This window comes from Acinetobacter gandensis (assembly GCF_001678755.1).
Lineage (GTDB): Bacteria > Pseudomonadota > Gammaproteobacteria > Pseudomonadales > Moraxellaceae > Acinetobacter > Acinetobacter gandensis.
The window spans coordinates 1-57,671 of the sequence record NZ_LZDS01000005.1 but is presented as its reverse complement, the minus strand read 5'-3'; the positions used below and the strand labels follow the sequence as shown (position 1 = coordinate 57,671).

Below are 57,671 nucleotides of genomic sequence, written 5' to 3'. Positions count from 1 at the left end.
ACATTTGTCACCTGAACACCCTCGACTCGTTCGGGGGTTTTTAGCTTTGTTAGATCAATACAAAAATCAAAATACCCAGCTTTATATTTTAGGCGACTGGTTTAATGCATGGATTGGTGATGACTTCACTGCCCCGTGGTTAGACGAAATCATTCATGCCTTAAAAGTTTTTACCGAAGCTAACAATCAAATTTACTTTCAAGTCGGCAATCGTGATTTTGCACTGGGTCAAAAATTCTTAGATAAATTTAACGGCCATTTACTTCAAGACATTGATCATCTAAGCATTGGGACAATCAAAATCCGTTTAGAACATGGTGACTTACTCTGTACCGATGATGTGTCTTACCAGAAATTTCGAAAGATTATTCGCAATCCACTTTTACTCGGCTTTTTAAAAAGTCTGCCGCTGAGCTTCAGGCAAAAAATTGCCAATGGCTTCCGTAAAAAAAGTGCCGAAACCAAGCAAGTGAAGTCCTATGACATTATGGATGTAAATGCACAAGCTGTAAATTTGGCGCTAGAAAATGTCGATGTATTGATTCATGGACATACGCATCGCCCAAATATTCATCAGATACAAGATAAAAAACGAATCGTTCTAGGTGATTGGCGTGAACATGAAGCGCAGATTTTAGAAATTCAGCTTGAACAAACCATCCACTCCCTAGAATTAAAAAAGTGGTGTTATTAAACACCACTTTTTTATAGAACTAAGTTTAAACTTTTATTTCTATTACAAACGATACATTTGATTAATGCCTGTATAGAAACTTTTACCATCCATATTTAACGGTAAAATTTGTCCCGATTCAAGCTCAACCATTTGACCAACATCCACCATAATAAAACCATTCGGTGTACTTTGCTTACGTTGTAACGGAATTAATTTCACACTGATTTCGCCACCATTTACAGCGGTAGCGATATAACTTTCATTTAAATTTTTCAAAATATTCACTCATGATATGAGCTTTTGTGATTGAACGCGAAGAGATTAATAAAAACAAATTTAATAATATTTCTGTTGTTACAGTATGTGGGTACATCAATTATTTTCAGATTCAAATTAATTAAAACGACTGAAAAAATAAATCACAAAAAGCTAAAAAAAATAGTAAGAACAATACTTACTCTGAAGTGGCCGTTTTATACACCATTTCCAACAAAAAAGCAAATTTATATAACATGCATCTGCTAAAAATAGTCTTATCAATATAACTCACAACTTAAATTAGCTGTTAGCTTTTAAACACTACCAAAAATTATAGTATAGAAAAAGCGACTTCATCAGCCGCTTTTTCAGATATATATGTATTTAAATTTTAGAAATTTAATAACCACCTTCAGATTTTACAATAGGCGCATCTGCTTTGTATTTAGATAGCAATTCTTTTAGCGAGTTCATTAACACACTGGTATCAACGCCCACAGCTACAAATTCTGTTCCGAGCTCCAAGTACTTTTGAGTTGCTTCGTGCAAGGTTGATAATATCCCTGCTGCCTTCCCCGCGGCACGAATACGTTGAATTGCATTAATGACTGTTTTTTGTACTTCAGGATGATTTGGATTACCTTGATAACCCATCGTTGCAGACAAATCTACAGCACCAATAAATACACCATCAATGCCTTCAATTTTTAAAATTTCGTCTAGGTTTTTTATCCCTTCTACAGACTCAATTTGAATCAATAGGCAAATATTTTCATGTGCAGTCGCATAGTAGTCTGTGATGCTGTTCCAACGTGTCGCACGTGCAAGTGCCGCTCCTACACCACGTATACCCTCGGGTGGATAACGCACTGCTTTTACCATCAATTCAGCCTGTTCAACGGTCTCAATCATTGGTATTAACAGGGTCTGTGCACCAATATCTAATAATTGTTTAATCAGTTGCACGCTACCAATTGGTGGTCGTACGACTGCTTGTGAAGGATAAGCGGCAATACTTTGTAATTGTGACAATGTGGTACGCAAATCACTTGGCGCATGTTCTCCATCAATTAACAACCAGTCATAACCTGCATTGGCTGCAATCTCAGTTCCATAGGCATCCGCTAGGCCCACCCACAAACCAATCTGCTGTTCGGTTTTTAGCTTCTGTTTAAAATGATTGGTGTAATCCATCGCTGTTTACTCATGCTAAAACTATGATTCACTCATCTTGATTAAACGCCTTTTGGCAAAAAGTACCAATAGCATTTATCTATGTCATGATTTTATATAACTCTAATACAGTAATATTTCACTATAAATTGTTATATTTAGCTCTATTCCCCACAGCTTATACGACTAAGATCTATTGTTGGAAAATAAACTGCTTAGACCTCAAGTGCTTAAATCCGTTAAAATAACGCTATATCTAATTGGAGAATTACGATGGATTTGTTAAACGTATCAAAACAACGCTACACCACAAAAGCTTACGATCCTAAAAAAAAGATCCCACAAGAACAATTTGAGCGTTTATTACAAATACTACGTTTAGCACCATCATCAATTAACATTCAACCATGGCACTTTTTTATTGCAGATAATGATGCTGCTAAACAACGCATTGCCCAAGCTCTTGTTGGCAAATATGCCTATAACGCACCAAAAGTTTTGGACTCATCTCATACGATTTTATTTTGTACTAAGGCGGATATTACTTCTGAACATTTAGACAATCTTTTAAACCAAGATGACCTCAGTGGTCGTTTTAAAGATGACAAGGCCAAGCAAGGTCAAAAAGATAGTCGTACAGGGTATGTTGACTATTACCGCAATGAAAAAGGTGATATTCAACGTTGGGCTGAAAATCAAACCTTTATTGCACTTGGTCAAATGCTATTGGCTGCGGGTATTGAAGGCGTGGATGCAACCCCAATTGGTGGTTTTGATGAAGCAATTATTAGCGACGAGTTAGGCTTGACAGAAAACGGCTTAATTCCATCGGTGATTATGACTTTAGGTTATCGCAGCGAAAATGACTTCAATGCAAAATTACCAAAATCACGCCTGAAAGCAGAAGAAATTTTCACACATCTCTAATCTTTCTATAAAACCGACGAAAGGGGCTTTAAAGTCCCTTTTTTGTCATTTCGGGACTTATTAATTAAACATTTATCGCGTATATTTTGCACAAAATAAACTTAGGTCTCTCCCACATGCCGACTTCAATAAAATTACCGATGAAATTTAATTGCACCTCATGTAATACAGTTTATATACAGCGTTATTTTAGCGACATGCTACATAGCTATCCAAACTGCCCTACCTGTCAGAAACCAGGTCAATTGCAAGGGACAATTGAAAAACAAGACCTTTGGAAGCACCCTGTCGCAATTGGCAAATGCTATTTAGAAAATACCCTACAACGCTTTCAACAATTCAGTCGATAAAATAAGTCCAATAAAACAAAGCCCTCTAAACTGAGGGTTTTTTTTATTTTGCATATATTCTGAAACAATATCGCAACTCCATTTTGGCCATTTTTACAGCGACTTGGTCTATTTTTTGCTGAGTTCTATCTATCAAAACAACAATATCAGCGAGGTGAAGCATGTCCTATCTTCTTAAAATGCCCATGAAGTTTGAGTGCACGCACTGCAATCATTGCTATGTTCACCATTATCAATATGAAGATCACCATTACCCGACTTGCCCTGATTGTCAGAAAGCCGGCTTATTAATGGGTGTCGCAGAAATGGGAGATGTGTTCCATCATCCAATGATATTTGCGTCAAGCTATCTTAAAGAGACATGGCATATGCTAAGCAAACGACACTCATAATACCGGCAATCAAACCAAATACCGTTGCAGTTCTGAGGCGCTCTTTAAAGATGATCAGTCCTGCAACTACACCAAAAATCACCACCAAAATATTCATTCCTGCGAAAACAACTGCAGGTGTTTCTTTTAATAACATATGTGCTTTTACATAAAGTGCAATATTGGCAAAATTAAGTACCCCAAGTCCCAAACCTGCGATGATATTTTTAGTTTGACCTAAATTACTATATTGGACGAGGTTATAAATCGACGACAGGATAAATGCACAAATAAAGACCAAATTGAGTGTTACAGCAAACTGCATGCCCAAACCCGATGCGAATTTTAGCAATACATCAATCAATGCATAGCCTGCCCATACACTTAATAAAAAAATAATCCCCGAATTATCATTATTGGCATTGCCTTTTCGTTGTGAAAATAAGATCAGCAGTACTGCCAATACACCTAATGCGATGCCAACCAACTTGATCGCATTAAAATATTCGTTAAAAACAAAATAAGCAGCACAGAGCGATAAAACCACAGATAGTCGCTGTGCAAGTTCAGTCTTTAAAATACCAGCTGTTTGCAAAGAGCGTGCAAGACAGTAAAAAATTGCCGGTAATAGGACACCCAATGCGACAATTAAAATCCATGGCGTTTTATATATGGAGATGTGTGCTAAGTCTGGCTTAAACCATAAAAAGCACAGTAAACTTGCCGAAGCATAATTCCACGTAATCATTTGTACAGGGTTAAAACCTTTCGCTCGACATGCTTTCAGTACGATCGAAACAAGGACACTGCATATTGCCGCAGCAAAAATTAATTCCATTGCATGCTCTTGTTATTAAAGTGAAGTAAATAAACAGTTTTTTATTATGATAAAGAAAAGCCCACATGAAGTGGGCTTTTCTTACAAAATAATCGATCTATGAAAGATTATTTATAGTGACTCACCATTTTCTCTAAAGAAATTGGGCGAATCTTGTCAGCATTACCTGCTGTACCGAATGCTTCGTAACGGTCGATACAAATTTGTTTCATTGTATCTACAGTCGCAGCAAAGAATTTACGTGGATCGAATTCAGCTGGTTTTTCAGCCATCATACGACGCATTGCACCAGTAGAAGCAAGACGTAAATCAGTATCGATGTTAATTTTACGAACACCGTGTTTGATTGCATCTACAAGTTGCTCTACAGGAACACCGTAAGTTTCGCCGATGTTACCGCCATATTCATTGATTACAGCTAACCATTCTTGTGGCACTGAGCTTGAGCCATGCATAACAAGATGCGTATTTGGTAACGCAGCATGAATTTCTTTGATACGGTCAATTGCTAGAATGTCGCCTGTAGGTGGACGTGTAAATTTGTACGCACCGTGTGAAGTACCTACTGCAATAGCAAGCGCATCAACATTCGTATCTGATACGAATGAACGAGCTTCTTCAACAGATGTAAGTAATTGAGAATGGTCAAGAACGCCTTCAGCGCCTACGCCATCTTCTTCACCCGCCATACCTGTTTCAAGGCTACCTAAGCAACCAATTTCGCCTTCTACAGAAACGCCACATGCATGTGCCATTGCAACTGTACGACGAGTAACGTCTACGTTGTATTCGTATGAAGTTGGAGTTTTACCATCTTCACCAAGTGAACCATCCATCATTACTGATGAAAAGCCAAGTTGAATCGAACGTTGACATACGTCAGGGCTTGTACCATGGTCTTGGTGCATAACCACTGGAATGTGTGGCCATTCTTCGATCGCTGCCAAAATCAAATGACGTAAGAACGGAGCGCCTGCATATTTACGCGCACCCGCAGATGCTTGTACGATTACAGGTGAATTCGTTGCATCTGCTGCAAGCATAATTGCACGCATTTGTTCTAAGTTGTTTACGTTGAATGCTGGTACGCCGTAAGCATGTTCGCCGGCGTGATCCAAGAGCTGGCGCAATGAAATAAGAGCCATAATATCCTCCCAGGTAATGCCGCATATTCTACATGTTCAATCATTTCAATTCAGCAACAAATAACACTATTTAAAAAAAAACCCTGCATTTGCAGGGACTTTTTAAATAAACACTACATTCTTAATGCGCAGCAGCTTCAGAACCCGCTGTTTCAGCATCAGCAGTCGCTTCATCCGCGGGTGCATTCGCTACTTCTGCAGGAACATCTTGATTTTTCTCGTCTAATACAGGCTTATCAAGTGCATCAATGGCTTTTTGCTGCTCAGGTGTAGTTTGTACATCATCAGTTGCAACAGCAGAAGCTTCTGTGCCCGCTGCTGGTGCTTGTTCTTTTTTAGCACAAGCTGTAAGTGTTAATGGTGTAATCATAAGAACAGCTAAAGCTAATTTTAATTTCATTGGTGTTACCTACTGCAACGTCTTAAGTATTGTGAAGAATTTTATTGCAGAAATATTGCACTTTGATGACGCTCAAATGAATAGCCATAAAAAAAGGCTAACCGAAGTTAGCCTTTTCAATGAATACACTATCTTATTGAAAATTTTAAATTATGCGCGATCAAGCAATGCAGCAACTGCAGGAAGTGTTTTACCTTCAACAAATTCAAGGAATGCACCACCACCTGTAGAGATGTAACCAATTTTGTCTGCAACTTCATATTTATCGATTGCAGCTAAAGTATCACCGCCACCTGCAATAGAGAAACCAGCAGATTCAGCAATTGCTAAAGACAAAGTTTTTGTACCTTCACCAAATTGATCAACTTCAAACACACCTACTGGGCCATTCCAAAGAATAGTTTTAGACGTTTTTAAGATTTCAGCAAATGCTTTTGCAGTTTCTGGGCCGACATCTAAAATCATGTCGTTATCAGCAACGTCTTCAACTTTTTTCACAGTTGCTTTGGCTGCTGCTAATGAACCCAAGAAATCATCAAAGTTGATTTCTGAAGCATCTGCAACCACGACGTCAGTTGGAAGTGGCACTGAAACTTTTGCAGCAATTGCTTTTGCTGTATCGATTAAATCATTTTCACACAATGATTTACCTACGTTGAAGCCTGCAGCAGCTAAGAAGGTATTCGCAATACCACCACCAACAATCAATTGATCACAAATATCAGAAAGTGAAGTTAATACATCTAACTTAGTTGAAACTTTTGAACCAGCAACAATTGCAACCATTGGTGTTTCAGGTGTTTTAAGCGCACGACCTAAAGCATCTAATTCAGCAGCAAGTAACGGGCCAGCAGCCGCAACTTTTGCACAACGTGCTACACCTTCAGTAGATGCTTCTGCACGGTGTGCCGTACCAAATGCATCCATAACGTAAACGTCACAAAGTGCAGCATATTTAGCAGCCAATTCAGGGTTGTTTTTCTTTTCACCGACGTTGAAACGGCAGTTTTCAAGTAATACAACTTGACCAGCTGCGACTTCAACACCATCTAAATAATCAGTAATTAATTGAACTTCTTGACCCAAAGCTTCTGTTAGGTAAGCCGCAACAGGTGCTAGAGATTGTTCAGCTTTAGGTTCACCTTCAACAGGACGACCTAAGTGTGAATACACCATTACCGCAGCGCCTTTTTCTACCGCTGCTTTAATTGTTGGCAATGCTGCACGTAAACGCGCATCACTTGTAATCACGCCATTTTTAACCGGTACGTTTAGATCTTCGCGGATCAAAACACGCTTACCTGCCAAATCGAGGTCAGTCATACGCTGAAAGTTCATGTATTGCTCTCTTTATTTATGTCAAAACGCCACGATTTTAAATGATTATGCAAAAAAACGTTAGCTTCTTTTGCAGAAAAGCTATGCAGGCGAAAAGTTTTGTTATGATAGGCAAAAGCCTTATAAAGATTCAGCGTTTATGTCGATTCATCCAGACCCTAAAATAAATCGTTTAAATGTTTTGGGCGAGCCGCTCGCCAGTTGTTGTTTTGATCCAATCACGGGTTATTTTAGAAATGGTTTTTGCCATACAGCAACGACTGATTTAGGTCAGCACACCATGTGTGTACAGATGACATCTGAATTCTTAAACTTTTCTCAAAAAGTTGGTAACGATTTAATCACACCCTTACCCGAAGTCGGTTTTCCAGGCTTACAGCCTGGTGACTTTTGGTGTATCTGTGTGACCCGCTGGGTGGAAGCATACCAAGAGGGTTTTGCTCCACCTGTTAAATTACAAGCGTGTCACCAAGCGGCGCTTTCATATGTTCCGCTTGATGTACTTATGGAATATGCAGTGTAATGAGTACTCCCAAAATCATATTGGCTTCTAGCAGCCAAACCCGTAAAGACCTCATGGACCGTTTACGGATTGATTATCACTCAATCGTACCAGATATAGATGAAAGTCCCCGTGGTGAAAACCACGCAGACGAGTTAGCAAAGCGATTGGCTTTTGAAAAAGCACGTGCTATCGCCGCACAATATCCAGAAGCTATCGTGATTGGTTCAGACCAAGTCGCTTGGCGTGAAGGCGCACCAGATATTTTTATTGGTAAACCGCTATGCAATGAAAAAGCCATCAAACAGCTTCAAGCCAACTCAGATAAAATCGTTTATTTCAGTACTGCACTTAGCGTTCAGCAACAATCGACTGGGTTTGAACACACCTTGGTTGAACATTACAAAGTGAAATTTCGTAAGTTGGGCTTAGCGGAAATTGAACGCTATGTTGAAGTTGAACAGCCTTTACACTGTGCAGGTAGCTTCAAATGTGAAAGTTTAGGTATCAGTCTTTTTGAAGAAATGATCGGTCAAGACCAAACAACACTTATGGGCATGCCAATGATTAAGCTCTGTAGTATTTTACGCGACCTGAAAATACTAGTGCCTTAAGCAAAAAAAGCAGCCATTGGCTGCTTTTTTTATAATTTAAAAATATGGAGTTAAGCAATAATAATTTGATGCTGATCTAACAATTGCTGCAATGTTAGCCCCTGCTGATTTTCAAGTACTAACAAGGCGGTTGATGTGAACTTCTCACCGTCACCATCACGGTCAACTTTTAAAACCACATGATTATTTTCATCTGCTTCAATTTGTATAAATTTTTCAATATCAGTTTGATTTACATCAAATAAGCCATCGAAGAATTTTTCCCCAAACTTAATGACATCAAAATCTGCTAGAGAAGTACCTTCATTTTGATGACCTAAATTAAAGTCTATCCAAAGATCAGCATCATGACCTGCTGTCGCATCTGTATCATCCAATACCTCGTAAATGACAGTGTCGACACCTAATCCACTCGAAATTAAATCATTTCCTGCACCAGCATGAATTTGATCATTACCAGCACCCGCTGCTATTAAGTCATTACCACTTCCCGCAAAGATTGTGTCATTCGCACCATGGGTATCGTTATTATGAATAAATGACCTAAATTCAGTACTCAAATAATTATAAATAACATCATAGCTTAGAGAGTCACCCGCTTTCAGGGTACTTTTTAGATATTCCTCTAGTACTGCATAACCAGACCCTTGAGGTGCAACGCGTTCATCCCACTGTAAATGATCGGTATTAATCGTGTCTGCAAAAATAATGTCATGACCATCCCCTGCATAAATTACATCAGGACCAACATTATGCATTTCAGACTTTATTTGACCATTAATTAGATAAGACATTAGCTCATCAGGATTTTGTAAAACTTGAGCTTCTCCTTGACCCGCAGTCACTTTTGCACCATTAGCATCAGTATTATCATATTTGGTCAAAGTAGTGACTTTAGGGTTAAGAATCCCCGCAGCAAAAACTTTAGATAATTGATCTAGTTGCTTAAATAAACTATTGGTATCTCGACCATCATCGGTTTGTGGTTCGCCATCAGTAATAAAATACGTTTGGTTTTCATAAAAATTACCTTCAGCCGCAAGCGAGTTAAACCACGTTACTGCTTGATCAAATGCTTCACCATAATCAGTTCCACCCGAAGTTTGCTCAGGCCTTAAAAATGATGCAGCTTTATAAAAAGCGACGATATTTTTTTCAATCCATTGCTCTAATTCTGCCGTTTTTAATGAATTTTTTAAATCTGATGCCGAGATCTCAAACGATTTTCGATTCCCTTCATAACCTTTTGAACTAAAAGTCATTATTTTTAGATTTATATTTCCATCATGCTTAGATAAAACATTACTAAAATAATTCAGTACATCTTGAACCATCTCTGCATGAGAAACATCTTTACCATTATGTTTAATCAGATCCGCCATACTTCCAGATAAATCAATCAACATTGCGACATTATAGTTTTGGCCAGCTTCGGTAAATGTATGTAGACCACCAATATCCCCCACAATGACATCATTACCAGCCGTACCATTTAATACATTACTGTCATTCGTACCAACTGAAATAGATCCCTTTTCATCTTCAATTTCCCAGGTCGGCGGTTTTACAGGATCTACAGGATCTACAGGATCTACAGGATCTACAGGATCTACAGGATCTACAGGATCTACAGGATCTACAGGATCTACAGGATCTACAGGATCTACAGGATCTACAGGATCTACAGGATCTACAGGATCTACAGGATCTACAGGATCTACAGGATCTACAGGATCTACAGGATCTACAGGATCTACAGGATCTACAGGATCTACAGGATCTACAGGATCTACAGGATCTACAGGATCTACAGGATCTACAGGATCTACAGGATCTACAGGATCTACAGGATCTACAGGATCTACAGGATCTACAGGATCTACAGGATCTACAGGATTAGGATTCGATGGTGTCACTGGGTTGTCAATATCTACTTCTGGTAATTCTGGCGTTTTCTTATCATTATTAGAACTACCACTTGAACCACCACCAGCAGCCAAACCACCAATAACAGCCGCACCGCCAGCCAACCAAGGCCAAAGAATCATTTGATCAGAAGTTGCAGGAAGTAATACTTCAATATTAGGAATTTGTTTATATAAACTCGAAACTTGTTCAAACCAAAAGAGCTTACCGTCTTCATCTTCAAAAACAATATCTGAAGTTAAGCCGTCTTTATTTTTTACATAAAAATTTTCTACAACAAGTCTCTGGCCATTTTTTAATACCACAATAAGCGTATTGCCTTCTTGTAATAGCTCAGAGACATCAGACTTATCAATTTTAGCGTGAACGATTGAAATAGCATCTAAAACAACGTTTTCAGTTTCTAGATTAACTTTTACACGAGTAAGCTTATTTACGATTTGAATTGTTTGCATTTTCTTAACTAGCTATCTGTTTCCCCATGTTTCATTTTGTATTCTTTTTGTACTATATGTCAAAGTAATCGTATTTTTCACATATTTATTGACGCAAATCACAGTTTGCTTTTACATGAACTTTCAAACATTAAACTTATGTTTTATAATATTTTTTATTGATACATATATTACAAAATTATTTCCATACAACTAAAATGTAATTTTTTTATTACATCATTCACACTTTTTAAATATGTAACAAAACTTAACAAATGTGCTTTTAGCATCTTATGCGCTAGTTTTATTCACCTAAAAAGCCGCCTTGCACTTGTTAGGTTCTCAAGCGACAATATTAAAAATTTCGTTGGTTATTTTTCATGTCTCTACCTTTAGACGTCCTCGGCGGTATCACTGCTGAACAATTTCTTGCTGAATATTGGCAAAAGAAACCGCTTTTAGTACGCAATGCCCTTCCTGATATCGCAAATATTTTAGAACCCAAAGATGTTCTAGAATTGGCCTTAGATGAAAACGTCACAGCTCGCCTCATCAAGCAAAAAGACCGTGATCCAAATCAATGGTCAGTTAAGACTTCACCCTTACTCAAAGCTGATTTTCAAAAGATGCCTAAGCTATGGACTTTACTTGTTCAAGCTGTCGATCATTATTCTTTTGATCTTTCAGAGTTTTGGAAGCAATTTTCTTTTATCCCTCAGTGGCGTCGTGATGACATTATGGTGTCATATGCCGAAAAAGGCGGATCTGTCGGTAAACACTTCGATTTTTACGATGTGTTTTTAGTTCAAGGTCATGGACATCGTCGATGGCAGCTTGGCCAAATGTGCGATGCGGAAACTGAATTTGTTGCAGGCCAGCCACTACGTTTACTGCCTGAAATGGATATCAATTTTGATGAAGTTTTAGCGCCAGGCGATTTACTTTATGTTCCACCAGGCCTTTCACACTACGGCGTTGCTGAAGATGAATGCCTTACATATTCATTTGGTTTCCGTATGGCAAATGTCACAGAGATGATGGATCGTGTCGCTGATAAATTTACTGAAAATCCGCTTCTAAAAAACCCATTACTGGATATTATTCGCAAGCATGTTACCCCTGTTGGTCAAGTCACTGAAAGCGAAATCGAATATTTGAAAGAAAAGCTGTTCGAGCAATTGCAGAACTCAACGGTAATTGAAGATGCGATTATGAGTGTAATGTCAGAATCTAAATATCCTGACAATATTCCAGAAGCAGAAGAAATTGGTACAGGCGACTTAGAAGAGGCTCTTGATCAAGGCTATCAGCTCATGCTTGAGCCAGCTTCGCGTCTGCTTTATACCGAGCAAGATGGTGATATTCTGTTTTGGGCGAATGGTGAAGGCTTGTGTATTTCAGATGAGTTCGCAGTACATCTCAAAACATTAGCAGATGGCCAAAGTTTAATGCTTGATGAAACACTCTACGATGCAGATATTCTTGAGGATATTGCAATGTTACTGAACGAATCTATTCTGATGCTCGTGCCAACTGAATCAGAATAAATTTAATCAACTTAAAAAACTAAAAGGGGCTTAATGCCCCTTTTAGTTTATTTTCTTCCTGAGTGCTTATTCATTAAATTTTCAAATTTATCGGCATTACGCTGCACAATCACACGATAAATCCAAACTATCAAAAAAATGATCAGGGCAAACCAAACATAACGCATAAAGCTATATTTACTTCCTTTTCCCTGCCAAATTTGTAATTCGACATTTTGAAATTGCACATTGCTTGAATTCACTAAATCGAGCTGACTGGTCATATGACTTGGATCATTGGCGGCATTTAAGGAAAATGGATCACCGGCCATTACAAAAACAAAAGCTTCTCCTGCTTTCATTTTTTCTATACGTTCTAAATGATCTACACCAGCTTCCATGTCCATTAGACTTTGATTGCTTTGATTGGCATAAGCATTAAAAGTGTTCACATCAAATTTCACTTTAACATCACCCTCTACCATAGCAGTACCTCGTACAATAATCACAGCACGATAAGGGTTTTGTTCAGAGCGTGTGTATAGTGCAAGGCAAAACTTGGATTATTTGTGACTTGATCTGTTTGTATGGACTGACTTTTGGCCAGCATTTGTGTCAGTTCATCATTGCTTAGATTCGCTTGATGAAAAATAACTTCGCCATACTCGCCTGGTTTAGGCATTGAGTCTGTTGGACTACGACATCCAGACATAAATAAAATGGTCAATAAGACTATCAATACACTCGACATTCGTTGAGGGGTAACCAATATATGAAAATGCATTTTTATTCTTTATAAATTAATTATGCAGCTGATTTTATTTGAATTTCTGCCTGAATAATAGTTGATCCAGCTTGTGAAATAATATTTAATTTCCCACCTATCCGCTGTATACGCATTTTCATACTACGCATTCCTACACTCATCCCATGTGTAGAAACACTTTCAACATCAAAGCCTATACCATCATCCTCAATGATGAGGATTAGTGGCTCATTTTCTTTATGCGTCATTGTGACTTTTACTGTGGTTGCTTTACTGTGTTTAACGATATTGGTTAGGCTTTCCTCTACCACCCGAATAAGCGTAAGACATTGCAATGAAGAAGGACGCTCTTTCCACGCAGCCGGAAAATTCCACTTAGATATTATCTCCATTTCTTCCATCAGTTGGCTAAACCGATGACGAACAGGTGCAATCCACAATAACGGAGAGTCTGGCACTTTGCTGTCTAAGGAAGACCCACTATCAATAATTTGACGCAAATCATCACGTAATAGTTTCAGCATGGATAGAAACTGTGTATTGGGTATATCTTTTTCACACTGATCAACCAAAATCATTGAACGAACAATTGATGCCCCCAAACCATCATGTAAGTCATGAGACAGTTTGATTCGCTCTTGTAGGCGTACATTACTCAATTCAAGCTGATGTTTGTCACTTAAACTACTAAATAACTCATCACTGACTTTTTTCACCTCAAAGGCAAGCTCATCATTAAACTGCTCAATCTTTTGGATATTTCGATTCAGTCGTGCCCCCAAGATAACCACGATGAATAACGTAATAATTGGTGAGGTGTAAGGTGAAACTGGCATGATGCCTTCTTTTGGGAAATACATCAGGATAGCTAGGTCAATTACACCAAAGATCAGCATAGCTGTCAGGCATAAGCTTAAGAAAATAGAGTCTCTTCGTTTGGTTTTGAAGCTTCTATAGCATAAGTAAATATATGTAATGAAATAGAATAAACAATAAAGTAAAAAGATAACGGATGATATATCAGCATTTTTTTCAAAAGGCATCAGCATGACTACAGCAATGAGCACTGCCGTTAAGGTAGTAAACGCGAGCTCTAAGCGTGGAAATTTTTGCCGAATGAAACGCAGCATATAAATACAGAAGCATTGTAAAAACAGCATCCAAAAGATCAGGTTCGCTTTTGCTGAAAAAATTGAGTCTGGATAAGGAAATGTTTCAGTTGTTAAAGCATTAGAGATAAATAATATCCACAGAACAGAAGCCAATGCGAACCAACCAAAACTGGTATCGCTTCGACGCATAATCCAAATCACAAAACAAATAATGCCCAACGTACCAGAGAGAAATACATTGAGTTGCAGGATGGTTCTTCTATGCCATGTCAGTTCATCATGATGCTCCACATTCGACATAACATTATTAAAACCAATAGGGCCTACACCACCATTCATACTGGTATAACCGCTTACATAAATGAGCGTTTCATTATGTTGTTGCTTTATCCCACTGATTGGTAAAATCCAATATCTTGCGACATTCCAACTTTTAGATAATGGTTCTTGCAGATTTTTGTCTGTCCATAACAAATCACCGTTTAAATACACTGTTCCGGCATTAATTAAATATTCAATATTAAATGCGATTGGTTCTGCTAAACGAGCATTATTCTTACATTTCCATGACCAATCTAGCTTATACCAGGCCCCACCTTGGTAGCCTTGCCATGCAGGATCTTCTTTCCAACGATCAGGCAATTCAGCTTTCACCCAACCGTGCCGTGGCAATTCTTTATTTGATGGTGTTTTTGCTTTTAAAATTTCATGGACAGTGACCTGACATTGGTCATTTATTTCATAGACTTGAGCTGCATGAGTAATACAGCCCCACAACAAACCGAGGGCAAATAAAAATATATACCCTCCTTTGCGCATTAAAGAATTCCCATAGAACGCGCTGTACTAACTGCTTTGGTACGTTTAGTAACCGATAACTTACGGTATATGTGCTTTATATGACTCTCAACGGTATATCTAGAAACAAAAAGTTGTTCCGCAATTTCACGATTACTTAACCCTTGGGCAACTAAACACAAAATTTCTTTTTCGCGATTGGTCAATATAGATGACTCAGCGCCTTCAACAATCTCTTGTTCAGGTGCAGGCTCTTCCGTTTCAGAAATTTGTTTTAATATTTCTCTGGCAATAAAAGGATCAATTGGTGCACCACCACGTAAAATGCTGCGAATCGACAATAGAACTTCTGCATCATCTCGTTCTTTCAGCACATAACCCGTTGCACCAGCTTTAATCGCTGAGAATAGGCTCTCCTGCGTACTCCATGCAGAAATCACCAAAATCATGGTATTGCCTTCTAAGGAGCGGATTTTTTCAATAATTTCAACTCCATTTCCATCAGGTAACCCCAAGTCAACCAATGCGAGGGAAATAGGATGAGTATCAATAATTTCGATGGATTCTTTTACATTTTTAGCAAAGAGTAACTCGTCATGTTTATATCCCAGTTCAGTTAAAATTTGACGTAATCGCAACTGGATAATTTCTTCATCTTCAACAACAAGCACTGGGACGGGTAATATTACTTCTGGTGTCATGGCTTATTTCCCCTAAAAATGAAATGTCTTTTACATTATCTTGGTTTATCCCTACAGAATATCCCTATAATTAAGTAAATTTCTTATTTTTATAGATTTATTTTCACCTCTTTGGGATTTTAGCTTGTTTTATAGTTCTAATAGATACTAGTTAATGCTTATTTTTCAAACAATAGAGTACTGCCAAAGAATATGCAACAGTACTCAGGCGAATTCATCCAGTTAAACTTTAACTCGCATATTGTTTTTTAAGATATTGAACAATTTTTTCAGATTCGAATAGTTCGATACCTGTGTTTGGATCTTTCAAATATGGAACTTGAATATTATCCCCCATAATTTTAAGTACTTGCTCACGCTTACCGCCTTTTAAGGGGGTGTATTTACCAGGCTTTAGGCGCAGTGCCGCCAATCCTTGATCCTGCCAGCGTTCTTTAGCCACATTATGAAACTTATGTGCCAGTTCTAATTCCGCAAGCACACTACGGACAATTCGTGTATATGGGCTTGCTTCAAAGCCCCACAATTCAAGCAATTGTGCTGGTGCATCTCGATGAATTACTTTTCGGTTAATCCAAACACCTTGCGCACCATTAATTAACGTTCCTGCATAAGCCACATAAGGTATTTTTGGGTAATGTGCATATTTAGAAGGGGTTTTCCCTGTTTTACCGTAATGTTTAAACAGGTGATGTATGATTTGTTGAGATTCATACAGTTTCTCCCCTGTATTTTCATCAACCAAGAAAGGAAATTGCTGTTTACCACCTAATTTCTGTGTATCTAAGCGATATTTTTTTGCACCTTTAGGACATGGATATACTTCATAGTCCAAATTTAAGGTTGTCAATACTTCACGTACACGACGGCAATATGGTGAACCTTCAAATTCATAAAGTTTCAGTGCTTTTTCTGGCTGTTTTGGATATGGTGTACCTGATGTACCACGACCACCCTCTGCAACGCCTGAAAGGAGTGCTTGAGCCACTTTTATTTGGTGCATTAACATAATTATTCCTTTCTTATTTTACTTAATCTTTTATGGCATCAACCAAGTGAACTCAATTGATGCTGTGTGAAATTGTTTATATCAGCTTAATTTTATAAGTCCACCAATGATTCTTTGGCAATCACAATTCCGTTATTATCTGCATAGACATATTGACCCGATTGGATTGTCACGCCCCCAAAACTGAGTTCAATATTCGTTTCACCCACACCTTGACGGTTGCTCTTACGAGGTATTGCAGCTAGGGCCTGTACACCTAAATCAAGTTCAGCAATTGCATCAACGTCTCGTACGCAGCCGTATATAATCACACCATTCCAATGATTCTTCACTGCAGATTCAGCAATCATATCGCCCATTAAGGCACAGCGCATTGACGCACCGCCATCTACAACGAGGACCTTACCTGTGCCATCAGTCGCCAAAAGTTCTTTTACACGGGAGTTGTCTTCAAAACATTTAACCGTCACAACCTGACCGCCAAAACTTTTACGTGCACCATAACTTTGGAAAAATTTACCATCTAAAGATGGAGTCACCACTTGAATATCTTTTTCTGGATGATCATCAAGTAAATCACACGTTACAAATGGAGCTGTAGCCACGTTTTTCCCCTCATTTCATTTTTAGTATGCGTAAATTATCATAGATCTCAAATTTTTCGGTCTGAGTTTGTGCTGCCTCGACCATAGTATGAGCCACTTGCGCTGCTGTCACTGGCTTAAGTTTAAAAGTATCTGGTACCAAATGCGAAAAACGTGAATACAATTTCTGTATGGCTTGCTCTGCTGGTCGTGACTCATCTCTATCACCCAACAATAATGAGGGTCTTAATATGGCTAGTTGAGCTAATTTTAGACTTTTTAGATAATATTCTAGCTCACCTTTTACCCGATTATAAAAGAATAAAGAGTTAGGATTCGCTCCTGTTGCACTCACAATAATCAGCCCTGTTTCACTGTGTTCCAACAATTCAGCTAAATGTGCATTGATTTTAAAATCGATCGCATAAAAACAATCTTTAGAACCCGCTTTTTTTATGGTTGTACCTAGGCTACTAAAAGCATGTGTATAGTCCAGTACATCTTCTTTGGTTAATAATAAAAAATCTTCCAGTACCAATTGCTGTACTTTGGCGAGTCGTGTAAGTTCCTCATCTCGCCTACGAACGACTGCTGTTATATTCTTACAAGTATCATTTTGGCTTAACTGACGGATCAGTTCACGGCCAACCAATCCTGTTGCGCCGATCACGATCGCATTTTCAATACATTTAGTCATTTTTCATACAAACTCAATGGCTTTGGACTAATCTAACGTTTTCTTTGAAATTTTTCTGCATCAAAAATGTTGTCAAAGCATGTCAAGACTTGACTTAAGCGCTCACTTTAATCACAATATGGCACTTGTTTACGGGCTGGTGATAGTTCTTCTGGAGTTGGTTTTCAGTTGTAATTTCAGCCCGCCCAGACCATCAATTTCAAGGAGTGCACGAGTGGCAAACTCTGCTCAAGCAAAAAAACGTGCTCGTCAAAACGTTAAAGCACGTCAACACAACGCAAGCTTACGTTCTATGGTACGTACTTATCTTAAACGCACAGTAGCTGCTATTGCTGCTGGTGATTACGCTGTCGCTTCAGAAGCTTACAAAAAAGCTGTACCTGTAATCGACCGTATGGCTGATAAAGGCATCATCCATAAAAACAAAGCTGCTCGTCATAAGAGCCGTTTAAATGCACAAGTTAAAGCTTTAGCTAACTAATTTGTTGCGATGAAAAAAGCCCTTTTTAGGGCTTTTTTTGTTTTTGTGTTTTTCTATTTTCTAATTTTATTTCAGTTATAAAAAAAGCCCTCGTTTGAGGACTTTTTTAATTTTATTAACTAAAGGCTAAATGTTACTTATTCAGTAAAGTTAAATTTGTTGAATTTAAATAAGCCAATAATAGATTTTGATTTGCTGTTAAATTCGTCCAGCGTTGATTTGCACCACCGGTACAATTATAGCGAATTAAGTCTGCACGATTATTCTGCAATCGCCCTGTATTTAAGTCCATACATTGGCCACTTTGGCGAATGGTTGTAGTTTCAGGATTCATCGTCCAAATTTGATTATCTTGGTTTAAGCTGCAACGTTCCAATGTAATTTTTGCAGAACCCCCATTGCCAGTTAAACACTGCCCCAAATCAGATTTACTGTGGATTCGTCCCACCACATCATAAATCCATTGTTCTGAATCATCTGCCGTACAACCTGTTTGACCACTAATAAAAACATTTAATTTACCATCAGCTAAAGTCTCAGTTTTCAAACAATTCGTACCATTTTTTATCAATGTTGCTTGTTCAAAAACACCATCACGGTTTAATACCAACTTTTGCATAAAACTGGTTAATGCCGTTGATGCTTCAGGCACTTGATTAGATAGATCTTTATAATAAACATTCATCCAACGATTGATACGGTATGCCGTATTTTGCTGGGCTTCATAACGGTCAAATTGCTGACGCGCAACTGAACTTAACAGCGCCTTATCATTTTTATAGGTATCAAACAGCATCTTAGCCGTTGGATCTAAATTCACAACAGCATTGTTCACTTGAGCCACTAGTGCTTGTTCGAGCTGCGGTAATTCAATCGAACGTAAAGCACTATAACCTGCTTCACGGCCTATTTTTACAGCAGGCTTAATCATATCGCTGTAAACTGGAATCACGATATTCGAAAGCAATTTAGCTTCTGCTCCTGCTTTCTTACAATACAAATCTACTGATTTTGGCTGATCGCTAATCGCTAAATTGACATGTAGTTTATTTGCATTTGAACCCATACGGTTCGGCGATAATGCAATGATCTTATTCTGCGATGGATATTGTACATTAAGCCAGCACGATGAACTTACAGTCGCTGTATCAGCAGTCGGTAAATCAAAGACATTCCCCCAGTTACCTCGTGCCGCAGGATATAACAAACCTACTTGTTGTTCAGGGTCATATCCACCCAAAATGGTATACACAGGCACACCTATTTGTTTTGGTTTGAGATAATTACCATCTTGGCTGTTAAACCAAATATCAGAGGATTTCGGTACTTTAGGTTGAGTAACTTCCATGGTGCGGGTTTGTGTATTCCAAAGTTTATACCCAGTTGGAGAGCTTACATCCCATACTGCACGATTGAAATGTGGCTGAATTTTTAAGAATGTACTATAGCCAGTATAGTGGGTATAACGTGAGTAAGTGCTGTTAGGATAACCACCAGCCATAGAGTCACGGCCATAAGGGAATAAGTTTTTAAAATTTGGCGTACCTGTACTTGCATCCCATAATGAAGTCGACGTCCAACTTAAATTACCGCGCATTTTATTACGGTTAGCAATATAGCCCCAACCACTGTCGGCATGGTGAGACGCCCAAAAGTAATTCGTCACGCCATCCGTGGTTACAGCACCTGGATAATGACCAAGTCCATAATGATGTCCAATTTCATGACTAAATTCATTACCGACCGAATCAATTAAGGTCAACATACCGTTACCACCACTGAGACCATGGTTGTTATAACCATTGGCATAGCGACCACGTGAATGGTGTGTTATCACAGATTGAGTCAGTTGTGGTTGAGATTGACTTGACATTGAAGCGCTCGTCACCCCCCAGTTAGCAAGATTAATGCCTACACTAAACGTTGATTTCCCCACGTTTTCACGCATATCACCTGCATATACCCCTCCATCACCCGCACTGGCTTCGTTATAAATAACACCCGATGCTACGATCACTTTATCAAGTTGGATATCATCGTACTTGGCAACTGTCATTGCCGCCGCAGGAATAGTTTGGAAATAATCTGTACCCGCCTTCTCAGGCTCAAGTAACATATAATGTCCATTTGAAACTGGCGGCTCACTTAACATACCTATGCGTATATTATTCAGTACCAATTCACCAGGTGAGGCAAAATCAATTTTTTCTTCAACCAACTCACCACTTCGTTTCTGTGCATCAACAATTTTGAGTTTTAAACCTGGTTTAACTTCATCCCAATTCAGCTTTGTGGTCCACGCACGTTTGCTATAAACCACATCTGGACGACCTTTTTGACCACTTTGATCTGAAAGTGGCATTTGACTTGGGTCATCTAAATTTACTGTTCGAACTAAGCGATTATTTTGATAAATTTCGACTTTTAATTGTCCAATATCCTGCATATCAAGTGTTGGTGTCACAATCAATAACGCATCTTTCTCTGTCGTCAAGCGCGGCATTTTTTTAGCTTCATTACCATTTGGGTCGACAACATGACTTTGCCCAAATTGAACTTGGGCATTGAAACTTCCTTCTAAATCATTTCGTATAACTCGAATTTCGTCATTGGCATCATAATCATAAAAACCTATAGATGTTTCATCTGCCACATCTTGACTTGGTTCCGGATACTTTTGCTGTGTCTCACTCGGTAAAGACTCTCCAGAAGCGTTTTCTGAACCCCCACCTCCACCACAAGCTGTAAGTATGACTGACATAATACAAACACTTAAAGTGTTATATGAAAAACCTATCACAGTTTTCATGTTTAATTCCCCAATACATCGCATATTTGCTAAATTAAGTGATCTATATTTTTATATAAATCAATATTTTATGATTTATTTATGATATTTTTAAAAAGAAATTATTTCAATTGCCGTATTTTGTCAGAAACTGACAGACACTATTTTTCATTATAAAAACAATAACAAATTCAATCATTATGATGTGACTAATGTTTTACTTTTCAACTAAATCATGACACAACAGATGATGTTTAAGATTTTAACCCAGACAAATTTTGTCAACATTATTTTATATTTATAAAATCCATTAAGAAAAAACAAATCCCTTAAAAAAATTATGGTATTTTAAATTAAATGAATTCTTCCAAAATATTTTCCCAATAAGGAATTTTAGAATGATTAATCGCTTTTTACCTTCACTCGAAAAATTTGAAGAAACAAAAAAACAATATATCGAGTACTTCACCGCCAAAGGTGAAAAAGATGTCATTGGAAAAGTTATATCAAATATGAAATCTACTGCAGAAATTCAAGCATCTCAGGGTGTGGATGCATGGCTTGGCTATGGTGTTTATTTACCTGCAATCGAGCGGATTTTTGCTATGCATAAAGGTGAAAGTGAAGCTGATTTTTTTGCTCGCACCCAATATCCACATGATGTCGTTATGGAATACAGTCTAGATGGACATGATTTGGCTACACTCATTGCGGCAGACAAATATAGTCGTATGCACCAACAGCATGTTGCTGTGAATACCAGTCAGTGGCCGCTCAATGAAAATGGTCGAGTGCTGGAATTAAATGATTTTCCAGCACGTATTCGCGCTAAAATTTAGTATTTATTAAAGATAAATTTTACTTAAAGCATCTTAACAATCAGTGAGGTGCTTTTTATAGTTCTATTAAGATGAAATTACGGGTACGCTTGTTGAAATTCACGAATATTCAATTCGTTTAATTCACCACGCCAAATCCATTTCAGTTTTGAGTCTAAGAAAACATCCCCTTCAAACCAAACGAATAAACCTTCCATCATTTTTGGCCAATCTTCGCGTGTAACCATATTCTTTCCAGATATGATCGCTAAAATTGCCGCCAAAATTGTGTCGTGGCTCACTGCAAGACTTAAACCATAATCATTGGTCGGATGGGTGTTGTAAATTAGTTCGAGTACATCCACCACCCCATGAATGGGTTGTTTCATTCCTGGTAATGCATTATTTACAAAGCTATTGATAAAGCCTAAAGCACCTTGCTTTTGAAAAAATGGCCCAGCTTTTTTTATATCTAGTACGAAGCTTCCCGGTTCAACCAATAAACCTTGCTCAATAATTTCAATATGATGGGTATTTGGTTCAATAGTGACATTGTCTGCGCCTTGAATCATCAAAGCCGCCGTATCTACGCAGCGTTGAATCGGGCTCGAAATACAATGTTGGATGACACGATCAGTATTTTCAACTAAATAACTGCCCCATGCTTCAGCTAAATCACGCCCTTGATTGGTCAGTTGTAAATCATAACCAGCCAGTCCTTGTCCCTGTACCACCTCACGTATGGAATGACGGGTAAACAACGTCACCGGCGTCTTTTCATCAGGCAATAAATCAATTGCCTTCAGCATACTAGGTGGGAGCAAGTCTAAAGCCATAATCTAACAGTTCTTAAATAAGCGAGAATTAATCAGTTTGATCACACTATAGCATGATCAAACTTTTGCTCAAGGCTTGTCATCCATCTGCGCAAGCGCTTTTAAGGCCAAATCTTTGATTGCATCATTTTTGTAAGCAATAAAACCATTATTTAATAAACTATCTCGTTGGTTATAAATGAAAGCGCGCCCTTTAAAGTCCACTAAACCTCCACCAATTCGCTCTATTAGACACTGTCCTGCACTGGTATCCCACTCACAAGTGGGATGAAAACGCGGATATAGATCAACTTGATCTTCAAGCATCATACAAAATTTATATGCGCTACCTGCATAATAGTTTGTGTAAGGGCTAAGTCGAGATAATGCAGCAAGATAATCTGCATATTCTGGTTTCGTCCGTGCACTTTGACTCAAACCCACCTGAAGAGTAATACCCAGTTCCGTAGGCGCATATTCAAACCACAATTGCGTTTGCGTATTATATTTCAGTGGCATACCCTTAATAGGACAAATATAAATATTATGTTCACAAGGAATTGCAAGCATTGCAAATGTTGTCTTCTCACCTTCCACTAAACTCAGATTGATTGTGAATTCAGGCCTTTGATGTAAAAATTCTTTCGTACCATCTAAAGGATCGAGCAACCAAAACTTAGTCCATTCATCACGTTTTGATTTATCACCTTCTTCAGACAACAAAGGCAAAGTTGAAATCTGCGCCAATGCTTCGGTGATATAAGTATTTGCACGGTAATCTGCTTGTGTAACGGGTGAATTATCCTTTTTACGCTCTACATCAAATTCAGCACCTGAACAATAACGCTGATATTCTTCTCGCAAAATTTCACAGGCCTGTGTCACAATGGGTACGAGCTGCAAAATCATGGGGTCTTGCGGTGCTGTTGTTGTTATAAACATAGATTACCTATATATGCCAAATTTCTCAGAAAAGCCGACAATTATCTTCGACATGGACGGAACTTTACTCGACCTTGCTTACGATGATTTCATTTGGAATGAACTCTTACCCATTCGGTATGCCGAGCAGCATGGCTGCACCTTAGAGCAAAGCCAACAAACATTGTTCAGCTTTTACCAACAACATAATCATACCTTAAAATGGTATTCATCACGCTTTTGGACATCACAAGTAGGCGTTGATGTTTTGGCCATGCAAATTGAACAAAAAGCTAAAGTGGCTAAACGTGTTGGCTGCACTGAACTATTACAATATCTAAAAGAAAATGGATATCCAATTTGGTTAGCCACCAATGCCGATGCTGCTGGGCTACAATTTAAATTAGAAGAAACAGGTATCGCTCAATACTTTGATGTCATTGTGAGCTCTGAAACCATCGGTCATGCAAAAGAATTTATAGAATTTTGGCAAATCTTACAGCAAACACATACTTTTGATCCTGAAAATTGCTATTTCATTGATGACACTGAAAAAGTACTCAATGGTGCAGAGCAATTTGGCATTCAACAACTTTATTCTATTCTGCAACCATCTACAGGCAAAGCACCACGTGAGACTTGCAAATACCCAATGTTGTCCGCATTAACAGATTTAATCCCTATTTTAGAGGCGCAAGCTTCACAGCAAGACAAGGAACAAAAAAAATATGCGTAAATCAAATCTAGCCGAAGATGCGGTTGGAATGCGTATAGATAAGTGGCTTTGGGCGGCACGCTTTTTTAAAACCCGCTCTATTGCGAAAAACGCCATTGAAGGTGGTAAAGTTCATCAGAATGGTGAACGGGTCAAAGTATCACGTGAAATCCGTGTAGGCATGGAATTGACTATTGCTCAAGGTATTGAAAAAAAAACCGTGGTCGTAAAAGCACTTTCAGATGTGCGAGGTCCAGCTCCGGTCGCACAGTTACTCTATGATGAAACAGAAGTCAGTATTGCAAAACGTGAATTGCTTGCATCACAAAGAAAGTTGCATAATCTTGCGCGACCCGATCATCGGCCAAGTAAAAAAGATCGCCGAGATATTGGTAAATTTAAAAAAGAAAATGATCAACAGTTTGACCAGCAATGGTCTTATAATGATGATTAAGTTAAAGCGTCACAACATGTCGCACCGGTTGTGATTTTCATAGAACAGAAGGATGAATTCTGTCACTATACTCGGGTGGAACAGATTTAAACTGAATACATCCACTTGAGTATATTGTTTCGTGACATCGTATTGAGGTTGTAAGATGGATGATAATAAAAGCAAAGCGCTAAATGCAGCACTAGGTCAAATTGAAAAGCAATTTGGTAAAAACACTGTAATGCGTTTAGGTGATAATACCGTTTTGGCTGTAGAAGCTGTATCTACTGGATCACTTACCCTAGATATCGCACTTGGCATTGGCGGTTTACCAAAAGGTCGTGTAATTGAAATTTACGGCCCTGAATCTTCAGGTAAAACCACAATGACATTACAAGCAATTGCGCAATGTCAGAAAAATGGTGGTACTTGTGCTTTTATCGATGCAGAACATGCACTCGACCCTCAATACGCACGCAAACTTGGCGTAGATTTAGACAATCTATTGGTATCGCAACCCGATCATGGTGAACAAGCGCTCGAAATTGCGGACATGCTCGTTCGTTCTGGCGCAGTTGATATGATTGTTGTCGACTCAGTCGCTGCATTGACGCCTCGTGCAGAAATTGAAGGTGAAATGGGTGACTCACACATGGGCTTACAAGCACGTTTGATGAGCCAAGCACTGCGTAAAATGACAGGTAACGCTAAACGTTCAAACTGTATGGTTATCTTTATTAACCAGATTCGTATGAAAATTGGTGTTATGTTTGGTAGCCCTGAAACTACAACAGGCGGTAACGCACTTAAGTTCTATGCGTCTGTACGTTTAGACATCCGTCGTATCGGTCAAGTGAAAGAAGGCGATGAAATTGTCGGTTCAGAAACTCGCGTAAAAGTTGTGAAGAACAAAATGGCGCCTCCATTCAAAGAAGCGCTCTTTCAAATTCTTTACGGTAAAGGCGTGAACCAAATGGGCGAATTGGTTGATTTAGCAGTTGCTCAAGAATTGGTGCAAAAAGCTGGCGCATGGTATTCGTACCAAGGCAACAAAATTGGCCAAGGTAAAAACAACGTAATTCGCCATTTAGAAGAAAACCCTGAAATTGCGAAAGAACTTGATCGTTTAATCCGTGAAAAACTGTTAACACCTGTTGCTGTGCCTGCAGATGAAAAAGACGAAGCTGAACCTGATTTTTTAGATGCTTAAACTAAACTGATTTTTACATCATAGCAATCTGACTTATTCGTGTGCATGCAAACACCTTTCAGATTAAACTGTAAAACGCCCTTCGGGGCGTTTTTCCTTATGACGTTACTTAATAATGAATGATTCAAAATTTCCCAAACTTTTAGATTATCAAGCACTCAAAGCTCAATATGGTGAAGAGGATATCGCCCCACCTCACACAGAGCACCATAGTGAGCAATCTACTGATGATCGCGTTGACTTTAGTGAAGAAGTCACAGTGCCTGAACAAAAAAAGCCAGGACTCACAGGAACCCGTTTGCGTTCTTATGCTTTTGCTGTATTAACACGCAAAGAATACTCGAAAGCAGATTTGACAGAAAAATTAGCGCTATATGCAGAAGATAGAGATGAAGTCATTGCACTTGTAGATGAACTTGCGCGTGAAAATTATCAAAGTGATCAACGTGTCGCTGAGACCTTACTTTCTAGCCAAAAACGTAAAGGAAAAGGTCCGAACCGAATTAAACTAGCTTTAAAGAATAAGAAACTCAATACAGCGCTAATTCAAGAAGAATTGAAAGAAACAGATTGGAGCATTGAAGCCTATACGCTCAAAGTAAAAAAATTTGGTAAAGCCGTCGAAAAAGATCCAAAGCTCAAGGCAAAACAAATCCGTTTTTTACAATATCGTGGTTTTGACTTAGATACGATTTTTAAAGTCATTACGCGCACAGAGTTGGATGACGATTAAAAAATTAGGTTAATAAAAGCAAGAAAAATGAGGGATAAATGAAATAATGAATAAAATTATTGTTTTATAAAAATGGTGGCAACCCTACCAGCAAAGCTTCGGCACATCATAGTTCTACTACCGTTGCTACCTTCCGGTCCTGGCGGGGTTTGTAGAGTACAATTGCGAAGTAACCAGCAGGGCTACCATTGCAAGAACAGAGTATAGAGAATTTTCCTAAAGTTGCAAGACAAAACATTGCTTTTGTATGACTTCACTAACTGTTTGATTATTTATAAATCAATGTGCATTTAAATTATGTAGAAAGCGTGAAAATTACACCCATCTTATTTACTTTAAAACACAACAACCATGCAAAAGCTTATTGCAATTCATGTGTTTGGCGTTTTTAATGTGTTTATCGTTTTTCAACTCGCTGTCTGTAATAAAAATATTCAGTACAGTGCAACGAGTCACTACATGGAATTTTTATGATGCTTAAAAAGCAAATTCTTGGCGCCCTCACCCTTAGCTGTTCTGGCGTCCTCTTTGCAAACATCCCTATTGAATCGCGCGGTTTGAGCGGGGCAAATAACGGAACTGTTTACACGGCGAATAATACTGCGATCCAAACAGGTGCTGGTTCCACACCTACCCCAACGAATCTCAATTGGCAGCTAATGCAAAAAAACCAACAGCTGGAAAATGAACTACGTACGCTCCGTGGAAAAATGGAAGAACAAGATAACGAAATTGAGAAGTTAAAAAATGAACTGACTAATCGTTATGCTGATTTAGACCAGCGCTTAGAACTATTACAACAAAAAATTGAGCCAACTGAAGACACAGATACTACGGAGGATAATCAACAAGGTACTGCACCCAGCAACTCCTAAGCCACCTTTGACCAATACATCACAGTCCATACCACAAAAAAACCTAAGTTCTTCCGCAACGCAGCCAGTTAATGCTGGTGGAGATCCTCTTGAGCTAGAAAAAGCAGCCTATACAGTTGCTCTAGATGCCTACAAACAAGGTGGTGCAAAAAAAGCGATTGCACCAATGCAAAATTTTATAAAAAATAATCCAAACAGCGTTTATATTGGTAATGCATATTTTTGGTTAGCTGAATTTAATCTCGCAATTGAACCAACCAATTATATTGAAGCGAAAAAGAATTATGGCATTGTCGTAGATAAATATCCCGACTCAAGTCGCGCAGCTCGCGCACTGTATCAGCTCTATAGTATTGCTAAAGATGTCGACCGTAATACGGTACTAGCCACACAGCTAAAAAATAAACTTTTACAGAAATACCCTAAATCGGAAGAATCAGGCTTTGTTAAAAAGTAATTTTTTTAATAGTTTTATTTTAGCAATAAAAAGACACCGCACTTGGTGTCTTTTTTATTTCGCATCACTAATTAACGAACGATACCACGTTTAGATTGTTCTAAAGAATCAAGCAATAACTGTGCTTCCGCTACTTCTGGCAAGATCTCAGTACGAATACGCTCAATGGCCTCATTGGTCGTCAAACCTGCTTTATAGATCAATTTGAATGACTCACGTAGACCTTGAATGGTATTTTTAGACCATCCTTTACGACGCATACCTTCAACATTCATTGCAAAAGCATGTGCAGGGTTACCTGAAACCATCACATATGCAGGAACATCTTTAAGAATAAGCGATGCACCACCAATCATGCTATAAGAATCAATCTTACAGAACTGATGAATACCTGAGTTACCACCTACAATAACATAGTCACCAATATGAACGTGGCCTGCAACACCGACATTATTGGCAAAAATATTATGGTCACCTACCACACAATCATGTGCAATATGTGTATTCACCATCAATAAATTATGACTACCAATTTTCGTCAAACCATGGTCTTGTGTTGTACCGCGATGAAGGCTGCAATGCTCACGAATTGAATTGTGATCACCAATTTCTAACCAAGTTTCTTCACCTGCATATTTCAGGTCTTGGCACTCTTCACCCACACTGGCAAACTGAAAAATATCATTATGCTGACCAATACGGGTATATCCACCCACCACAACATGTGAACGTAACTTGGTTCCAGCACCAATCGTCACATTGGGTCCAATAATACAATATGGCCCAATTTGAACATCTGCAGCAATCACTGCAGATGAATCAATAATAGCGGTCGGATGTATTAATTCGTTATTGCTCATGCTTACTCTGTTTTTTGATGCGAAACCATAATTTCCGCAGTTGCTGCTACAATACCATCAACAGTGGCAATACAATTATATTTGTAAATGCCACGCTTTTGCATCACTAATTCTGATTTTAAAACAAGTTGATCACCTGCAACCACTTGTTTTTTAAATCTTACCTTTTCTGCACCAGCAAATAGGAACAAAGAACCTGATGAGGGCTTTTCATTATTCATAATGAAACCCAAAATACCAGAAACCTGCGCAAGTGCTTCAACAATTAACACACCTGGCATAATTGGATATTCTGGGAAATGGCCCTGCAAAAACTCTTCATTGATCGTTACGTTTTTGTAGCCAACAATCCCGTTGTCGGATACTTCAACAACACGATCAACCAATAAAAACGGATAACGATGTGGCAAATATTCACGAATAGTCTGAATAGTCATTGGTAATTCAGGTTTAGTGAACGCTGGGGTATTTGACTCTGTCATCATAATTATTTACGCAATTTAAAAGTTGATTCAAGGGACTCAATTTGAGATTGCATATGATCAAGTCGTTTGACCAACTGGGTCAATGGCACATCTGCTAATTGTTTGAAGCGAATCGCAGCCTTTTTCCAAGAACCACTTTCAAGCATTGGCGTCCCCGACGAATAACTACCAGCGACTGAAATACTTTTTGTGACCATTGACATTCCAGTGATTGTAACATTATCGGCAATATTAATGTGACCTACGATACCTACCGCACCAGCAAGTACACAATTTTTGCCAATCGTGGTACTGCCGGCAATACCGCATTTAGCAGCCATCGCAGTATTCGCACCCACTTTCACGTTATGTGCGATTTGCACAAGGTTATCAATAATGACTCCATCTTCTAAAATAGTGTCATCCAAAGCACCACGATCAATACTACAATTTGAGCCAATTCGTACATCATTACCAATGCGTACCGAGCCAAGTTGAGCAATACGATGCCATTTACCTTGATAAGGTGCAAAGCCAAAACCCTCACCACCAATCACAGTACTTGCATGAATACGTACACGGTCTGCAATTCTAGCTTCACCAGTTAAAGTCACATGTGAATCGATAAAGCAATCTTTGCCAATTTCAACATTATCATCGACTTTTACTTGTGATTCTATGCGTGTACCTTCACCAACGACACAGTGCGCACCAATAACGGTGTAGTGACCAATATATGCTGTATCTGCAATGATTGCTGAAGGATGAATTTGCGCAGTACTTTCAATACCCGTTTCAACATGTTTTTTTTCAAAAACATGCGTCAAAATAGCAAAAGCAAGATACGGATTAGCAACAACAATAAAATTTTGTTGTGTTGTGATTTGAGCTTGAAGTTCAGCAGTGACGATTAATGCACCTGCTTGAGATTGATTCGCTTCAGCTAAATACTTTTCAGCATTCACGAATGCAAGATGATGTGGTTTGGCCTGCTCTAAGCTCGCCATACCACTCAGTTGTAAATCAGCCTGACCTATACATTGACCTTGTACAAGCCCGGCTAGCTTTTCTAAACTGAATTTTTGAGAATTCATTGATTATTTAATTGCGTTAACCTTTTGAATCATTTTATCAGTTAAATCAAACTTAGGGTCATACGCCAATGCTGAATTTTTATTCAAAACAACATCTAAATTATTCTCTTTACGCAATTGTTCAGCAACTTGCTTAATTCTGGTATCCATCGAACGATTTAAATTTTGAATATTACCTTGTACCGAGGTTTGAACAGTCTGCTGCAAAGCATTTAATTCTTTCAATTTATTTTGATACTGCTGACCCATTTGCTGCTTTTGCGCATCAGTCAGCTTATCACCACTTTGCTGTGCTTTTTGCTGCAGTGATTCAAGCTCTTTCGCCAAGGCTTCAATCTTGGTTGTTTGTGGTTTTAATTGCTGCTGAATTTGTGCATTTTGCTGCTTAATATAAGTGCTTTGATCAACAACTTTTTCTAAGTCTACAACACCATAACCTGCCGCATGAAGCATTGAACTACACGATAAACCAACAACTAAACCAGCGAGAAGCTTTTTCATTTTATATCCTTTTAATTTTGATACCCAAAATGGGTCGTACTTAGAATGTACGACCGATTTCGAATTGAATCTCTTTTGTTTCATCACCAGCTTTATCATTCAATGGGAATGCATAGCTCAATGAAATTGGACCAATCATCGTAATCCAAGTGAAACCTGCGCCTACGCTGTAACGCATGTTATTCATATCAAAGCCGTAATTGTCTTTACAGTATTGACGTGCATTATAAGATTGACCATCTTTAATTAACACACTGTCTGCAGCTGGCACATCACACTGTGTATCAAATACTTGTGCACCCTCAGCAAACAATACTGGACGAACTTGACGAGCCCAATCCCCTTTAAATGGAACTGGAAGTGCTAGTTCTGCACCAAATTGTACAAGCGCGTTACCACCAACTTCCTCAAAATCTAAATCTTCTTTGCCAACACCTTGATAGTACACACCATCATATTTTGGACCTAATGTACTATTGTCATAACCACGTACCGAGCCAAAACCACCTGCATAGAAGTTTTTATAGAATGGCAAGTCATTACCATAGCCTAACTTACCGTAACCACGCACAACAAAGTCTTTACCTAGTGGGAAATAAGCTTGTGCATCGTATGTGACTTTTTGATATTCAACATCACTACCTGGTAAAGCAATTTCAGTATTTACGCGATGCGACATACCTGAAGTTGGGAACACAGGACGGTTTAGCGTGTTATATGACCAACCTAAATTTAAATTGTAGGTTAAAAATTTACCTTTAAATTCATCATTATAATCTACAAGATCAACAGCTTGATATTTATCGTCGACACAATGAATTGCATCCTCATAATCACTTGGAATAGGATTAGGAGTTGGAGTTTGATTATAAATATCTATTGCTTTTTGTGAGACATAACTACCAGTACAAACATCTTCCGCGCGATGAGTAGCCTTACCACCATTAGCAAGCAAGTAATCACGTACATAAGTTGAAACGTATGGACCCGTAGTAACCTCAGTTTGGTCTACGTTTAAACCCATACTGATACTTTGGTTTTCATCGATCGGATAACCGAAGTTAATACCACCACCAAAACTGTCAGTGACGTAGTTGTTAACGTTATAGTCATCATCTAACTTGGTTTTACGGTAGTACATGTTATAACCACGACGTACACCATCAATAGTGAAGTACGGGTCGGTAACACTTAGGTTGTAGTAATCTTGAGTCTCTGAACGTGACAAATCGATAGAAACCGCATTACCTGTACCTAAGAAGTTGGTTTGACTCAAACCTGCTTGGAAAGTGATACCACCACTTTGCGAGAAACCAACAGCGAGTGTACTTGTACCCGAATGCTGTTCTTCAACATTCACGTTCAAGTCAATTTGGTCTGGTGTGCCAGGAATACGTGCAGGTTTCACATCAACTGTTTTAAAGAAACCTGTACGCTCTAAACGAACTTTGGATAAGTCAATTTTTTCGTTACTTGCTAAAGCACCTTCCATCTGACGCATTTCACGACGTAACACTTCATCGGCAGTTTTTGAGTTACCTGTAAAGTTAATACGGCGTACAGTAACTTGTTGACCTGGATTTACATAGTAGTTCAGATCAACTAATTTCGTATCTTTATTAATTTCTGGAACAATATTCACTTCAGCAAAGTAATAACCCGCATTACCATATTTACGAAGGAGTAATTGTTTAACTGCGTTTACTTTTTCTTGTGAATAAAGCTCACCATCTTTATAAAGCTTTAATGCATTCAATTCATTTTGTGTATAAAGCGCATCACCTAAGAATTTGGTTTCCCCAAACTTAAATTGCTCGCCTTCATCCACAGAAACTTCAATGAACACATGCTTTTTATCTTCACTTAGGTTTAGGCTTGAATTGGTAATATTAAAATTGATATAACCTTTGTTCAAATAAAGCGCGCGCAAAGACTCTAAACTTGCAGCCATTTTTTCACGTGCATAACGGTCATTACGGGAAATAACTGAATTCCAACCGCTTTCTTTCAATGCAAAAATTTGTTTAATTTCGCTTTCTTTAAAGACTGTATTGCCAATGATATTAATATCAAATACTTTAGCTGACTGACCTTCAACAAAATCAATTAAAACATTTACACGGTTATTTGGCTGAGCTGTAGTTGTCACTTTTACATCAGCGTCATAACGGCCTTGCTGCATGTACTGTTGTTCTAATTCTGTTTCAACCAATTGTAATGAAGATTTCTTAAGAACCTCACCTTCAGCAAGACCCATTTTTTTCAGGCCTTCTTCCAAAGCTTCCTTTGGAATCAATTTATTGCCTTTCAGCTCAACTTTAGAAATGATTGGGCGTTCCACTACGGTATACACAAGTGTATTTCCCACTTGAGATGATTTCACATCATCAAACATACCTGAAGCGAATAAGCTACGAATCGAGTTCGAAATGATTTGATCGTTTACACGATCTCCAGCGGAGAATGGAATCATTCCTGCCACATTGTCAGGAGTTAAGCGCACTAAGCCATCAACTCGAATATCTTGTACTACAAAATCATCTGCTGCATATACTTGTTGTGCTACTGCCATAGCACTAACCAGTGCCAACGGCATAAATAAATGTTTGTGCTGCATGCCAGTCTTTTCCGCTGTTAATTTATTACGTATCTACGTTGTTATAAACGCATAATGTCATTGAATAGAGCCAGTAGCATCATACTACCCAGCAATACCATACCAATTTTTAAGCCAACCAATTGTATTTGTTCAGAAACAGGTTTACCACGAATTAATTCAATAAAATAGTAAATTAAGTGACCGCCATCGAGCATAGGAATTGGGAGTAAATTTAAAATTCCCAGACTTACACTCATCAGTGCCATAAAAGAAATGAAGGTTTGCCAACCCATTTCAGCACTTTGACCCGCGACTTTAGCAATCGTAATTGGGCCTGACAAGTTATCCAAACCAACCAACCCACGTACCATTTTTACAATAGAATTCAAAATCATGCCAGAAATTTGACCGGTTTTTTCTACTGCTTTACCTATTGCCTCAACAGGACTGTACTGAATTATTTGCTTATATTCAGCAGGAACATTCACTTTACCAGGATCGCTTTGTACACCAAGCATACCTGTGACTTTACCCATTTGGTCACGCTTACCTTGCGGCATCACTTCCAAATGCACAATTTTATTTTGTCGCAATACATCTATTTTTAGTAATTTTTCGGGTGATGCTTGTACAACTTGTACAACATCAAACCAATCTTTCATTTTTACGCCATCAATCGCAACAATACGATCTCCCTGCTTCATTCCTTGTCGTACTGCCGCACCATCTTCGCTCAGTTTAGAAACCACAGCTGGAATTTCTGGACGATACGGTGTAAAACCTAGAATTTCTAATGGAGATTGCGATTGATCGCGTAAAAAACTTTGAATTGGCAAACTAAACGTTTTCAACTGTCCATCACGTTCAGCCTGAATTTGAATATTGCCCGTTTCGCCAACTCGGTCTACTAAAGCATAGCTTAGTCGTTCCCATGTTGATACTTGAGTACCATCAACTGCCGTGATTTTATCACCAGCTTGCATCTGAACTGCTGCAGCTGGCGTATTCGGAATAACTTTCCCTACGCGAGTATTCAGCTGCTCTTGCGCAGGTAAAAATAAGATCCAAAATAGAATAACTGCAAATGCCAAATTAATGAGCGGACCAGCAGCAACAATTGCAATACGCTTCCAAGGATGCTGACGGTTAAAGGCTTTCGGTAAATCAAGCTCCGAAACATCACCTTCACGCTCATCCAACATTTTGACATAACCACCCAGTGGTAATGCAGAAAGCTGATATTGAATCCCTGACTTTTTAGATGTCCACTTTAAAAGTGTAGGTCCAAAACCAATCGAATAGACCAATACTTTTACACCCAGTTTACGAGCAACAATATAGTGTCCAAACTCATGAATCGCAATGAGTGGACCAAGTAGCAATATTGCCGCAATAATCATAAACAAGGCATTCATGTTTTTAACTTCCTAAATTCAATACAGCTTTCTCAGCAACGATACGTGCAGTATGGTCTGCTTGAAGAATCACATCAATACTTACCGCCGCAGCATTTTCAACTTGACCCAAGGTATGTTCCACAACCTGTGGAATTTGAGTAAATCCTATTTGCTCTGTTAAGAATGCTGCAACAGCTATTTCATTTGCTGCATTTAATATAGTCGGTGCTAATCCACCTGCCTTCATGGCTTGACGCGCAAGTTTCAATGCAGGGAATCGAACTGTGTCAGGCTCTTCAAAATTCAATTGTGAATGCAAGAACAAATCCAATGGTGGCACATGTGTTTGAATCCGTTCAGGCCAAGCCAGTGCATGTGCAATTGGTGTACACATATCAGGATTACCCATTTGTGCCAAAGTCGAACCATCCACATATTGAACCATCGAGTGAATGATACTCTGAGGATGAACTACAACTGTTACAAATTGTTCTTCTACTGCAAATAAATGACATGCTTCGATGAGTTCTAGGCCTTTATTCATTAATGTTGCAGAATCAACCGAAATTTTTTGTCCCATAGACCAATTTGGATGCTTACAAGCCTGTGCAGGTGTAACTGATTGCAATTGTTCTAAGCTATGGTGTAGAAAAGGCCCACCAGAAGCAGTAAGTAAAATCTGCTTAACGCCCATTTTAGGCTGACCATTACGATTTTCTTGTAGATAGTTCTGTGGCAGACATTGAAAGATAGCATTGTGTTCAGAATCGACAGGCAATAACAAAGCGTTATTTTCCCGTGCTGTCTGAATCATGATGTCTCCTGACATCACCAAAGCTTCTTTATTGGCCAATAAGACACGTTTACCTGCTTTTGCTGCGGCAAGTGTTGGCAACAATCCTGCTGCCCCCACAATTGCAGCCATCACAACATCTACGTTTGGATGTTCTGCTGCAGCAATTAACCCTGCCTCATCATGTAAAATTTCAATTTCAGACAATTGATTTGCAATTAACAACTGGCGCAGTTCATCCACTTTTTGCAAAGGAACAACTGCGATTTTCGGTCGAAACTGTTTGCAAATTTCTACAAGTTCTACAATTCGGCTATGAGCAGTAACTGCAAAGACTGAATACTCTTCGGGATGTAGTTGCAGAATCTTTAAGGTACTTTGACCAATGGAGCCTGTAACACCCAATATACAAACAGATTGTGACATCTATAAATCTACGCCAATAAGTTTTAAAACATACATACCCGCTGCAAAAATAGGTGCTGCAGCAAGCAACGAGTCGATACGATCTAGCACACCACCATGCCCAGGAAGAATTCGGCCTGAATCTTTGATACCCGCACGACGCTTGATCATCGATTCAAATAAATCTCCTAGCACAGAACTAAATACAGTAACGACAGAAAGAATAAGGAATAAAATATGCTCCGCAAGGCTTAAGTCGAGGTATAGCACTTCAACCACAACCACAATGATCATTGCAGTGATTAAACCGCCATAAAGTCCTTCCATCGACTTGTTAGGACTTACATCTGGTGCAAGTTTATTCTTACCGAGTTTACGGCCAACAAAATATGCACCACTATCTGCCCCCCAAACCAATAAGAATAGATACATCAACCACCAAGGTGAGCTATCCCAAACTGCAAAAATTGCAGTAACAGCAGCTGAAATCAGCACAAGTCCAATTCCGTTTAAACTTGGGTTATACCAGTTATCGTATTCTGGGTAAGATTTCACCCAATAAACACTTAATACCCAAGTAAAAATTGACGCTGCCCAAAGCAGTAAAGCCACATCACCAAAATGTAATGCCAAAGCAGAAATAATTGCTGTGACTAAGCCATAGCCCCAAGCAAATGGCTTCACAGTTTTAGTACTTCGCGGCATGAGTTTAAACCACTCATAACCTGCTACAGCCGATGCAATGATCATCAGCACAAGCATTGGATAATGTGACTCTGTTGCAAACATACAACTTAGTACAACTGAAACCAGTACCAATGCGGTAATTATCCGCTCTAACATTTATTTATTCTCAAGTTGCTCTTGTTGAATCTGCTCTGAAGTCTTACCAAAGCGACGCTCACGGCCACCAAAAACTGCCAGTGCATCATCAAACTCTTCAATGGTAAATTCAGGCCACAACGTATCTGTGAAATAAAGCTCTGCATAAGCAGCCTGCCACAATAAGAAATTCGAAAGACGGAAATCTCCACCTGTACGAATTAACAAATCAACTGCAGGTAAATCACTTAAACTTACGTATTGACCAAAGACATCAGCATCCACTGCTTCAAGATCTAATTTATGTTCTAAAACATCTGCTGCAATGTGTTTTGCAGCTTGAGCCATATCCCACATACCACCATAACTAATTGCAATGGTCAGGGTCATGCTGTCGAAATTAGCAGTCCTTTGTTCCGCATGCAACATTAAGTCACGTAACTTCGCAGATAAACGAGAACGATCACCAATAAAACGCAGAGCAATATTAAACTTTTCCATGCGTGGCAACTGCTCATGGATGGTCTCTTCAAGAAGAGCCATGAGTAAATCCACCTCGAATTGAGGACGATTCCAGTTTTCACTTGAAAACGCAAATACAGTCAGTGCTTGAATATTTCTTTTACGACAATGCTCAACGATTGGGTCAAGGATGTCCTTTCCAGAACGATGCCCTTCACCTTTTTGCATTTGATTCTTTTTGGCAAAACGATTGTTGCCATCCATGATGATGGCAACATGTTTTGGAAGATGGGAAGTTTCTTCAGATGAGGTCATTAAAACTTAGACCTTCATCAATTCAGCTTCTTTTGCAGCCAGACGTTTTTCAACTTCAGCAACGAATTTGTCTGTAATTTTTTGGATATCATCGCCTGCACGACGTTCATCATCTTCAGAAATTTCTTTTTCTTTCAATAATGCTTTGATATCGCCCAATACATCACGACGGATATTACGAATCGCAACTTTTGCATTTTCAGCTTCGTTACGTGCAACTTTTTGCATATCTTTACGTGTTTGTTCTGTCAATGCAGCCATTGGCACACGAATTGAGTCAGCAGTTACAGGGTTCAAACCTAAATCTGATTCACGAATCGCTTTATCAATTGCTGAAACCATTGAACGTTCAAATGGTTGCACCAATAAAGTACGCGAGTCTTCAACACCTACGTTTGCAACTTGGTTTAAAGGCACATCAGAGCCATAGTAAGGAACCATTACACCATTCAAAATTGATGGATGTGCGCGACCGGTACGAACTTTTGCAAAACCGTGCTCAAGAGACTCAAGCGATTTGTTCATACGCTCTTCAGCGTCTTTTTTAAGATCGTTAATCATGTGATCTTCCTTACTTAATTCGAAAAGATGTAAATTCTAAAATAGTCTGTAGTATAAAGAGCTTTCAGGCTCACGTACATTAGTTAGTAACGTGAGTACCTTCTTTTTCACCCATTACCACTGAAAGCAATGAACCAGATTTGTTCATATCAAATACTTGAAGTGGAACATTGTGGTCACGACATAAACAGATTGCTGTTAAGTCCATTACACCAAGTTTCTCATCAAGTACTTGATCAAAGGTCAATGTGTCATATTTCACAGCATCTTCAAATTTGCTTGGGTCTTTGTTATAAACGCCATCAACTTTGGTAGCTTTCAAAATAAGATTGGCTTCAATTTCGATACCACGCAAGCATGCTGCTGTATCTGTTGTGAAGAATGGGTTACCTGTACCCGCAACAAACACACACACTTCACCACGAGTTAGGTGGCGAATGGCATCACGACTTGAGTAAGACTCAACCACAGTACCAATTTCAAGTGCTGACATTAAACGTGTTTTGATGTTACGACGAACCAAAGCATCACGAAGTGCTAGACCATTCATGACAGTCGCCAACATACCCATTTGGTCACCTGTTACACGGCCAACCAAACCGTCTTTTTGCAACTGGCTACCACGATAAAGGTTACCACCACCGACAACGATACCGACTTGAACACCTAGACCCACTAAGTGCGCAATCGCAAGTGACATCTGGTCTAAAACTTGAGCATCAATACCCATGTCTTTATTGCCAGCAAGAGCCTCGCCAGAAAGCTTAAGCAAAATACGTCCAAAGCGTGGTTTTTTAGAATCCAGCATCATCTACTCCGAATTATTCAATCTCAATTATTTTTTGTGAATGGTTTAGGCTGTTTTAACTGAAATAAGTTTAGCAAATAAGTCATACTCATCTGCATCTGTGATTTCAACTTCGAGTAAATCACCCGCTTTAATCACGGACTTATCAATATCTTCAACAAAAACGTTACCATCAATTTCTGGCGCATCCGCATACGAACGTGCAACCGCAACTGGGAATTCTTCTTCCAAGTCGTCGACAAGTACAGTCATTTTTTGACCAATACGTTTTTGTAATTTCGCTGCTGAAATTTCTTGCTGAACTTGCATGAAACGTTCATAACGTTCTTGCTTAATTTCTTCAGGCACATGATCTGGCAAATCGTTCGCTGTTGCACCTTCAACCGGTGAATATGTGAAACAACCTACTCGATCAAGCTGCGCTTCTTTCAACCAATCAAGCAACATTTGGAAGTCTTCTTCCGTTTCGCCTGGGAAGCCAACAACAAATGTCGAGCGAATCACAAGGTCTGGACATTTTTCACGCCAAACATTTAAACGTTCCAATGTATTTTCACTATGAGCTGGTCGCTTCATCAATTTTAAGATGCGCGGACTGGCGTGTTGAAAAGGAATGTCTAAATATGGCAAGATTTTGCCTTGCGCCATCAAATCAATGACTGCATCTACATGCGGGTATGGATATACATAGTGCAAACGCACCCAAATACCCAATTGACCTAATGCTTCACACATGTCAAAGAATTTGGTTTTGACTGGCTGACCGTTCCAGAAGTCTAATTTGTATTTAGTATCAACACCGTAAGCAGAAGTATCTTGTGAAATTACTAGAACTTCTTTTACACCTGCTTTTTTCAGTGCTTGCGCTTCGCTTAATACTGAACCAACTGGGCGAGAAACCAAATCACCACGCATGCTTGGAATAATGCAGAATGTGCAACGATGGTTGCAGCCTTCTGAAATTTTCAAATACGCATAATGCTTCGGTGTTAATCGAATACCCTGCTCAGGAACAAGATCAATAAATGGATTGTGTTTTGGTGGCTCAGGCACGTACTCGTGCACAGCTTCCATCACTTCTTGATATGCTGCTGCACCCGTAACTTTCAAAACGTTCGGATGCATTTGGCGAATTTTGTCTTCATCTTTACCCAAACAGCCAGTCACAATGACACGACCATTCGAGTTCATCGCTTCACCAATGGCGTCTAGCGACTCTTGTACTGCAGATTCAATAAAACCACAGGTATTAACTACTACTAAATCAGCACCATCATAATCTGATGCTACATCATAACCTTCAGTCTTTAACTGAGTTAAAATTCGTTCGGAATCTACCAACGCCTTAGGACAACCTAAAGAAACAAAACCGACTTTGGGGGATTTCATGAATCTGCGCTCCACTATAATCCGCGTATTGTATGTCTTTTCTGTGGATAAAAACAGTTGAAAAGCCCACTCTTTATATCACGCACCAAAATAACGCTATAAATTCATCCATATAATTTATGATGCACCATTTTGAGTCATTTTTGATTTACAGTCGGTTTTGAATCGGCTATACATTTTATTCAGAGTCTTAAATAAGCGCATTTTATTAAATAAGCATCAAAACTTAGCGTTATAGACATAAAGTTGGCTTGTATCTTGCATAACCTGCATCAATTCGAACCTTATTAAAGATAACGATTTGCTTTATGAAGATGCCATTGCGCCATTTTAAGACAGGAACCTCTCGCTAATGGATCAAACTATGACTATTGATTACCGGCTTTTAGTGGACAATTTAACCACTGCCATTTTATTGGTCGATAGTAACCTGAATATTTTTTATTTAAATTCGTCTTGTGAAGCCCTTTTTGACATCAGTTTATTACGTGCATCAGGACAACCTGTGCTTAATTTATTAAGCATGCCTGATGATGAGTTCAATACCCATGATGCTTTAATTAATACTTTGACTACGGGTCAACACTACACGCGTCGTGAAGCAACAATAAATGTTAATTTTAAAGACATCCATGTCGATTATACCGTTTCACAATTAAATTCTGGTAAGCCTTACCATCCGCTGTTGATTATCGAACTTAATCAAATCGATCGCATGTTAAAGATTTCCAAAGAAGAAAACTTTATTCAACAACACCAAGTCGCTCGCCAACTTATTCGCGGTGTCGCACACGAAATTAAAAATCCTTTGGGTGGTATCCGTGGAGCTACGCAGCTTTTAGCCCGTAGTTTAAATGATCCAAAATATAGCGAATTTACCGACATTATTATCAGTGAAGTTGATCGCTTACGTAATCTTGCTGATACCATGCTGGGCTCTCGCCAACTACCAAGTTATGAGCCAGTAAATGTACATGAGCCACTAGAACGTGTTCGCTCATTGATTGTCAATCAAACCAAGAAAAAAATTAAGATTACACGTGATTACGATTTATCTTTGCCGGATGTCTTAGCGGATCGAGATCAATTAATTCAAGTGATGCTCAACATTAGCGTCAATGCTGTGCAAGCAATGACTGAGAACAAAGAGTTTTTCGTCGATCATCAACCTGAACTCACATTACGCACACGGATTCAGCGCCTTGTTACTATCAATGGCGTATTGAAGCGCTCAGCCGTCCGCATAGATATTGAGGACAATGGGCCAGGTGTACCAGAAGAAATATTAGAATCGGTGTTTTATCCATTGGTCACAGGACGTGCGAAAGGCACAGGCTTAGGATTAAGTATTGCTCAAAATATTATGCATCAACATAACGGAATGATTGAATGCCAATCAGTTCCAGGAAAAACAGTCTTTAGCTTATATTTACCTTGGGAGTCAGATCATGTCGCGTAATAAGATTTGGGTCATTGATGATGATCGCGCCATGCGTTGGGTGCTAGAAAAAACATTCAAAGAAGAAGGTTTTGATGTCACCAGCTTTGAAGAAGCACAATCCGCTTTGGATCAATTAAGTGTTGATGCACCAGATGTCATTTTGACTGACATCCGCATGCCGGGTATTGATGGACTTACCTTCTTAGGTAAAGTTAAAGGTAACTATCCTGACCTACCTGTCATCATTATGACAGCACATTCAGACTTAGAGTCTGCGGTTTCAAGCTATCAAACAGGTGCTTTTGAATACTTACCAAAGCCATTTGATATTGATGAAGCTTTAGCACTCGTTAATCGTGCAATTTTACATATTGCAAAATTACAGCAGCAAGAATCAGCAAAAACAGTTCAACCAATTCAATCGACTGAAATTATTGGTGAATCCCCTGCAATGCAGGAAGTGTTCCGTGCAATTGGCCGTTTATCTCAATCTCACATCACGGTGTTAATTAACGGTGAATCAGGTACAGGTAAGGAACTTGTTGCACACGCACTACACAAGCATTCACCACGTGGCAATAAGCCATTTATAGCCTTAAACATGGCCGCAATTCCAAAAGACCTGATTGAAACTGAATTGTTCGGTCACGAAAAAGGTGCATTCACTGGCGCAAATACACAACGTCAAGGCCGCTTCGAGCAAGCCAATGGCGGCACTTTATTCCTTGATGAAATTGGTGATATGCCATTTGAAACGCAGACACGACTACTTCGTGTTTTAGCAGATGGCGAGTTCTACCGCGTTGGTGGACATATTCCTGTTAAAGTTGATGTGCGTATTGTTGCTGCAACACATCAAGATTTGGAAAAATTGGTTCACGAAGGTCGTTTCCGTGAGGACTTATACCACCGTCTAAACGTGATTCGCATTCACATTCCAAAACTTGCACACCGCTCTGAAGACATTCCAATGCTTGCCCAACACTTCTTAGCAAGTGCAGGGAAAGAATTAGGTGTTAGCCCGAAAATTCTTCGCCCTGAAACGCAAGAATATATGCAGAAACTTCCTTGGCAAGGTAACGTTCGTCAGCTTGAAAATACCTGTCGCTGGTTAACTGTAATGATCACAGGACGTGAAGTTTATCCTGAAGATCTCCCTTCTGAACTGAAACAAATTCCAATTCAGGGCAGCGACGGTAATCCAGTTGTTCAAGGCATTGACCGCATTGGTGTACATCATTGGGATGAACTACTTGGTCAGTGGGCTGTTCAAAAGCTTAAAAACGGCGAAATGAAAATTCTCGACATTGCCACCCCCATGTTTGAACGCACATTGATTAATGCCGCACTTCAACAAACACGCGGACGTAAGCGTCACGCTGCTGAGCTTTTAGGTTGGGGCCGTAATACCCTAACGCGAAAACTAAAAGAACTTGGCATGGATAGCGCCGAAGATGATGTAGAAGAAGAAATCGAAAGTTAATTCAACTGTAAAAAAGCCAGTGTTATCACTGGCTTTTTTATGTGTATGAATACTTAAATAATCATTCTTAAATTTAAGCAATAAAACCCACATAGCGTGAATAACCTTCCACACCTAAATCCGACTTATAAATTTTAAACTCAGAATAGCTTGATGCCGCAATTTCGCTAAACATATGGTACTGATCATCATTGGCATGTAAATCATCTACTGTGTGCTGCATAGTCTGTTCAAACTCATCAGTGATGTATTCAAAACCAATATCCATCGCAATAAACAGCACATGCTCACACGGCTGTACATATTGTTCTTCTACCCAATCAATGACCTGCTGTTGACAATGCGGGCACTGAATATTATCGGATGGAGAAATGTCGAGTTCGATCAATTGATATGACATAAATAGTTAAATTCAGCTGTATTAAACACATTCTATCAAAACTTCAATTCATCTCACTGCATAACGTGCAAAAAAAGGAGCCGAAGCTCCTTTATCTATACAATTAAAACTAAATTACCGCTTTGAGCTTATTTCTTTAACGATGCTTTGTAGGCTGAAAGAGCTGCAACCGCAACTGCAGATAATGCAATACCGGGCGCACTCGCAATCAAGATACCTGTCGTACCTAAACCAAGTGCCAAAATCTTACCTGTGAGCAATGGTCCTGTCATCGCACCCAATCGTCCTAGAGAAATCGCACTTCCCACGCCAGTCACTTTACCTGCTGGCGTATAGAAAATTGGTGAAATGCCATACAAAATCGATTGACCGCCGGTAGAGAAAATCCCGCCCATAATCCCTGCTGCAATCAACACAGGAATCGAGTTAGTTGTGAACAAGACAAACAACGCGATAAACAAGCCTGTATAAATAATAGCAGCCATTTGCCACAATTTGAGTCGATCTAGCAAATACCCTAAGCCAAGCGTACCAATCACCGCACCGACTTGGAACATTAACATAATCATGAATGCTTGTTGTTTTTCTAAACCTTGCTCCATCAATAAGTTTGGCAACCAACTGATCAAGATATAGTTCACCATCAAGGTAAAGAAAAAGCTTACCCAAAGCGGCAACGTATATTTATAACGTTGTTCCGCAAATAAAATTTGCGCCATAGGTGGTACTGCTTCCGCACTCACCGTCTCGACTTTTTCTTTACGTTTATCTTTAAGAATCACTGCCATAAATGGAATGAGCACCAACGGTGTCAAGCCACCAATCAAAAATAATGTATGCCAAGAGATGTCTTTAAAAAGCATACCCAAACCAGCCACAAAGATTGCGCCAACAGGTAAGCCACAATACATCAAGCTATTTAAACGACCACGGTTTTCTTCTGTTGCTTCATCACCCACTACTGAAATCATGGTCGGCATTGCAGCACCCAACCCCAAACCTGTAAAGAAACGTGCTATGTACAAAACTTCAATACTTGGCGCGACTGCCGTAATCGACATGAACACACCAAAGATGAAAATAGACAACATGAGCACTTTTTTCTGCCCCATGTAATCTGCGATACGCCCCCCAAAGAACGCACCAAATAACATACCAAACACACCTAAACTAAATACATAGCCCATTTGCACTTGGTCTAAGGAAAATGTCGCTGCAATTCCTTTCGCAGCAATACCGGGCGCTTGCAGGTCAAAACCTTCAAAAAATGCGACCCAGAAACACAAAAATACCGTTAGAAATTTTTGCATTTTTCCCGATTGTTGATTTGCCATAATCGAACTCCATTCATTGAACGTATAGATGGTCATACGCTATGGCATGCAGTGTCTGCTTAATTTAAATGAATAAATACCACTACAATGGTCGGAATTAGTATGAGTAATACAACATGATTAAGACCTAAAACTTTGTATAACAATACATTTAGCATCTAAATATTTTATTTTTTATTTTAAATACAATAAGTTAATTAAAGTAAAGATTTTATTGATCGAACTATAGCTAAAACTAATGGTGGTGAATAAATCTTTATTTTCAGATGAATGCCTTAACTACAAGTAGAACACTTTAAAATCACTCAGATATAAAAAAACCCGCATTAAGCGGGCTTTTTTATATCAACTAAAATCTTAAGCAGATTTTTTCGCTGCATTATTCTTACGAATGGTAATCATCACCAATTGAACTGCTGCTGGTGTTACACCTGGAATACGGCTCGCTTGCGCCAAAGTTTCAGGACGAACATCTTTCAATTTCAGTGTAATTTCACGAGATAACCCAGAAACCACATCATAATCAAAATCAGCAGGAATACGTGTTTCTTCAAGACGTTTCATTTGAGCTACATCTTCACGTTGACGGTTAATATAACCATCATATTTCACTGCAATTTCAATTTGCTCACCAACAAATGCTGTCACTTTTGAATCTGTTAACTCAGCAATTTGAGCAAAATTAATATTTGGACGCTTTAACAAATCAATCGCAGAACATTCTTTAGACAGATCTGCACCAGTCATTTCGATAAACTTCTTACCCATTGGGTTGTTTGGCGCAGCCCAAAGATGCTGTAAGCGACCTTTTTCTGTTTCAACAGCTTCCATTTTTTGGCAGAACGAATCCCAACGTGCATCATCCACTAGACCCATTTCACGGCCAATCGCAGTTAAACGTTGATCTGCATTATCTTCACGCAGCATCAAACGGTATTCGGCACGTGAAGTAAACATGCGGTACGGTTCTTTGGTACCCAAAGTAATCAAGTCATCTACGAGTACACCCATATACGCTTCATCACGTTTAGGTGTCCATTGCTCTTGATCCCATGCACGACGTGCAGCATTTAAACCTGCAAGCAAACCTTGTGCACCCGCTTCTTCATAACCTGTAGTACCGTTAATTTGACCTGCAAAATACAAATTATTAATGGCTTTGGTTTCTAAAGAGAATTTCAACGCTTGCGGATTGAAATAATCGTACTCAATTGCATAACCCGGACGAAGAATGTGTGCATTTTCCATACCACGAATCGAGCGAACCAATTCAAACTGAACATCAAATGGTAGTGATGTTGAAATACCATTTGGATAAAGCTCGTGCGTATCTAAACCTTCAGGCTCTAGGAATACTTGGTGCGAGTCTTTATCTGCAAATTTATGAATCTTATCTTCAATTGATGGGCAGTAACGTGGACCTACACCTTCAATTTTACCTGTGTACATTGGTGAACGATCTAAACCACCACGAATAATATCGTGGGTACGCTCATTGGTATGTGTGATGTAACAGTTAATTTGTTCTGGGTGCATTGAAGCATCACCCATGAATGACATGGTCGGCGATGGAAAATCACCAGGCTGTGCTGTCATTACTGAGAAATCAACTGAGCGTGCATCGATACGTGGTGGCGTACCTGTTTTCAAACGACCCACAGGAAGTTTCAATTCACGAAGGCGCGCAGCCAAAGAAATTGAAGGAGGATCGCCCGCACGACCACCAGATGCGTTGTTTAGACCGATGTGAATCACACCACCTAAGAATGTACCAGTCGTCAGTACAACTGTTTTTGCATCAAAGCGAATACCCATTTGGGTAATAACGCCTTTAACGGTATCGCCTTCAACAATTAAATCATCAGCAGCTTGTTGGAAAATATCCAAATTTGCTTGGTTTTCTAAAGTTTCACGAATTGCAGCTTTAAAACGGACACGGTCTGCTTGCGCACGTGTAGCACGTACTGCAGCACCTTTACGTGAATTCAGAATACGGAATTGGATACCACCTTTATCGGCAGCCAATGCCATTGCACCGCCCAATGCATCAATTTCACGTACAAGGTGAGATTTACCAATACCACCTATGGCTGGGTTACAGCTCATCTGCCCTAAAGTCTCAATATTATGAGTTAAGAGTAAAGTCTGTCGACCCATACGTGCCGCAGCAAGTGCTGCTTCTGTACCTGCGTGACCGCCGCCGATAACAATGACATCGTAAACTTTAGGATAATGCATAGTGGTAAAGGAGAATAAAAAAGAATGACGGAAGATTATAGCAAAAAATCAGCCATAAGTTGACTGATTAACTCGATTTTATTGTGTCGGTTGCTTTACCGAGTTTCAGACTACATCTCTGCATTTCATTTATACACATACATAATTTGCATATTTCATATAAAACTAAACATATTTCTTGCAAAAGTTACCCGATCAATGTTGTTTTATTCTGATTATTTTTTATTCTGTTATAGATCCCATGAGAATCATAAGGAAGATAAGCATGAATAAGAATATTTTGCTCTCTACGGTTTTATGCGGTTTATGTTTTGCCCCACTCGCTGCTTCAGCCAACGATAAAGTTGAGAAAGTTTATGATGCTCAACGTTATCAACAAGTCTGTAAGGGTAAAAGTCAGGGGGCACAAGTTTCATTTGCTTACCGTGGTATTATCTGGAATGGTACTTGCGAACCACAATTCTTTAGCTCAAGTAAAAATGTGAAGTTACATGGTGAAGAGCCTGAGCTATTAAGCACATGTAGCGCAGATGCTAAAGCAACTACAGCCACTATTGATGGTCAAGAAATTAAAGGCAAATGTGCTCTTGGTTTCACACCACCTCGCCCTAAATAAATCGATGTTTTTGCTCTAAATATCGACTATTTAACACATCAAAAAAGAAGCGGGTAAATCATCAATTTTTACTCGCTTTATTTTATTGCTTATTTAAAAAACTTAGTTACACTGAAAATATATTAAAAAGGATAATAATATTAGGAAATTCCATGGATTCGGGATTATTCGCATTTTTTTTGCCTATTGCATTGGCCATCATGATGATGGGCTTAGGCTTAGAACTTTCTATTAAAGATTTTCTTCGGGTTGCTCGCTATCCTAAAGTTATCTTTATAGCACTGTTTACTCAACTGATTGTATTAACCAGCATAGCATTTTTATTATGCAAACTGTTAGAACTTCCTCCTTTATTATCAGTAGGTTTAATGCTATTGGCTGCATCTCCAGGTGGTGCAACAGCAAATGCTTTTAGCTATATTTATAAGGGAGATGTTGCACTCAACATTTCTATCACTGCGATTAACTCGCTGATTTCTTGTTTTACCCTACCTTTTATTGTGAGCTTATCCATTTTACATTTTCTTGGTGAGAACACTGAAGTCAATATTCCAATTGAAAAAATCACCCAAACATTTTTAATGATTTTCATTCCTGTATGTATCGGTATGTTGATTCGCAACACATTACCCAATTTGGCACAAGCGATTAGTAAGCCAATGCGACTATTAACCATCACGCTGCTTACTTTAATCTTTTTGATCGCAGTCGTTCGCGAACAAAGCAATATCATAAGCTACTTTGCCAACGTAGGAATTGCCACCTGCTTATTATGTTTTAGTGGCCTATTCTTAGGATATGTCATTCCATTTTTGGCTGGGGTGCCCGAAAAACAAGCACGTGCTTGCACCTTTGAAATTGGCATTCACAATACGGGGATTGCTATTACCATCGCACTCAGTGTTTTAGGAAGTACAGCAATTGCGATACCTGCTGGTGTCTACTCGATCTTTATGTATGTCTTAGCCACATTATTTGGTTTTATTTTAACACGTCGAGGCAGTTACTTAATTCAAGCTCGCAACACAGAAGCTTCTCACTAATTTTAGCAACTTTTATAAATAACAACTTTGAACAATAACAACGCAATACGGATGTAGGCGGGAATCTACTTAACATATGTCATGGAGCACAATAATTATGGATTCAGGAATTATTACGGTCTTATTACCCTTAGCCCTTGCCTTTATTATGATTGGCCTAGGGCTTGAACTAACACCCAAAGACTTTGCGCGAGTCACTAAACACCCCAAAGCAGTGCTCATTGCACTTTTTTGCCAGTTGGTGTTACTCGTAGGGATTGCCTTTCTTTTATGTAAATTATTGGCTCTACCACCGTTATTGGCTGTAGGTTTAATGCTGCTTGCTGCATCACCGGGTGGTAGTACAGCTAACTTATTTAGTTACTTATTTAAAGGTGACCTAGCATTAAATATCACATTAACAGCTATTAACTCAGTTATCGCTGCAATCACACTACCGATTATTGTTAATTTTTCCATTATGCATTTCATGCAAGATGGCCAACAGATCAGCTTACAGTTCGGTAAAGTACTGCAAGTTTTTGGCATTATTATCATCCCAGTATGTATTGGCATGCTTATTCGTCACTATGCACCAAAACTGACTGAAAAATTGAATAAACCTCTGCGTATTTTTGCTGTAGTGTTTTTGATCCTCATTATTATTGGTGCGATTTATAGCGAACGTGAAAATATTGCCACGTACTTAACCCAAGTGGGCTTAGCAACTGTACTCTTTTGTATATTCAGTTTATGTATTGGCTATTTTGTACCACGTTTCTTTGGCATCAATAGTGCACAATCACGTGCATGTGCCTTCGAAATCGGTATTCACAACAGTACACTAGCAATGACTATTGCATTAACCGTTATTGCCAATTCTGCGGTTGCCATGCCCGCAGCTGTATATTCGATCTTTATGTATATCTTTGCGGCTATCTTTGGTTATCTCATAACACGTTTTGCTCCACTTCCACAAAAGGCATAATAATGAATGATTTTTGGCTTCAAATGATAAAAAGGATGCGCAATGCATCCTTTTATTTTAAGTGAAAATACATAATCTATAGCTGCAACTTGCCGAGTTCCGTTACAATAGCTTTTTTATAAAACACATTTAGGTTATTTCCGTGAAGTGGTTACAAATTCATATTACTGTTGAGCAAGCTCAAGTTGATTACACCGAAACACTGTTAAGCTCATTAGGCGCAGTAAGTGTAACGCTGGATGATGCTGAAAATCAGGATTTACTTGAACCACTTCCAGGCGAAACGCCACTTTGGAATAAAGTAATCGTTACTGGTATTTACGCACAAGAAGACGATGAAGAAATAGATGTTGCCGCTTTAGAAACATTTATTAAAGCGCAAATGCCCGATGCACCGATGCGTAGCGAATTCCTTGAAGATCAGGAATGGGAACGTACTTGGATGGATGCTTACGAACCAATTCAAATTGGTGAGAAATACTGGATTGTTCCAGAATGGATGGAAGCTCCTGAAGCTGATGCAGTTAATATCAAATTAGATCCAGGTTTAGCATTCGGTACAGGCAACCATGCTTCTACATTCTTATGCTTACAATGGCTAGGCAAAACAGATGTTAAAGATAAAATCGTCATCGACTACGGCTGTGGTTCAGGTATCTTAGGCGTTGCAGCATTACTTTTAGGCGCTAAAAAAGTTTATGCAACAGATATTGACCCACAAGCAGTTCTTGCAACCAAACAGAATGCTGAATTGAATGGCGTACTAGATCATTTATATGTCGGTTTGCCTGAAGAGTTCAATCAAGAACTTGCTGGACAAAAATCAGATGTGTTTGTTGCCAACATTCTTGCAGGCCCTTTAATGGCATTGGCGTCAGAATTCGCAACTTTAATTAAATCTGAGGGTGAGTTCGCACTTGCAGGTGTAATTGAAGAGCAAGTTTCTGATGTTTCTAGTGTTTATTCTGAATTTTTTGATATATTAGACGTAGAAAAACGTGACGAAAACTGGTGCCGAATTTCAGGTAAGCGCCAAAAGTATTAAAACCTAAAATGTGTACCTATGAGCGACAAACTGACTAACTGCCCTACTTGTTCTACTACATATAAAGTATCTGTTCCACAGCTTACTGTTGCTCAAGGTATGGTGTGTTGCCCTAAGTGCTCCACATCATTTAATGCATTGTCACATTTGGTTGTAGATAAAGCCTTGTCTTTATCTACACCATCACCAAAAGATGAAAATAGTTCCAAGACCAAAACTATTGATGTCAATCAATACAATATTGACCACAGTGCTATTAAAGAACCTGAAGCCCCAACACATGCACTATTAAAGTTATTCGATCAAAAAGTAGAGAACTCGAATATTGATTTAAAAACCTATTTAAACAACCTTAACTATTTTAGTACTGAGCCTATTGGTAACTTACCTGCGGTCAATTGGGCAGAACAAGCGGAAAGAGAGAAAAAACGCTCTCCACTCAATTATCTTGGTTGGGTCACTGTTAACTTATTATTGTTTGGTGCATTGATATTCCAATTTTTTTGGTTTAATCCGCAATACCTGAAAAATAGTCCAATTATGGGCGCTGCGTTCACAGCAGTTTGCGATGTATTTAATTGTTCACGTCTTGAAGAACATTACAGCCTTATTAGCACTAAAAAAGTTAAAGTACGTAGTACTGGAAATAAAGAAACAAAATTTAGTGGTGAGATGATTAATTATCACGATCGAAGTCTGGCTTTACCCGTTATGAAGATAACTTTAAAGGAAAATGGCGGTGATATTGCGAATTACCAACTTCTGCCAGAAGAATATTTGGCGAAAAGCTTACATGGCATTCAGCGCATTCCAAAAAGTAGTCCATTTAAATTCGAATTTGTGCTGCCAGTTGCACGTAAAAGCTTCGATAATTATTCAATAGAATTGATTCGCCCCTAATATTGGAAAAAACTATTAAAAAAATAAAAAAAACCTAAAAAAAATGCAGTTTTCTTGCTCACTTTTGCTTAGACAATGGTATGATACGCGCCACGAAAGCTTTGTGCTGCAAACTCCTCGCTAAATTTTCACAACAAATACAATCCCAACCGTGCGCTTTATAACTTATCGCGTATTGAGTAGATTTTTTGTTTGATTTTTAGGCTATAACAATTATTAATCTATTGTTACGCTTATTTTTCGATCAATTTTGCGAGTTGTGTCAAGCTACAAGTAATGTACAAGTTTTAGAACTCCGACTTAGGAACTAAAACGGAGTTCATTAATGTTTATAGACCATTTTTAACAAATCACTTTACCCAAGTGATATTTGATTTTTCGGATTAATTCGCATGAATAGCAAATCTCCTATTTTTACTGCACAATCTGATGTCGCTCTTCGTATTCACGTAGATCGCGCAGTTCGCCATTACTTTGCACAATTGCAAGGCGAGCAACCATCTCAGGTATACGACATGGTGCTGGCGGAAATGGAGAAGCCTCTTCTATCTGTAGTTCTTGAATATACGCGTGGTAATCAAACCCGCGCTGCTGAGATTCTCGGCTTAAACCGTGGTACTTTACGTAAAAAGTTAAAAGCTCACGGTTTAATGAGTGAATAAATGATAAAATGCTTGCGGCTTCCGCAGGCATTTTTTTTAACCTGTATTTTGCTAATTTTGTTTTAATCTGTTCCTTGAAAACTGTGACGAAGATCATGACTATTAAACGCGCTTTAATCTCTGTGTCTGACAAGACTGGTATTGTTGAATTTGCACAAGAACTTGCTGCTCTAGGGGTAGAAATTTTATCTACTGGCGGTACATACAAATTGTTGAAAGACAATAATGTTGCCGTAGTTGAAGTTTCAGAGCACACAGGTTTCCCAGAGATGATGGACGGCCGTGTAAAAACGCTACATCCGAAAATCCATGGTGGTATCTTAGCTCGTCGTGGTCTAGACGAAGCTGTAATGGCTGAACACAACATCGATGCAATCGATTTAGTTGTGGTAAACCTTTATCCATTTGCTGCAACTGTAGCTAAACCAAACTGTTCACTTGCTGATGCAATCGAAAATATCGACATCGGCGGTCCTACTATGGTTCGTGCTGCTGCGAAAAACCATGCTTCTGTAGGTATCGTAGTAAATGCATCTGACTATGGAACTGTTGTTGAAGAGTTAAAAGCTGAAGGTTCACTTTCACATGCAACTCGTTTTGACTTAGCGGTTAAAGCATTTGAACATACTGCACAATACGACGGCATGATTGCTTCTTACTTAGGCGCACGCGTAGGTAAGGAAGAAGGTCAAGCAGATAAATTTGCGCGTACTTTCAATACTCAATTAAATAAAGTTCAAGATTTACGTTACGGCGAAAACCCACATCAGTCTGCTGCTTTCTATGTAGAAGACACAGCAACTGAAGCATCTGTTTCTACTGCGAAACAACTTCAAGGTAAAGAATTATCTTATAACAACATCGCAGACACTGACGCAGCACTTGAATGTGTAAAATCATTTGCTAAGCCTGCATGTGTCATCGTAAAACACGCGAACCCATGTGGTGTTGCAGTTTCTCTAGACGGCATCAAAGCGGCTTATGACCTTGCTTATGCAACTGACCCTGAATCTGCATTCGGCGGCATCATTGCATTTAACCGCGAATTAGATGTTGCAACTGCGCAAGCGATTGTTGACCGTCAATTTGTTGAAGTGATTATTGCTCCAAGCGTTGCTGAAGGCGTGCTTGAAGTGACTGGCGCGAAGAAAAACGTACGTGTACTCGTATGTGGCGAGCTTCCTGCAATCACTGAACGTAAAGCACAGTTAGATTACAAACGTGTAAATGGCGGTTTATTGGTTCAAGACCAAGACTTAGGCATGATCACAAAAGATGATCTTAAAGTTGTGACTAAACGTGCGCCAACTGAAGCAGAAATTGATGACTTAATCTTTGCTTGGAAAGTTGCGAAATACGTTAAATCTAATGCGATTGTTTATGCAAAAGGTCGTCAAACCATTGGTGTTGGCGCAGGTCAAATGAGCCGCGTAAACTCTGCTCGTATTGCTGCAATTAAAGCTGAACATGCTGGTTTAGTGGTTGAAGGTGCGGTAATGGCATCTGACGCATTCTTCCCATTCCGTGATGGTATTGATAACGCTGCAAAAGCGGGCATCAAATGCATTATCCAACCGGGTGGTTCTATGCGCGATGAAGAAACAATTGCAGCAGCTGATGAAGCTGGTATTGCAATGGTCTTCACTGGCATGCGTCATTTCCGTCACTAAGTTGGCAACGTGATCATGACAATTAAGCACAGTTTTTTGCTTAATACACTAGATTTCTAATCTTGCATAAAGTCCTCTCCTGCTTTCAGGTTGAGGACTTTATGTCATTTTCGATTCATGGAGTATGAACCGATGAATATTTTAGTTTTGGGTAATGGCGGTCGTGAACATGCATTGGCATGGAAAATCGCGCAAGATGACAAAGTCGCAAAAGTATTTGTAGCACCAGGTAATGCAGGTTCTGCAACTGAAAATAAATGCGAGAATGTTGCACTAAATATTTTAGACAATGCTGCGATTATCGACTTTGCTAAAAACAATGCAGTTGATTTAATCGTAGTTGGCCCTGAAGCTCCATTAGTTAATGGTGTGGTTGATGCCTGCCGCGAAGCTGGTGTAAAAATTTGGGGCCCAACTCAATTTGCCGCGCAACTTGAAGGCTCTAAAGCATTTGCCAAGCACTTCTTAAAACGTCATAACATTCCAACAGCTTTCTATGATGTGTTTACAGAAGTCAATGCAGCTAAAGCCTTTGTAGAAAAAAATGGCGCGCCAATCGTGATTAAGGCCGACGGTCTTGCTGCGGGTAAAGGCGTCATCGTTGCCATGACCAATCAAGAAGCCTTTGATGCAATTGATGATATGCTTGCAGGCAACAAATTTGGTGATGCAGGTTCTCGCGTTGTCATCGAAGAATTCTTAGCAGGTGAAGAAGCGTCTTTCATTTGTATGATTGATGGCGACAACATTTTGCCGATGGCTACTTCACAGGATCATAAACGTATCTTTGAAGGTGACCAAGGTCCAAACACGGGTGGTATGGGTGCTTACTCGCCTGCGCCTGTAGTGACTGCTGACGTATTTGAAAAAGCCATGAATGAAGTGATGCGTCCTACCGTTGAAGGTATGAAAAAAGACGGTCATGTCTATACAGGTTTCTTATACGCAGGCTTGATGATTGATGAACAAGGTCAACCGAAAGTGATCGAGTTTAACTGTCGTTTTGGCGACCCTGAAACACAACCGATCATGATGCGTTTAAAATCATCTTTGGTCGATTTGGTTGAAGCAGGCATTGCAGGTAATTTACCTGCTGAGGCTGAATGGGATGAACGTAAAACTGTAGGTATAGTGCTTGCATCTAAGGGCTACCCTGAAACATCGAGCAATGGTGATGTGATTTCAGGATTAAACACTGAAATGGCTGATGCGAAAGTATTCCATGCAGGCACTAAAGCACTTGAGAATGGTGATATTGTGACTGCGGGCGGTCGTGTACTGTGTGTGACGGCTCTTGGCAACACCATTGGTGAAGCACAAGCCAAAGCCTTAGAACTTTGCCAAAAAGTAACCTTTGACGGCGTTCAATACCGTAAAGATATTGGCTACCGTGCGATTGCTCGTGAAAATGCTTAAATATTGATTTAGATTAAATAAAAACCCCACTAAATGTGGGGTTTTTATACCAGGATTAAATCAACGATTTTTTTGAAGATAAAAATTATGAATGATGAAGAAAAATTTCGTCTAAAACTAAGATTGATTGTAGGGCTATGCACAGCAAAAGACATTCAAGATTGGGCAGAAGCCACCATTCTAAAAGATATCCATAACGAATTTGCCCTTAATCTATGCTTTATGGAATCAACAGATAAAATTTCTAAATATTTTTATGACATTAACCCACAACTATTAAATATTGATATAGACAAAATATCACTTACTGTTTTTGACGAATATCTACTAAAAAAACTGCCAGAAAAAATAAATGATCAATATGAATATCATATTAATAATTTGATTTTCCTTTCAGAATATCTAAATGATCTGAGGGATGACTTACAAAGAGCAAGTTTATATAGTCATATTATCATTTATGATGATGAAATAAACTATTTAATTCAGAACCAAGCTAGCGTTCAGACTCAAAATACATATATGCAATTATATGACTTTCTAAGGAAATGGATTAAATCAACTTCAAAAATGAATCACTTTCATAATGAGTAGTGAAATAAATCAATGTTTGCCTAAACCTATATTTGAGTACATTAGTTTTATAAATAAACCAAATGACAATTAAGTGTTTATAATTTTTTCATTATTGATTTAAATTTATTGCAATGACATATCTTACCACCCCTCGCCTGATTCTACGCCAATGGCAAGACTCCGACACTGCCCCATTCATCCAAATGTGTGCAGATGACGACGTTATGCGCTATTTCCTCAAAAAGCTCAATGCTTCCGAGGCAACTGCATTTCTGCAACGCTTAAAAGATGCCATCGAAACTCGTGGTTGGGGCTTATATGCCGCAGAACTCAAAGCCACTGGCGAATTCATTGGCTTTATTGGTTTACACATCCATCCACCTGAGTTTGAAATCGCAGATGCACCTGAAATTGGTTGGCGCTTACTGCCACAATATTGGCATCAAGGTTATGCCACCGAAGGTGCAAAAGCGGTGTTAAAACATGCTTTTAGAAAGCTTAGATTAGAAAAAGTCATTTCATTTACAGCATGCCTAAATACGCCATCTGAACGTGTGATGCAAAAAATTGGTATGGATAAAATACGTGAGTTTGAACATCCACGTGTGCCTACTGGACATCCACTACAAACACATGTGCTGTATGAAAAGTTGCGTAGTGATTATTTGCACATCCCCTTTTGCTGAAGTAAAAGAAAAGTATTCAATACAGTTAGCAAGCACTAAAAGCTAATGACATTTATGCAGACTATAGATTTGCAGTGTGTGAGAGGTGGTCCCACTTGTTTGAACAACTAAAAGCGTATTTATAAGTGATATTCCGCTCTAGTTAAGCCACCTTGTTTTGTTGGGGTAGCTGATCATAGTAAAACTCATTTGGTGTCATTTTGTCTAGACTCGAATGAGGTCGTTTCAAATTATAAAACTCAAAATATGCACTTAATTGCTTTTTCGCATCTGTGACACTGCTATAAGCTTTGAGATACACCTCTTCATATTTAACGCTCCGCCATAATCGTT

At 38.9% G+C, this 57,671-nt stretch carries 57 protein-coding genes, 1 other RNA gene and 1 pseudogene (1 of these 59 running past the window's edge); 25 read left to right on the top strand and 34 right to left on the bottom strand.

The annotated features are described in order from the left end of the window. Positions 1 to 694, top strand: the 3' portion of a protein-coding gene (locus A9J31_RS03345) for a UDP-2,3-diacylglucosamine diphosphatase (RefSeq protein WP_067762553.1). 26 nt of this gene lie to the left of the window's left edge; the window shows 694 of its 720 coding nt (coding positions 27-720); its start codon lies beyond the left edge, outside the window; it ends in the stop codon at positions 692 to 694. A gap of 42 nt (positions 695 to 736) precedes the next feature. Here A9J31_RS03345 and A9J31_RS03340 read toward each other — a convergent pair whose 3' ends face one another. Then, positions 737 to 952 (bottom strand): transposase, encoded by a 216-nt coding sequence (locus tag A9J31_RS03340; protein ID WP_081410255.1) that lies wholly within the window; start codon positions 950 to 952, stop codon positions 737 to 739. 381 nt (positions 953 to 1,333) lie between these two features. Further along, a complete protein-coding gene (gene hpaI / locus A9J31_RS03335; protein ID WP_067762551.1) occupies positions 1,334 to 2,128 on the bottom strand; it encodes a 4-hydroxy-2-oxoheptanedioate aldolase in 795 nt (264 codons plus the stop codon). 252 nt (positions 2,129 to 2,380) lie between these two features. Here hpaI and nfsB point away from each other — a divergent pair, with 252 nt between their 5' ends. Next, positions 2,381 to 3,034 (top strand): oxygen-insensitive NAD(P)H nitroreductase, encoded by a 654-nt coding sequence (nfsB, locus tag A9J31_RS03330; RefSeq protein ID WP_067762550.1) that lies wholly within the window; start codon positions 2,381 to 2,383, stop codon positions 3,032 to 3,034. Between the two features lie 116 nt (positions 3,035 to 3,150). After that, positions 3,151 to 3,384, top strand: a complete 234-nt coding sequence (locus A9J31_RS03325) for a hypothetical protein (RefSeq protein ID WP_067762549.1) — start codon at positions 3,151 to 3,153, stop codon at positions 3,382 to 3,384. A 351-nt stretch (positions 3,385 to 3,735) separates the two neighbouring features. Here A9J31_RS03325 and A9J31_RS03320 read toward each other — a convergent pair whose 3' ends face one another. The 4 genes from A9J31_RS03320 to A9J31_RS03305 form a co-directional block, all read right to left on the bottom strand. After that, a complete protein-coding gene (locus A9J31_RS03320) occupies positions 3,736 to 4,593 on the bottom strand; it encodes a DMT family transporter (RefSeq protein ID WP_067762548.1) in 858 nt (285 codons plus the stop codon). Positions 4,594 to 4,700: 107 nt separating this feature from the next. Continuing rightward, the gene (gene fba, locus A9J31_RS03315) at positions 4,701 to 5,738 is read right to left on the bottom strand and encodes a class II fructose-bisphosphate aldolase (protein ID WP_067762547.1); all 1,038 of its coding nucleotides are present in this window, start codon (positions 5,736 to 5,738) and stop codon (positions 4,701 to 4,703) included. Positions 5,739 to 5,859: 121 nt separating this feature from the next. Next, entirely contained in the window at positions 5,860 to 6,138 is a 279-nt protein-coding gene (locus A9J31_RS03310; RefSeq protein WP_067762546.1) for a hypothetical protein, read from the bottom strand. A gap of 150 nt (positions 6,139 to 6,288) precedes the next feature. Next, positions 6,289 to 7,476 carry a phosphoglycerate kinase gene (locus A9J31_RS03305; protein WP_067762545.1) on the bottom strand — a complete coding sequence of 396 codons (1,188 nt, stop codon included), beginning with the start codon at positions 7,474 to 7,476 and terminating at the stop codon, positions 6,289 to 6,291. 139 nt (positions 7,477 to 7,615) lie between these two features. Between A9J31_RS03305 and A9J31_RS03300 the strand changes: the two genes are divergently transcribed. After that, entirely contained in the window at positions 7,616 to 7,999 is a 384-nt protein-coding gene (locus A9J31_RS03300; protein WP_067762544.1) for a DUF2237 family protein, read from the top strand. Next, positions 7,999 to 8,592 (top strand): Maf family protein, encoded by a 594-nt coding sequence (locus A9J31_RS03295; protein WP_067762543.1) that lies wholly within the window; start codon positions 7,999 to 8,001, stop codon positions 8,590 to 8,592. The genes A9J31_RS03300 and A9J31_RS03295 overlap by 1 nt, the downstream gene beginning before the upstream one ends. Before the next feature lie 50 nt (positions 8,593 to 8,642). On the opposite strand, the gene A9J31_RS15540 is transcribed toward A9J31_RS03295, so the two are convergent. Further along, positions 8,643 to 10,973 carry a BapA/Bap/LapF family prefix-like domain-containing protein gene (locus A9J31_RS15540; protein ID WP_067762542.1) on the bottom strand — a complete coding sequence of 777 codons (2,331 nt, stop codon included), beginning with the start codon at positions 10,971 to 10,973 and terminating at the stop codon, positions 8,643 to 8,645. 359 nt (positions 10,974 to 11,332) lie between these two features. Here A9J31_RS15540 and A9J31_RS03285 point away from each other — a divergent pair, with 359 nt between their 5' ends. Further along, on the top strand, positions 11,333 to 12,499 hold the full coding sequence (locus tag A9J31_RS03285; RefSeq protein WP_067762541.1) for a ribosomal protein uL16 3-hydroxylase: 1,167 nt from the start codon (positions 11,333 to 11,335) through the stop codon (positions 12,497 to 12,499). Between the two features lie 47 nt (positions 12,500 to 12,546). Here the strand turns inward: A9J31_RS03285 and A9J31_RS03280 are convergent, their stop codons facing one another. From A9J31_RS03280 to A9J31_RS03255, 7 genes are all read right to left on the bottom strand, one after another. After that, complete coding sequence (locus A9J31_RS03280) at positions 12,547 to 12,963, bottom strand: hypothetical protein (RefSeq protein ID WP_150923074.1); 417 nt, start codon at positions 12,961 to 12,963, stop codon at positions 12,547 to 12,549. A gap of 20 nt (positions 12,964 to 12,983) precedes the next feature. After that, positions 12,984 to 13,262 (bottom strand): hypothetical protein, encoded by a 279-nt coding sequence (locus tag A9J31_RS15535; protein ID WP_150923072.1) that lies wholly within the window; start codon positions 13,260 to 13,262, stop codon positions 12,984 to 12,986. Between the two features lie 20 nt (positions 13,263 to 13,282). Next, positions 13,283 to 15,175: a sensor histidine kinase gene (locus tag A9J31_RS03275; protein ID WP_067762539.1), complete on the bottom strand. Its 1,893-nt coding sequence runs from the start codon at positions 15,173 to 15,175 to the stop codon at positions 13,283 to 13,285. Next, the gene (locus A9J31_RS03270) at positions 15,175 to 15,855 is read right to left on the bottom strand and encodes a response regulator transcription factor (RefSeq protein WP_067762538.1); all 681 of its coding nucleotides are present in this window, start codon (positions 15,853 to 15,855) and stop codon (positions 15,175 to 15,177) included. Before A9J31_RS03270 ends, A9J31_RS03275 begins: the two co-directional genes overlap by 1 nt. Before the next feature lie 229 nt (positions 15,856 to 16,084). Further along, the gene (locus tag A9J31_RS03265) at positions 16,085 to 16,864 is read right to left on the bottom strand and encodes a glutathione S-transferase N-terminal domain-containing protein (protein ID WP_067762537.1); all 780 of its coding nucleotides are present in this window, start codon (positions 16,862 to 16,864) and stop codon (positions 16,085 to 16,087) included. Positions 16,865 to 16,956: 92 nt separating this feature from the next. Beyond that, positions 16,957 to 17,469 carry a ribonuclease E activity regulator RraA gene (gene rraA / locus A9J31_RS03260; protein ID WP_067762536.1) on the bottom strand — a complete coding sequence of 171 codons (513 nt, stop codon included), beginning with the start codon at positions 17,467 to 17,469 and terminating at the stop codon, positions 16,957 to 16,959. A gap of 10 nt (positions 17,470 to 17,479) precedes the next feature. After that, positions 17,480 to 18,145 carry a Rossmann-fold NAD(P)-binding domain-containing protein gene (locus A9J31_RS03255; RefSeq protein WP_067762535.1) on the bottom strand — a complete coding sequence of 222 codons (666 nt, stop codon included), beginning with the start codon at positions 18,143 to 18,145 and terminating at the stop codon, positions 17,480 to 17,482. A gap of 214 nt (positions 18,146 to 18,359) precedes the next feature. On the opposite strand from A9J31_RS03255, the gene rpsT reads away from it, so the two are divergent. Then, positions 18,360 to 18,626 (top strand): 30S ribosomal protein S20, encoded by a 267-nt coding sequence (gene rpsT, locus A9J31_RS03250; protein WP_067762534.1) that lies wholly within the window; start codon positions 18,360 to 18,362, stop codon positions 18,624 to 18,626. Positions 18,627 to 18,759: 133 nt separating this feature from the next. Here the strand turns inward: rpsT and A9J31_RS03245 are convergent, their stop codons facing one another. After that, positions 18,760 to 21,435, bottom strand: a complete 2,676-nt coding sequence (locus A9J31_RS03245; protein WP_067762533.1) for a M66 family metalloprotease — start codon at positions 21,433 to 21,435, stop codon at positions 18,760 to 18,762. Positions 21,436 to 21,812: 377 nt separating this feature from the next. Here A9J31_RS03245 and A9J31_RS03240 point away from each other — a divergent pair, with 377 nt between their 5' ends. Then, a complete protein-coding gene (locus A9J31_RS03240; RefSeq protein WP_067762531.1) occupies positions 21,813 to 22,253 on the top strand; it encodes a hypothetical protein in 441 nt (146 codons plus the stop codon). Between the two features lie 77 nt (positions 22,254 to 22,330). Here the strand turns inward: A9J31_RS03240 and A9J31_RS03235 are convergent, their stop codons facing one another. Both A9J31_RS03235 and A9J31_RS03230 read right to left on the bottom strand, forming a co-directional pair. Continuing rightward, a complete protein-coding gene (locus A9J31_RS03235; protein WP_067762529.1) occupies positions 22,331 to 23,068 on the bottom strand; it encodes a histidine phosphatase family protein in 738 nt (245 codons plus the stop codon). A 69-nt stretch (positions 23,069 to 23,137) separates the two neighbouring features. Continuing rightward, the gene (locus tag A9J31_RS03230; RefSeq protein WP_067762527.1) at positions 23,138 to 23,989 is read right to left on the bottom strand and encodes a 3'(2'),5'-bisphosphate nucleotidase CysQ family protein; all 852 of its coding nucleotides are present in this window, start codon (positions 23,987 to 23,989) and stop codon (positions 23,138 to 23,140) included. 13 nt (positions 23,990 to 24,002) lie between these two features. Here A9J31_RS03230 and A9J31_RS03225 point away from each other — a divergent pair, with 13 nt between their 5' ends. The 4 genes from A9J31_RS03225 (at position 24,003) to A9J31_RS03210 (ending at position 27,059) form a co-directional block, all read left to right on the top strand. Next, positions 24,003 to 24,704: an HAD-IA family hydrolase gene (locus tag A9J31_RS03225; protein ID WP_067762525.1), complete on the top strand. Its 702-nt coding sequence runs from the start codon at positions 24,003 to 24,005 to the stop codon at positions 24,702 to 24,704. Beyond that, complete coding sequence (locus tag A9J31_RS03220) at positions 24,697 to 25,137, top strand: RNA-binding S4 domain-containing protein (protein WP_067762523.1); 441 nt, start codon at positions 24,697 to 24,699, stop codon at positions 25,135 to 25,137. Before A9J31_RS03225 ends, A9J31_RS03220 begins: the two co-directional genes overlap by 8 nt. 145 nt (positions 25,138 to 25,282) lie before the next feature. Further along, complete coding sequence (gene recA / locus A9J31_RS03215) at positions 25,283 to 26,326, top strand: recombinase RecA (RefSeq protein WP_067762521.1); 1,044 nt, start codon at positions 25,283 to 25,285, stop codon at positions 26,324 to 26,326. A 115-nt stretch (positions 26,327 to 26,441) separates the two neighbouring features. Beyond that, positions 26,442 to 27,059 (top strand): regulatory protein RecX, encoded by a 618-nt coding sequence (locus A9J31_RS03210; RefSeq protein ID WP_067762519.1) that lies wholly within the window; start codon positions 26,442 to 26,444, stop codon positions 27,057 to 27,059. An 82-nt stretch (positions 27,060 to 27,141) separates the two neighbouring features. Here the strand turns inward: A9J31_RS03210 and ffs are convergent. Next, positions 27,142 to 27,238, bottom strand: an RNA gene (gene ffs, locus A9J31_RS03205) — signal recognition particle sRNA small type. A 291-nt stretch (positions 27,239 to 27,529) separates the two neighbouring features. Between ffs and A9J31_RS03200 the strand changes: the two are divergent. Next, positions 27,530 to 28,391, top strand: a pseudogene (locus A9J31_RS03200) (YbgF trimerization domain-containing protein). Positions 28,392 to 28,462: 71 nt separating this feature from the next. Here A9J31_RS03200 and lpxA read toward each other — a convergent pair. The 12 genes from lpxA to rimO form a co-directional block, all read right to left on the bottom strand. Further along, positions 28,463 to 29,251, bottom strand: a complete 789-nt coding sequence (lpxA, locus tag A9J31_RS03195; RefSeq protein WP_067762517.1) for an acyl-ACP--UDP-N-acetylglucosamine O-acyltransferase — start codon at positions 29,249 to 29,251, stop codon at positions 28,463 to 28,465. Positions 29,252 to 29,253: 2 nt separating this feature from the next. Further along, the gene (gene fabZ, locus A9J31_RS03190) at positions 29,254 to 29,733 is read right to left on the bottom strand and encodes a 3-hydroxyacyl-ACP dehydratase FabZ (RefSeq protein ID WP_171256651.1); all 480 of its coding nucleotides are present in this window, start codon (positions 29,731 to 29,733) and stop codon (positions 29,254 to 29,256) included. Between the two features lie 5 nt (positions 29,734 to 29,738). Then, positions 29,739 to 30,809, bottom strand: a complete 1,071-nt coding sequence (lpxD, locus tag A9J31_RS03185) for a UDP-3-O-(3-hydroxymyristoyl)glucosamine N-acyltransferase (RefSeq protein WP_067762513.1) — start codon at positions 30,807 to 30,809, stop codon at positions 29,739 to 29,741. A gap of 3 nt (positions 30,810 to 30,812) precedes the next feature. Then, positions 30,813 to 31,310 carry an OmpH/Skp family outer membrane protein gene (locus tag A9J31_RS03180; protein WP_067762511.1) on the bottom strand — a complete coding sequence of 166 codons (498 nt, stop codon included), beginning with the start codon at positions 31,308 to 31,310 and terminating at the stop codon, positions 30,813 to 30,815. Positions 31,311 to 31,350: 40 nt separating this feature from the next. After that, positions 31,351 to 33,882 carry an outer membrane protein assembly factor BamA gene (gene bamA / locus A9J31_RS03175; protein WP_425394341.1) on the bottom strand — a complete coding sequence of 844 codons (2,532 nt, stop codon included), beginning with the start codon at positions 33,880 to 33,882 and terminating at the stop codon, positions 31,351 to 31,353. Between the two features lie 86 nt (positions 33,883 to 33,968). Further along, the gene (gene rseP / locus A9J31_RS03170) at positions 33,969 to 35,324 is read right to left on the bottom strand and encodes an RIP metalloprotease RseP (RefSeq protein WP_067762507.1); all 1,356 of its coding nucleotides are present in this window, start codon (positions 35,322 to 35,324) and stop codon (positions 33,969 to 33,971) included. Between the two features lie 4 nt (positions 35,325 to 35,328). Beyond that, the gene (ispC, locus tag A9J31_RS03165) at positions 35,329 to 36,525 is read right to left on the bottom strand and encodes a 1-deoxy-D-xylulose-5-phosphate reductoisomerase (RefSeq protein WP_067762505.1); all 1,197 of its coding nucleotides are present in this window, start codon (positions 36,523 to 36,525) and stop codon (positions 35,329 to 35,331) included. Continuing rightward, the gene (locus tag A9J31_RS03160) at positions 36,526 to 37,347 is read right to left on the bottom strand and encodes a phosphatidate cytidylyltransferase (protein WP_067762503.1); all 822 of its coding nucleotides are present in this window, start codon (positions 37,345 to 37,347) and stop codon (positions 36,526 to 36,528) included. Then, positions 37,348 to 38,103 (bottom strand): polyprenyl diphosphate synthase, encoded by a 756-nt coding sequence (gene uppS / locus A9J31_RS03155; protein WP_067762501.1) that lies wholly within the window; start codon positions 38,101 to 38,103, stop codon positions 37,348 to 37,350. Between the two features lie 6 nt (positions 38,104 to 38,109). Then, positions 38,110 to 38,664: a ribosome recycling factor gene (gene frr / locus A9J31_RS03150; RefSeq protein WP_067762499.1), complete on the bottom strand. Its 555-nt coding sequence runs from the start codon at positions 38,662 to 38,664 to the stop codon at positions 38,110 to 38,112. A 79-nt stretch (positions 38,665 to 38,743) separates the two neighbouring features. Next, positions 38,744 to 39,472 carry a UMP kinase gene (gene pyrH / locus A9J31_RS03145; protein WP_067762497.1) on the bottom strand — a complete coding sequence of 243 codons (729 nt, stop codon included), beginning with the start codon at positions 39,470 to 39,472 and terminating at the stop codon, positions 38,744 to 38,746. Positions 39,473 to 39,517: 45 nt separating this feature from the next. Further along, positions 39,518 to 40,861, bottom strand: coding sequence for a 30S ribosomal protein S12 methylthiotransferase RimO (gene rimO / locus A9J31_RS03140; RefSeq protein WP_067762495.1), 1,344 nt, complete (start codon positions 40,859 to 40,861; stop codon positions 39,518 to 39,520). 352 nt (positions 40,862 to 41,213) lie between these two features. Here rimO and glnL point away from each other — a divergent pair, with 352 nt between their 5' ends. Both glnL and glnG read left to right on the top strand, forming a co-directional pair. Next, positions 41,214 to 42,320: a nitrogen regulation protein NR(II) gene (glnL, locus tag A9J31_RS03135; protein ID WP_067762493.1), complete on the top strand. Its 1,107-nt coding sequence runs from the start codon at positions 41,214 to 41,216 to the stop codon at positions 42,318 to 42,320. Continuing rightward, entirely contained in the window at positions 42,310 to 43,785 is a 1,476-nt protein-coding gene (gene glnG, locus A9J31_RS03130; protein WP_067762491.1) for a nitrogen regulation protein NR(I), read from the top strand. The genes glnL and glnG overlap by 11 nt, the downstream gene beginning before the upstream one ends. 73 nt (positions 43,786 to 43,858) lie before the next feature. Here the strand turns inward: glnG and A9J31_RS03125 are convergent, their stop codons facing one another. The 3 genes from A9J31_RS03125 to mnmG form a co-directional block, all read right to left on the bottom strand. Beyond that, a complete protein-coding gene (locus A9J31_RS03125) occupies positions 43,859 to 44,185 on the bottom strand; it encodes a hypothetical protein (RefSeq protein WP_067762489.1) in 327 nt (108 codons plus the stop codon). A gap of 128 nt (positions 44,186 to 44,313) precedes the next feature. Further along, complete coding sequence (gene mhpT / locus A9J31_RS03120) at positions 44,314 to 45,519, bottom strand: 3-(3-hydroxy-phenyl)propionate transporter MhpT (RefSeq protein WP_067762487.1); 1,206 nt, start codon at positions 45,517 to 45,519, stop codon at positions 44,314 to 44,316. 357 nt (positions 45,520 to 45,876) lie between these two features. After that, positions 45,877 to 47,757, bottom strand: a complete 1,881-nt coding sequence (gene mnmG, locus A9J31_RS03115) for a tRNA uridine-5-carboxymethylaminomethyl(34) synthesis enzyme MnmG (RefSeq protein WP_067762485.1) — start codon at positions 47,755 to 47,757, stop codon at positions 45,877 to 45,879. A 265-nt stretch (positions 47,758 to 48,022) separates the two neighbouring features. On the opposite strand from mnmG, the gene A9J31_RS03110 reads away from it, so the two are divergent. From A9J31_RS03110 to A9J31_RS03065, 10 genes are all read left to right on the top strand, one after another. Then, positions 48,023 to 48,373 (top strand): hypothetical protein, encoded by a 351-nt coding sequence (locus A9J31_RS03110; protein WP_067762483.1) that lies wholly within the window; start codon positions 48,023 to 48,025, stop codon positions 48,371 to 48,373. Positions 48,374 to 48,525: 152 nt separating this feature from the next. Next, positions 48,526 to 49,416, top strand: coding sequence for a bile acid:sodium symporter family protein (locus A9J31_RS03105; protein WP_067762481.1), 891 nt, complete (start codon positions 48,526 to 48,528; stop codon positions 49,414 to 49,416). A 97-nt stretch (positions 49,417 to 49,513) separates the two neighbouring features. After that, on the top strand, positions 49,514 to 50,383 hold the full coding sequence (locus A9J31_RS03100) for a bile acid:sodium symporter family protein (protein WP_067762479.1): 870 nt from the start codon (positions 49,514 to 49,516) through the stop codon (positions 50,381 to 50,383). A gap of 142 nt (positions 50,384 to 50,525) precedes the next feature. Beyond that, positions 50,526 to 51,428 (top strand): 50S ribosomal protein L11 methyltransferase, encoded by a 903-nt coding sequence (gene prmA / locus A9J31_RS03095; RefSeq protein WP_067762477.1) that lies wholly within the window; start codon positions 50,526 to 50,528, stop codon positions 51,426 to 51,428. 18 nt (positions 51,429 to 51,446) lie between these two features. Continuing rightward, positions 51,447 to 52,328 (top strand): DUF3426 domain-containing protein, encoded by an 882-nt coding sequence (locus A9J31_RS03090; protein WP_067762475.1) that lies wholly within the window; start codon positions 51,447 to 51,449, stop codon positions 52,326 to 52,328. 392 nt (positions 52,329 to 52,720) lie between these two features. Then, a complete protein-coding gene (gene fis / locus A9J31_RS03085; protein ID WP_001086304.1) occupies positions 52,721 to 52,990 on the top strand; it encodes a DNA-binding transcriptional regulator Fis in 270 nt (89 codons plus the stop codon). A gap of 95 nt (positions 52,991 to 53,085) precedes the next feature. After that, complete coding sequence (gene purH / locus A9J31_RS03080) at positions 53,086 to 54,660, top strand: bifunctional phosphoribosylaminoimidazolecarboxamide formyltransferase/IMP cyclohydrolase (RefSeq protein WP_067762594.1); 1,575 nt, start codon at positions 53,086 to 53,088, stop codon at positions 54,658 to 54,660. Positions 54,661 to 54,792: 132 nt separating this feature from the next. Then, entirely contained in the window at positions 54,793 to 56,076 is a 1,284-nt protein-coding gene (gene purD / locus A9J31_RS03075) for a phosphoribosylamine--glycine ligase (RefSeq protein ID WP_067762593.1), read from the top strand. Between the two features lie 87 nt (positions 56,077 to 56,163). Next, complete coding sequence (locus A9J31_RS03070) at positions 56,164 to 56,670, top strand: hypothetical protein (protein WP_150923070.1); 507 nt, start codon at positions 56,164 to 56,166, stop codon at positions 56,668 to 56,670. Positions 56,671 to 56,783: 113 nt separating this feature from the next. Then, a complete protein-coding gene (locus A9J31_RS03065; RefSeq protein WP_067762471.1) occupies positions 56,784 to 57,338 on the top strand; it encodes a GNAT family N-acetyltransferase in 555 nt (184 codons plus the stop codon). Positions 57,339 to 57,480: 142 nt separating this feature from the next. Here the strand turns inward: A9J31_RS03065 and A9J31_RS03060 are convergent. Beyond that, a partial coding sequence (locus A9J31_RS03060; RefSeq protein WP_139118979.1) for an integrase core domain-containing protein occupies positions 57,481 to 57,671 on the bottom strand: 191 nt, incomplete at its 5' end.

Coding starts and splice junctions, on each gene's coding strand:
- A9J31_RS03270 (WP_067762538.1), bottom strand. CDS start 15,855: ATGACACCAGAAGTAATATTACCCGTCCCAGTGCTTGTTGTTGAAGAT.
- A9J31_RS03210 (WP_067762519.1), top strand. CDS start 26,442: ATGAATGATTCAAAATTTCCCAAACTTTTAGATTATCAAGCACTCAAA.
- rimO (WP_067762495.1), bottom strand. CDS start 40,861: ATGAAATCCCCCAAAGTCGGTTTTGTTTCTTTAGGTTGTCCTAAGGCG.
- recA (WP_067762521.1), top strand. CDS start 25,283: ATGGATGATAATAAAAGCAAAGCGCTAAATGCAGCACTAGGTCAAATT.
- bamA (WP_425394341.1), bottom strand. CDS start 33,882: ATGGCAGTAGCACAACAAGTATATGCAGCAGATGATTTTGTAGTACAA.
- rseP (WP_067762507.1), bottom strand. CDS start 35,324: ATGAATGCCTTGTTTATGATTATTGCGGCAATATTGCTACTTGGTCCA.
- A9J31_RS03065 (WP_067762471.1), top strand. CDS start 56,784: ATGACATATCTTACCACCCCTCGCCTGATTCTACGCCAATGGCAAGAC.
- A9J31_RS03305 (WP_067762545.1), bottom strand. CDS start 7,476: ATGAACTTTCAGCGTATGACTGACCTCGATTTGGCAGGTAAGCGTGTT.
- A9J31_RS15535 (WP_150923072.1), bottom strand. CDS start 13,262: ATGCATTTTCATATATTGGTTACCCCTCAACGAATGTCGAGTGTATTG.
- A9J31_RS03325 (WP_067762549.1), top strand. CDS start 3,151: ATGCCGACTTCAATAAAATTACCGATGAAATTTAATTGCACCTCATGT.
- ispC (WP_067762505.1), bottom strand. CDS start 36,525: ATGTCACAATCTGTTTGTATATTGGGTGTTACAGGCTCCATTGGTCAA.
- fba (WP_067762547.1), bottom strand. CDS start 5,738: ATGGCTCTTATTTCATTGCGCCAGCTCTTGGATCACGCCGGCGAACAT.
- A9J31_RS03265 (WP_067762537.1), bottom strand. CDS start 16,864: ATGTTAATGCACCAAATAAAAGTGGCTCAAGCACTCCTTTCAGGCGTT.
- A9J31_RS03310 (WP_067762546.1), bottom strand. CDS start 6,138: ATGAAATTAAAATTAGCTTTAGCTGTTCTTATGATTACACCATTAACA.
- A9J31_RS03100 (WP_067762479.1), top strand. CDS start 49,514: ATGGATTCAGGAATTATTACGGTCTTATTACCCTTAGCCCTTGCCTTT.
- purD (WP_067762593.1), top strand. CDS start 54,793: ATGAATATTTTAGTTTTGGGTAATGGCGGTCGTGAACATGCATTGGCA.
- A9J31_RS03220 (WP_067762523.1), top strand. CDS start 24,697: ATGCGTAAATCAAATCTAGCCGAAGATGCGGTTGGAATGCGTATAGAT.
- A9J31_RS03240 (WP_067762531.1), top strand. CDS start 21,813: ATGATTAATCGCTTTTTACCTTCACTCGAAAAATTTGAAGAAACAAAA.
- A9J31_RS03245 (WP_067762533.1), bottom strand. CDS start 21,435: ATGAAAACTGTGATAGGTTTTTCATATAACACTTTAAGTGTTTGTATT.
- frr (WP_067762499.1), bottom strand. CDS start 38,664: ATGATTAACGATCTTAAAAAAGACGCTGAAGAGCGTATGAACAAATCG.
- A9J31_RS03090 (WP_067762475.1), top strand. CDS start 51,447: ATGAGCGACAAACTGACTAACTGCCCTACTTGTTCTACTACATATAAA.
- A9J31_RS03235 (WP_067762529.1), bottom strand. CDS start 23,068: ATGGCTTTAGACTTGCTCCCACCTAGTATGCTGAAGGCAATTGATTTA.
- pyrH (WP_067762497.1), bottom strand. CDS start 39,472: ATGCTGGATTCTAAAAAACCACGCTTTGGACGTATTTTGCTTAAGCTT.
- mhpT (WP_067762487.1), bottom strand. CDS start 45,519: ATGGCAAATCAACAATCGGGAAAAATGCAAAAATTTCTAACGGTATTT.
- lpxA (WP_067762517.1), bottom strand. CDS start 29,251: ATGAGCAATAACGAATTAATACATCCGACCGCTATTATTGATTCATCT.
- glnL (WP_067762493.1), top strand. CDS start 41,214: ATGGATCAAACTATGACTATTGATTACCGGCTTTTAGTGGACAATTTA.
- mnmG (WP_067762485.1), bottom strand. CDS start 47,757: ATGCATTATCCTAAAGTTTACGATGTCATTGTTATCGGCGGCGGTCAC.
- A9J31_RS03230 (WP_067762527.1), bottom strand. CDS start 23,989: ATGTTTATAACAACAACAGCACCGCAAGACCCCATGATTTTGCAGCTC.
- lpxD (WP_067762513.1), bottom strand. CDS start 30,809: ATGAATTCTCAAAAATTCAGTTTAGAAAAGCTAGCCGGGCTTGTACAA.
- glnG (WP_067762491.1), top strand. CDS start 42,310: ATGTCGCGTAATAAGATTTGGGTCATTGATGATGATCGCGCCATGCGT.
- uppS (WP_067762501.1), bottom strand. CDS start 38,103: ATGACCTCATCTGAAGAAACTTCCCATCTTCCAAAACATGTTGCCATC.
- A9J31_RS03255 (WP_067762535.1), bottom strand. CDS start 18,145: ATGACTAAATGTATTGAAAATGCGATCGTGATCGGCGCAACAGGATTG.
- purH (WP_067762594.1), top strand. CDS start 53,086: ATGACTATTAAACGCGCTTTAATCTCTGTGTCTGACAAGACTGGTATT.
- fis (WP_001086304.1), top strand. CDS start 52,721: ATGAATAGCAAATCTCCTATTTTTACTGCACAATCTGATGTCGCTCTT.
- A9J31_RS15540 (WP_067762542.1), bottom strand. CDS start 10,973: ATGCAAACAATTCAAATCGTAAATAAGCTTACTCGTGTAAAAGTTAAT.
- A9J31_RS03295 (WP_067762543.1), top strand. CDS start 7,999: ATGAGTACTCCCAAAATCATATTGGCTTCTAGCAGCCAAACCCGTAAA.
- A9J31_RS03125 (WP_067762489.1), bottom strand. CDS start 44,185: ATGTCATATCAATTGATCGAACTCGACATTTCTCCATCCGATAATATT.
- A9J31_RS03300 (WP_067762544.1), top strand. CDS start 7,616: ATGTCGATTCATCCAGACCCTAAAATAAATCGTTTAAATGTTTTGGGC.
- hpaI (WP_067762551.1), bottom strand. CDS start 2,128: ATGGATTACACCAATCATTTTAAACAGAAGCTAAAAACCGAACAGCAG.
- fabZ (WP_171256651.1), bottom strand. CDS start 29,733: ATGACAGAGTCAAATACCCCAGCGTTCACTAAACCTGAATTACCAATG.
- nfsB (WP_067762550.1), top strand. CDS start 2,381: ATGGATTTGTTAAACGTATCAAAACAACGCTACACCACAAAAGCTTAC.
- A9J31_RS03275 (WP_067762539.1), bottom strand. CDS start 15,175: ATGCGCAAAGGAGGGTATATATTTTTATTTGCCCTCGGTTTGTTGTGG.
- A9J31_RS03285 (WP_067762541.1), top strand. CDS start 11,333: ATGTCTCTACCTTTAGACGTCCTCGGCGGTATCACTGCTGAACAATTT.
- A9J31_RS03320 (WP_067762548.1), bottom strand. CDS start 4,593: ATGGAATTAATTTTTGCTGCGGCAATATGCAGTGTCCTTGTTTCGATC.
- A9J31_RS03225 (WP_067762525.1), top strand. CDS start 24,003: ATGCCAAATTTCTCAGAAAAGCCGACAATTATCTTCGACATGGACGGA.
- A9J31_RS03280 (WP_150923074.1), bottom strand. CDS start 12,963: ATGGTAGAGGGTGATGTTAAAGTGAAATTTGATGTGAACACTTTTAAT.
- A9J31_RS03070 (WP_150923070.1), top strand. CDS start 56,164: ATGAATGATGAAGAAAAATTTCGTCTAAAACTAAGATTGATTGTAGGG.
- A9J31_RS03110 (WP_067762483.1), top strand. CDS start 48,023: ATGAATAAGAATATTTTGCTCTCTACGGTTTTATGCGGTTTATGTTTT.
- A9J31_RS03180 (WP_067762511.1), bottom strand. CDS start 31,310: ATGAAAAAGCTTCTCGCTGGTTTAGTTGTTGGTTTATCGTGTAGTTCA.
- A9J31_RS03105 (WP_067762481.1), top strand. CDS start 48,526: ATGGATTCGGGATTATTCGCATTTTTTTTGCCTATTGCATTGGCCATC.
- A9J31_RS03160 (WP_067762503.1), bottom strand. CDS start 37,347: ATGTTAGAGCGGATAATTACCGCATTGGTACTGGTTTCAGTTGTACTA.